This window comes from Marinobacter sp. (assembly GCF_040882185.1).
Classification (GTDB): Bacteria; Pseudomonadota; Gammaproteobacteria; order Pseudomonadales; family Oleiphilaceae; genus Marinobacter.
In genome coordinates, this window is sequence record NZ_JBBEBW010000013.1 from 57,672 (window position 1) to 113,748 (window position 56,077).

At 53.7% G+C, this 56,077-nt stretch carries 47 protein-coding genes, 3 tRNA genes and 1 pseudogene (1 of these 51 running past the window's edge); 17 read left to right on the forward strand and 34 right to left on the reverse strand.

From position 1 onward, the window contains the following. Positions 1 to 1,515, forward strand: the 3' portion of a protein-coding gene (locus WEB64_RS08265; protein ID WP_368059705.1) for an EAL domain-containing protein. Its footprint begins 819 nt before the window's first position; only the last 1,515 of its 2,334 coding nucleotides appear in the window; the start codon falls outside the window, past its left edge; the stop codon is at positions 1,513 to 1,515. 201 nt (positions 1,516 to 1,716) lie between these two features. Here WEB64_RS08265 and WEB64_RS08270 read toward each other — a convergent pair whose 3' ends face one another. Next, the gene (locus WEB64_RS08270; protein ID WP_368059703.1) at positions 1,717 to 1,854 is read right to left on the reverse strand and encodes a hypothetical protein; all 138 of its coding nucleotides are present in this window, start codon (positions 1,852 to 1,854) and stop codon (positions 1,717 to 1,719) included. A 156-nt stretch (positions 1,855 to 2,010) separates the two neighbouring features. Here WEB64_RS08270 and WEB64_RS08275 point away from each other — a divergent pair, with 156 nt between their 5' ends. From WEB64_RS08275 to WEB64_RS08285, 3 genes are all read left to right on the forward strand, one after another. Beyond that, positions 2,011 to 4,221 carry an EAL domain-containing protein gene (locus WEB64_RS08275; protein WP_368059701.1) on the forward strand — a complete coding sequence of 737 codons (2,211 nt, stop codon included), beginning with the start codon at positions 2,011 to 2,013 and terminating at the stop codon, positions 4,219 to 4,221. Between the two features lie 82 nt (positions 4,222 to 4,303). Next, positions 4,304 to 5,638: a diguanylate cyclase gene (locus WEB64_RS08280; protein ID WP_368065555.1), complete on the forward strand. Its 1,335-nt coding sequence runs from the start codon at positions 4,304 to 4,306 to the stop codon at positions 5,636 to 5,638. Positions 5,639 to 5,890: 252 nt separating this feature from the next. Beyond that, the gene (locus WEB64_RS08285; RefSeq protein ID WP_368059697.1) at positions 5,891 to 6,628 is read left to right on the forward strand and encodes a methyl-accepting chemotaxis protein; all 738 of its coding nucleotides are present in this window, start codon (positions 5,891 to 5,893) and stop codon (positions 6,626 to 6,628) included. A 29-nt stretch (positions 6,629 to 6,657) separates the two neighbouring features. Here WEB64_RS08285 and WEB64_RS08290 read toward each other — a convergent pair. The 6 genes from WEB64_RS08290 to WEB64_RS08315 form a co-directional block, all read right to left on the reverse strand. Beyond that, a tRNA-Cys gene (locus tag WEB64_RS08290) sits at positions 6,658 to 6,731 on the reverse strand. Positions 6,732 to 6,857: 126 nt separating this feature from the next. Continuing rightward, positions 6,858 to 6,932 (reverse strand) — tRNA-Gly (locus WEB64_RS08295). Positions 6,933 to 7,090: 158 nt separating this feature from the next. Then, entirely contained in the window at positions 7,091 to 7,666 is a 576-nt protein-coding gene (pgsA, locus tag WEB64_RS08300; RefSeq protein ID WP_368057355.1) for a CDP-diacylglycerol--glycerol-3-phosphate 3-phosphatidyltransferase, read from the reverse strand. 7 nt (positions 7,667 to 7,673) lie between these two features. Further along, a complete protein-coding gene (gene uvrC / locus WEB64_RS08305; RefSeq protein ID WP_368057353.1) occupies positions 7,674 to 9,527 on the reverse strand; it encodes an excinuclease ABC subunit UvrC in 1,854 nt (617 codons plus the stop codon). Further along, on the reverse strand, positions 9,511 to 10,167 hold the full coding sequence (gene uvrY / locus WEB64_RS08310; RefSeq protein ID WP_368057351.1) for a UvrY/SirA/GacA family response regulator transcription factor: 657 nt from the start codon (positions 10,165 to 10,167) through the stop codon (positions 9,511 to 9,513). The genes uvrC and uvrY overlap by 17 nt, the downstream gene beginning before the upstream one ends. 127 nt (positions 10,168 to 10,294) lie before the next feature. Continuing rightward, entirely contained in the window at positions 10,295 to 10,546 is a 252-nt protein-coding gene (locus WEB64_RS08315; protein ID WP_368057349.1) for a hypothetical protein, read from the reverse strand. Between the two features lie 168 nt (positions 10,547 to 10,714). Between WEB64_RS08315 and WEB64_RS08320 the strand changes: the two genes are divergently transcribed. Continuing rightward, a complete protein-coding gene (locus WEB64_RS08320; protein ID WP_368057347.1) occupies positions 10,715 to 10,990 on the forward strand; it encodes an acylphosphatase in 276 nt (91 codons plus the stop codon). Positions 10,991 to 11,064: 74 nt separating this feature from the next. Further along, positions 11,065 to 11,155 (forward strand) — tRNA-Ser (locus WEB64_RS08325). A gap of 91 nt (positions 11,156 to 11,246) precedes the next feature. Here WEB64_RS08325 and WEB64_RS08330 read toward each other — a convergent pair. The 3 genes from WEB64_RS08330 to WEB64_RS08340 are packed head-to-tail and all read right to left on the reverse strand — an operon-like array spanning position 11,247 to position 13,168. Beyond that, positions 11,247 to 12,155 carry a DUF3618 domain-containing protein gene (locus WEB64_RS08330; protein WP_368057345.1) on the reverse strand — a complete coding sequence of 303 codons (909 nt, stop codon included), beginning with the start codon at positions 12,153 to 12,155 and terminating at the stop codon, positions 11,247 to 11,249. Next, on the reverse strand, positions 12,152 to 12,607 hold the full coding sequence (locus WEB64_RS08335) for a phage holin family protein (protein WP_368057343.1): 456 nt from the start codon (positions 12,605 to 12,607) through the stop codon (positions 12,152 to 12,154). The genes WEB64_RS08330 and WEB64_RS08335 overlap by 4 nt, the downstream gene beginning before the upstream one ends. 39 nt (positions 12,608 to 12,646) lie before the next feature. Then, positions 12,647 to 13,168, reverse strand: coding sequence for a hypothetical protein (locus tag WEB64_RS08340; RefSeq protein ID WP_368057341.1), 522 nt, complete (start codon positions 13,166 to 13,168; stop codon positions 12,647 to 12,649). Positions 13,169 to 13,695: 527 nt separating this feature from the next. Here WEB64_RS08340 and WEB64_RS08345 point away from each other — a divergent pair. Together WEB64_RS08345 and WEB64_RS08350 are read left to right on the forward strand one after the other, a co-directional pair. Continuing rightward, positions 13,696 to 14,643 carry an AEC family transporter gene (locus WEB64_RS08345; protein WP_368057339.1) on the forward strand — a complete coding sequence of 316 codons (948 nt, stop codon included), beginning with the start codon at positions 13,696 to 13,698 and terminating at the stop codon, positions 14,641 to 14,643. A gap of 81 nt (positions 14,644 to 14,724) precedes the next feature. Further along, entirely contained in the window at positions 14,725 to 15,324 is a 600-nt protein-coding gene (locus tag WEB64_RS08350) for a DUF938 domain-containing protein (RefSeq protein ID WP_368057337.1), read from the forward strand. A gap of 73 nt (positions 15,325 to 15,397) precedes the next feature. On the opposite strand, the gene WEB64_RS08355 is transcribed toward WEB64_RS08350, so the two are convergent. From WEB64_RS08355 to WEB64_RS08365, 3 genes are all read right to left on the reverse strand, one after another. Further along, positions 15,398 to 15,934 carry a lipocalin family protein gene (locus WEB64_RS08355; RefSeq protein ID WP_368057335.1) on the reverse strand — a complete coding sequence of 179 codons (537 nt, stop codon included), beginning with the start codon at positions 15,932 to 15,934 and terminating at the stop codon, positions 15,398 to 15,400. Between the two features lie 102 nt (positions 15,935 to 16,036). After that, positions 16,037 to 16,867 (reverse strand): protein-glutamate O-methyltransferase CheR, encoded by an 831-nt coding sequence (locus WEB64_RS08360; RefSeq protein WP_368057333.1) that lies wholly within the window; start codon positions 16,865 to 16,867, stop codon positions 16,037 to 16,039. A gap of 39 nt (positions 16,868 to 16,906) precedes the next feature. Continuing rightward, positions 16,907 to 17,839, reverse strand: a complete 933-nt coding sequence (locus WEB64_RS08365; protein ID WP_368057331.1) for a chemotaxis protein — start codon at positions 17,837 to 17,839, stop codon at positions 16,907 to 16,909. Positions 17,840 to 18,019: 180 nt separating this feature from the next. Between WEB64_RS08365 and flgA the strand changes: the two genes are divergently transcribed. From flgA to WEB64_RS08380, 3 genes are all read left to right on the forward strand, one after another. After that, entirely contained in the window at positions 18,020 to 18,724 is a 705-nt protein-coding gene (flgA, locus tag WEB64_RS08370; RefSeq protein ID WP_368057329.1) for a flagellar basal body P-ring formation chaperone FlgA, read from the forward strand. Between the two features lie 175 nt (positions 18,725 to 18,899). After that, entirely contained in the window at positions 18,900 to 19,220 is a 321-nt protein-coding gene (gene flgM / locus WEB64_RS08375; RefSeq protein ID WP_368057327.1) for a flagellar biosynthesis anti-sigma factor FlgM, read from the forward strand. 7 nt (positions 19,221 to 19,227) lie between these two features. Further along, entirely contained in the window at positions 19,228 to 19,698 is a 471-nt protein-coding gene (locus WEB64_RS08380; RefSeq protein ID WP_368057325.1) for a flagella synthesis protein FlgN, read from the forward strand. A 52-nt stretch (positions 19,699 to 19,750) separates the two neighbouring features. Here the strand turns inward: WEB64_RS08380 and WEB64_RS08385 are convergent, their stop codons facing one another. Then, complete coding sequence (locus tag WEB64_RS08385) at positions 19,751 to 19,906, reverse strand: hypothetical protein (protein ID WP_368057323.1); 156 nt, start codon at positions 19,904 to 19,906, stop codon at positions 19,751 to 19,753. A gap of 214 nt (positions 19,907 to 20,120) precedes the next feature. On the opposite strand from WEB64_RS08385, the gene WEB64_RS08390 reads away from it, so the two are divergent. The 3 genes from WEB64_RS08390 to WEB64_RS08400 all read left to right on the forward strand — a co-directional run bounded on the left by WEB64_RS08390 (position 20,121) and on the right by WEB64_RS08400 (position 23,311). Continuing rightward, positions 20,121 to 20,687: a peptidylprolyl isomerase gene (locus WEB64_RS08390; RefSeq protein WP_368057373.1), complete on the forward strand. Its 567-nt coding sequence runs from the start codon at positions 20,121 to 20,123 to the stop codon at positions 20,685 to 20,687. Between the two features lie 5 nt (positions 20,688 to 20,692). Beyond that, positions 20,693 to 22,600 carry an FAD-dependent 5-carboxymethylaminomethyl-2-thiouridine(34) oxidoreductase MnmC gene (gene mnmC / locus WEB64_RS08395; RefSeq protein ID WP_368057321.1) on the forward strand — a complete coding sequence of 636 codons (1,908 nt, stop codon included), beginning with the start codon at positions 20,693 to 20,695 and terminating at the stop codon, positions 22,598 to 22,600. A gap of 78 nt (positions 22,601 to 22,678) precedes the next feature. Next, a complete protein-coding gene (locus WEB64_RS08400; RefSeq protein ID WP_368057319.1) occupies positions 22,679 to 23,311 on the forward strand; it encodes a CBS domain-containing protein in 633 nt (210 codons plus the stop codon). 43 nt (positions 23,312 to 23,354) lie between these two features. On the opposite strand, the gene ligA is transcribed toward WEB64_RS08400, so the two are convergent. The 4 genes and pseudogenes from ligA to WEB64_RS08420 form a co-directional block, all read right to left on the reverse strand. Beyond that, a complete protein-coding gene (gene ligA, locus WEB64_RS08405; RefSeq protein WP_368057317.1) occupies positions 23,355 to 25,382 on the reverse strand; it encodes an NAD-dependent DNA ligase LigA in 2,028 nt (675 codons plus the stop codon). A 71-nt stretch (positions 25,383 to 25,453) separates the two neighbouring features. Beyond that, positions 25,454 to 26,551, reverse strand: coding sequence for a cell division protein ZipA (gene zipA, locus WEB64_RS08410; RefSeq protein ID WP_368057315.1), 1,098 nt, complete (start codon positions 26,549 to 26,551; stop codon positions 25,454 to 25,456). A gap of 131 nt (positions 26,552 to 26,682) precedes the next feature. Next, a complete protein-coding gene (gene smc, locus WEB64_RS08415; RefSeq protein ID WP_368057313.1) occupies positions 26,683 to 30,186 on the reverse strand; it encodes a chromosome segregation protein SMC in 3,504 nt (1,167 codons plus the stop codon). 109 nt (positions 30,187 to 30,295) lie between these two features. Next, positions 30,296 to 30,397: pseudogene (locus tag WEB64_RS08420) on the reverse strand (GntR family transcriptional regulator); the annotation flags it as partial. A 271-nt stretch (positions 30,398 to 30,668) separates the two neighbouring features. Between WEB64_RS08420 and WEB64_RS08425 the strand changes: the two are divergent. Then, positions 30,669 to 31,610, forward strand: a complete 942-nt coding sequence (locus tag WEB64_RS08425) for a GGDEF domain-containing protein (protein ID WP_368057311.1) — start codon at positions 30,669 to 30,671, stop codon at positions 31,608 to 31,610. 52 nt (positions 31,611 to 31,662) lie between these two features. Here the strand turns inward: WEB64_RS08425 and rluB are convergent, their stop codons facing one another. The 13 genes from rluB to sdhC form a co-directional block, all read right to left on the reverse strand. Beyond that, positions 31,663 to 32,613 carry a 23S rRNA pseudouridine(2605) synthase RluB gene (gene rluB / locus WEB64_RS08430; protein ID WP_368057309.1) on the reverse strand — a complete coding sequence of 317 codons (951 nt, stop codon included), beginning with the start codon at positions 32,611 to 32,613 and terminating at the stop codon, positions 31,663 to 31,665. 33 nt (positions 32,614 to 32,646) lie between these two features. Beyond that, entirely contained in the window at positions 32,647 to 33,327 is a 681-nt protein-coding gene (gene scpB, locus WEB64_RS08435) for an SMC-Scp complex subunit ScpB (protein ID WP_368057307.1), read from the reverse strand. 58 nt (positions 33,328 to 33,385) lie between these two features. Further along, on the reverse strand, positions 33,386 to 34,120 hold the full coding sequence (locus tag WEB64_RS08440; protein WP_368057371.1) for a ScpA family protein: 735 nt from the start codon (positions 34,118 to 34,120) through the stop codon (positions 33,386 to 33,388). Positions 34,121 to 34,252: 132 nt separating this feature from the next. Continuing rightward, positions 34,253 to 35,467 (reverse strand): tryptophan--tRNA ligase, encoded by a 1,215-nt coding sequence (locus WEB64_RS08445; RefSeq protein ID WP_368057305.1) that lies wholly within the window; start codon positions 35,465 to 35,467, stop codon positions 34,253 to 34,255. 154 nt (positions 35,468 to 35,621) lie between these two features. Next, positions 35,622 to 36,494, reverse strand: coding sequence for a succinate--CoA ligase subunit alpha (sucD, locus tag WEB64_RS08450; protein WP_368057303.1), 873 nt, complete (start codon positions 36,492 to 36,494; stop codon positions 35,622 to 35,624). Beyond that, entirely contained in the window at positions 36,494 to 37,660 is a 1,167-nt protein-coding gene (sucC, locus tag WEB64_RS08455; RefSeq protein WP_368057301.1) for an ADP-forming succinate--CoA ligase subunit beta, read from the reverse strand. The genes sucD and sucC overlap by 1 nt, the downstream gene beginning before the upstream one ends. A gap of 83 nt (positions 37,661 to 37,743) precedes the next feature. Further along, entirely contained in the window at positions 37,744 to 39,183 is a 1,440-nt protein-coding gene (gene lpdA / locus WEB64_RS08460) for a dihydrolipoyl dehydrogenase (RefSeq protein ID WP_368057299.1), read from the reverse strand. A gap of 36 nt (positions 39,184 to 39,219) precedes the next feature. Further along, positions 39,220 to 40,476 carry a 2-oxoglutarate dehydrogenase complex dihydrolipoyllysine-residue succinyltransferase gene (gene odhB, locus WEB64_RS08465; protein ID WP_368057297.1) on the reverse strand — a complete coding sequence of 419 codons (1,257 nt, stop codon included), beginning with the start codon at positions 40,474 to 40,476 and terminating at the stop codon, positions 39,220 to 39,222. 25 nt (positions 40,477 to 40,501) lie between these two features. Then, positions 40,502 to 43,339: a 2-oxoglutarate dehydrogenase E1 component gene (locus tag WEB64_RS08470; RefSeq protein WP_368057295.1), complete on the reverse strand. Its 2,838-nt coding sequence runs from the start codon at positions 43,337 to 43,339 to the stop codon at positions 40,502 to 40,504. Between the two features lie 316 nt (positions 43,340 to 43,655). Next, the gene (locus WEB64_RS08475; protein ID WP_368057293.1) at positions 43,656 to 44,360 is read right to left on the reverse strand and encodes a succinate dehydrogenase iron-sulfur subunit; all 705 of its coding nucleotides are present in this window, start codon (positions 44,358 to 44,360) and stop codon (positions 43,656 to 43,658) included. A gap of 13 nt (positions 44,361 to 44,373) precedes the next feature. Next, the gene (sdhA, locus tag WEB64_RS08480) at positions 44,374 to 46,146 is read right to left on the reverse strand and encodes a succinate dehydrogenase flavoprotein subunit (protein ID WP_368057291.1); all 1,773 of its coding nucleotides are present in this window, start codon (positions 46,144 to 46,146) and stop codon (positions 44,374 to 44,376) included. 3 nt (positions 46,147 to 46,149) lie between these two features. After that, positions 46,150 to 46,494, reverse strand: a complete 345-nt coding sequence (sdhD, locus tag WEB64_RS08485) for a succinate dehydrogenase, hydrophobic membrane anchor protein (RefSeq protein ID WP_368057289.1) — start codon at positions 46,492 to 46,494, stop codon at positions 46,150 to 46,152. Next, entirely contained in the window at positions 46,488 to 46,862 is a 375-nt protein-coding gene (gene sdhC, locus WEB64_RS08490) for a succinate dehydrogenase, cytochrome b556 subunit (protein ID WP_368057287.1), read from the reverse strand. Before sdhC ends, sdhD begins: the two co-directional genes overlap by 7 nt. A 606-nt stretch (positions 46,863 to 47,468) precedes the next feature. Between sdhC and gltA the strand changes: the two genes are divergently transcribed. Continuing rightward, positions 47,469 to 48,743: a citrate synthase gene (gltA, locus tag WEB64_RS08495; RefSeq protein WP_368057285.1), complete on the forward strand. Its 1,275-nt coding sequence runs from the start codon at positions 47,469 to 47,471 to the stop codon at positions 48,741 to 48,743. Positions 48,744 to 48,870: 127 nt separating this feature from the next. Next, positions 48,871 to 49,752, forward strand: coding sequence for an NAD(P)-dependent oxidoreductase (locus WEB64_RS08500; protein WP_368057283.1), 882 nt, complete (start codon positions 48,871 to 48,873; stop codon positions 49,750 to 49,752). Positions 49,753 to 49,807: 55 nt separating this feature from the next. On the opposite strand, the gene topA is transcribed toward WEB64_RS08500, so the two are convergent. The 3 genes from topA to fadB form a co-directional block, all read right to left on the reverse strand. Beyond that, complete coding sequence (topA, locus tag WEB64_RS08505; protein ID WP_368057281.1) at positions 49,808 to 52,441, reverse strand: type I DNA topoisomerase; 2,634 nt, start codon at positions 52,439 to 52,441, stop codon at positions 49,808 to 49,810. A 249-nt stretch (positions 52,442 to 52,690) separates the two neighbouring features. Further along, positions 52,691 to 53,866: an acetyl-CoA C-acyltransferase FadA gene (gene fadA / locus WEB64_RS08510; protein WP_368057279.1), complete on the reverse strand. Its 1,176-nt coding sequence runs from the start codon at positions 53,864 to 53,866 to the stop codon at positions 52,691 to 52,693. A gap of 33 nt (positions 53,867 to 53,899) precedes the next feature. Continuing rightward, on the reverse strand, positions 53,900 to 56,047 hold the full coding sequence (gene fadB / locus WEB64_RS08515; protein ID WP_368057277.1) for a fatty acid oxidation complex subunit alpha FadB: 2,148 nt from the start codon (positions 56,045 to 56,047) through the stop codon (positions 53,900 to 53,902). Positions 56,048 to 56,077 lie beyond the last annotated feature (30 nt).

The window sequence follows — 56,077 nt, forward strand, 5'->3', positions numbered from 1 at the left end:
ACGGTGCTGCTTAGCCTGGACGGCAAGGAATACGCGATCGAGGATTCAGCCGCGCCGATTCGCCGCCGGGACGGAGAGATTGTAGGGGGCGTGATGGTATTTCATGACGTCAGCGAAGCACGCCAACTGGCCAACGAAATTTCCTGGCAAGCCAGCCACGACGCGCTGACCGGTTTGATTAACCGCAATGAACTGGAAAACAGCCTGACGCAAATGCTTAAGGCGAACAGGCCCGACGCCTGCCAGCACGCGCTCCTGTTTTTCGATCTGGACCGGTTCAAGATCGTCAACGACAGTTGCGGCCACCATGCCGGAGATGAATTGCTGATCCAACTGGCCCGGATATTCTGTCAATCGGTGCGCGAAAGCGACCAGGTCGCCCGGATTGGCGGTGACGAATTCGCCATTCTGATGAAAGACTGTACGCTCGGCGAGGCCCAGGCCGTTGCGGAAAAAATGCGCGACGCCGTCGATGGCTACCGTTTTCTCTGGGAAGACCATGCCTTCCAGGTGAGTGTCAGCATCGGTGTCGTGAGCATCGAATGCGGCAGCAAGGACGTCAGCCAGCTCCTCAAGGCGGCGGACATGGCCTGCTACGTGGCCAAGGAAGGCGGGCGCAACAAGGTCCACGTGTATGACGAAAGCGATGAGTTGCTGGCAGGGCGTCATGGCGAGATGCGCTGGGTCAACCGGCTGAACAACGCGTTTGCCGGCCAGCATCTGAAGCTTTACGGCCAGCGAATCGTGGCCTTGAACCCGACCGGGCAAGACGACGAACACATTGAGGTGCTGGTACGGCTGGAGGGCGAAGACGATAGAATCATTGCGCCTGAAGCCTTTCTACCTGCCGCCGAACGGCACAACCTAATGCCGAAGCTGGATTGTTACGTTGTAGAGCATCTGTTTTTGCTATTGGCAGAGTATCGGGCCGCGGCTCAGACCCATGATGCCACAGCACCATCTGCATTCCCCCGCTTCACGATTAATTTGTCGGGCGCCTCCCTGGGCAATGAGGATTTGCTACAGCTGATTCGTCGGAAGCTCGATAGCGGTCTGATAGCACCCGGCCACCTCGGTTTTGAGATTACCGAGACCGCCGCCATTGCCAACCTCGGTAAAGCGGTTGACTTTATCGAAGAGTTACGTGACCTGGGTTGCCAGTTCGCGCTGGACGATTTCGGCACCGGCCTTTCCTCGTTCGCCTACCTGAAAAACCTGCCGGTGAACTTTATCAAAATCGACGGGCATTTTATTCGGCATATCGTGGCCAATCCCCTCGACAGAGCCATGGTCGAGGCCATTAACACCCTGGCGCATCGGGTCGGCATGAAAACGATTGCAAAAAGCGTGGAAAGCGATGCGATTGTGAAGGAGCTCAGGCAGATTGGGGTGGACTATGTCCAGGGTCACATCCTTCATCGTCCCTGCTCGCTTGATCTTGATTTTTTGAAGGCTAATACGACAGAGAACAGGAAGGTTATTCGCGATAAGCTGCTGGATCACAGCTTTTTGTAAGCTGGCCGGGAAACTCCCAGATCCCCGCTGCCTGGTCAGCCACACCCGCAGGGGACGATCCATGTGAGTCCACCCGGTAAAATATCCGCTACCAAGACCCAACAGCGGCTGAAGGCGCTTCACATTCTACTTTGGCTATCCAGAAGACGTTTTTGCCCTCCATTCGATGCAGCTGATGGACCGCTTTGTACTTCGTGATGATCAATGGGACCGAATCAAAGACTTGTTACCGAGTAAAACCCCGCGATGCTCCATTGGGCCAGCCTCGTGTTCGATAGACTGGCCCTTGTCGGGTAGAATGGCGCCCTTGCTGACCTGAAATCCTAACGGTGTGTTCACATCCAAACCTCTTCTCGTGAGCGTATTCCTATAGTACCTTAGTAATTTAGCGACGGTTGTGCGTCGACAAGGAGGCTTGCCTGATTAACACTAACCAGCTACCATCCTCCTTGGAGTAACCAAAGCAACAGAGAGAGATCGAAGGGAGTTGATCGCATGAGTCCAGAGTACAGGAGAACTGCCGCTCTCAGGTCGTCGCGGCAACCCGACTTCGAGCTGTTCGATCTTTCGCCCAACGCCTACCTGCTCCTCACGCCGGACCTGACAATATTTGATGCCAACGCGGCCTACCTTCACGCGACTGGAAGAGATCGGGAAGACCTCATTGGTCTCCCATTCTTCGAGGCTTTCCCAGGCCAGCCGGGCGAACCGAACTTCGAGACGCTGTGCGCATCGTTTGAGCGGGTTCTCACCGCGGAGGTGCCGAATACCCTGGCGCTGATCCGTTACCCCGTTTCTCGTACGACAGCGGCAGGCAATGATACCGAGGACCGTTACTGGAGCGCGACCCATGTACCTGTCTTTGATGAGCAGGGAAAGGTCGCGCTGATCCTCCAGCAAACGGTCGATGTGACCGAACTGCAGCAGCTCAAGCAGGCAGCGGGAGCCACCGATTTGCCGGCTGGCAGGGTACTGCCGACAGTGCAGATCGAGGAGAGTATCTTCCGCCGGGCGCAGAGAATCCAGGAAGCCAACAGGACACTTACCGCCGAGCGGAGCCACCTGCGCCGGCTTTTCGAACAGGCGCCCGGCTTCGTCTGTGTCCTGCGGGGGCCCGAGCATGTATTTGAGCTTGCGAATACGGCCTACTTCCACCTGGTGGGTCGGGATACTGTCGGCAAATCCGCCAGAGAGGCATTGCCCGAGCTTGCGGGGCAGGTATTCTTCGACCTGCTCGATCGTGTCTACACGACGGGCGAGGCTGTCGTTGGCCGTGCCGAGCGAATCGTATTGCAGCGCCAGCCTGACGAACCCCCCGATGAGGTCTATATAGATTTTGTCTACCGGCCGATTACCGAGGCGGACGGGTCCGTCTCGGGCATTTTCGTCCAGGGCCACGACGTTAGCGAATCTCACCGGCTTGCACGAGAGCTTGGCCACCAGGCCGCCCATGACCACCTGACCGGGCTCATTAATCGGCGGGAGTTCGAGAGACGCCTGGCGGAGGCCGTTGAGGATTCGGAGCAGACACGAACGCATCATTGTTTGCTCTACCTCGATCTCGACCACTTCAAGGTCGTGAATGATACCTGTGGCCATGCCGCGGGTGATGAACTGCTCCGGCGTGTGAGCGACCTGTTACGTAAGTGCCTGCATCCCGGGGCCTTGTTAGCCCGTCTCGGCGGCGATGAATTCGGTATTTTGCTTACCGATTGCGCGGCCGAGATTGCGGAGCGTGTCGCGGAAGAGCAGCGCGAGATTATCGAAGAAACGGAATTCAGCTGGGGGCAACGCAGGTTTGGGCTCAGCGTCAGCATCGGTGTCGTCAGTTTCGATGGTGCCGGCTTCTCGCTCCAGGAAATTCTCAGCACGGCCGATTCGGCCTGCTATCTGGCGAAGGAGAACGGACGCAACCGCGTACACCGCCATCATCCGGCTGATACAGAGCTTTCAGCACGCCACCGGCAGATGGATTGGATCGGTCGTCTGCGCGATGCCCTGCAGGAGGAACGGCTGGTGCTTTATACACAGAAAATCAGGGCGCTCGGGAATCGCGACCAGAACATCGACCGAAGTGAAATCCTCGTTCGCCTGATAGACGTGGACGGAAGCCTCGTGCCGCCTATGGCGTTTATTCCGGCGGCAGAGCGTTACAACCTCATGCCCCTGATCGACCGCTACGTGGTGCGGGCCACACTAAAGCATCTTTCCGGCCTGCCAGCGGGACAGCGCGAACGCACGGTTTATGGGATTAACCTCTCCGGTACAACGGTTAGTGACGAGAGTTTAGTGACATTCCTGCAAACGGAGGTGGCCGAATACGGGATTTCGCCCCACCAGATCTGCTTTGAAATCACGGAAACCACCGCCATCACCAATTTGACCAGCACGTCCCGTATGATGCAGGAGCTTAGAGCATCGGGGTTCAAGTTCGCACTCGATGACTTTGGCAGCGGCATGGCGTCCTACGGCTACCTGAAGGCCCTGCCGGTCGATTTTGTGAAGATCGACGGGCGATTCGTGAAAGATATCCTCAACGACCCGGTGGACGCCGCCATGGTCGATGCGATCGCCAAGATTGCTCGCCTCATGGGGATCCAGACGGTTGCGGAGTATGTGGAGAACGATTCGGTGATCGAGCTACTGGCCGCCATCGGGGTTGACTATGCCCAGGGCTACGGCATCCACAGGCCGGAGCCACTCTGACTGTCTTGACCTTAGCATCAGTAGAATTTCTTCACCCTACTACCGTATTAATTAGTTGTTGAGCCAAAAATGCAGAAACATAATGCGATTATCTGATTTTATCCGGGTAGAAATGGAATCCATTCTTCAGGAATGGGAAGTGTTCGCTCAAACGATTTTGCCTGCCAGGGACATGGACACGACCGGGCTGCGTGATCACGCCAGGGATATGCTCCTGGCGATTGTGGACGATCTCGATTCTCCCCAAAGTTCATCAGAACAGGTCGCTAAGTCGAAAGGGTTTGCACCGCAGCACGATGACGAGTCTTGGGCCGAAGTGCACGGTGGCGCCCGGCAGACTAGCGGCTTCAGTGTTAGTGAGACGGTTTCCGAGTTTCGGGCCCTGCGCGCGAGCGTTGTGTCGCTTTGGACCAAGGCTATCGGGACAATTGGCGGCACACACGTTGACGACCTCACGCGGTTCCATGAATCGATAGACCAAGCCGTCGCTGAATCGCTGGAACAGTATGCAACCGTTAAGGAGATGGAAACCCGGTTGTTCAGCGCTATCCTGCGGGCTTCGCCCGATCCCATCTATGTGCTGGATGTCGAAGGCAGGTTTATTTTCGCGAACAAGGCGACGTCGGATCTCTTCGCACTGCCAGCCCAGACCATCGTCGGCAAGACCATGTCTGAGCTCGGGTTTCCGTTTGCCTCGGACTTTCAACGGCACCTTCAGGAAGTGGTCACCAACCAATCAACATACCGTGGAGAGCTCTCCCACACCTTTGCCTCCGGCATGGGTGAAAGGTTCGAGTATCTGCTGGCGCCTGTGCTGGATGAAAATAAAAACACCGAAGCGACCGTCGTTGTTTCCCGGGACGTTACGGCACGGAGGCTTGCCGAAGAAGAAATATGGCACAACGCGCACTACGATCTTTTGACGGAACTGCCCAATCGTCGCCTCTTCCTGGATCGCCTGGAACAGGAGGTCAAGCACGCCAAGCGCGATAGTCTACCCCTTGCCGTACTGTTCATGGATATTGATGGCTTCAAGGACGTCAATGATTCGCTCGGCCATGAGGTAGGAGACCGCTTACTTTTTTACGTAGCAGAACGCCTCATTAGTTGTGTCAGGGAAACCGATACGGTTGCCCGTCTCGGCGGTGACGAATTCACGGTGATTCTCACCGGCGCCAACCAACGCGAGGAGGTTAGACTTGTGGCGCAGAAAATTATTGATGCGCTCGCAATGCCCTTTCACATCGCGGAGAACCCCATACAGATTTCCGCCAGCATCGGGATCACCTTCTTTCCCCAGGATGCACCCTCGCCTAACGGTCTGCTAGGTGCCGCCGACAAGGCCATGTACAAAGCCAAGAGAGCGGGCTCTAACCTGATTCGCTTCTACAGCCCCTCAGCGGACCACCCGAACTGAACTCACTGGACCCGCCGTTCCCTTTCTCGGTAGCATGCCCTTCTTGACCCCGGCTCTGCCTCGGGCGATTCTCGCTCCTGGATGCTATCGCAATAATGAGGCAATTCGACCAGAAGCAACTCCCCTACTCTACTGAGCGTATATCTGAGCCCATCTCATTATCTCGGGATGGGCTTCATCACCGGTCTCAGCGGTTTACTGGCCGTAGGCGCAATTATCCTAACAATGTCGGTCGGTATTGCCTGGTGGCTTGTGCGTTCAGTAACTCACCCGATCCGCCAGATGGTAGAGGTTGCCAACCGCGTTGTCTCCCACGATCTCACGGTTCAGGTGGACAGCAACCGGGGTGACGAGTTCGGTCAGCTGCAGGCGGCATTCGCCACCATGATCACCAATCTTCGCGAACTGATCCGCCAGATCGGCGAAGGTGCCACAAACATCGCCTCGTCATCCGAAGAGCTGGCGACCGTTACCCAGCAGACCAGTGAAGGGGTTCAGCAACAAAGCGATGGCACCGACCAGGTGGCTACCGCCAAGAACGAAATGGTGGCCACAGTAGCGGAAGTCGCCAAAAGCGCGGAAGCAGCCTTTGAAGCCGCACGTGCCGGTGAGCATGGACGCGGATTCTCGGTCGTGGCCGACGAAGTGCGCTCACTGGCCCGGCGCACCCAGGACTCCACCACCGAAATTGAAACGCTGATCGGCAGCTTGGTCACCAGCGCTGGAAGCTCAGTATCCAAGATGGAGTCCGGGACGGCGCTCTCAGAAGAGACTCTGCAAACAGCTCAGCGCGCGGGCACCACCATCCGCGAGATGTCAGAGATGGTGGAAGAAAACCTCCTAAGCGCGCGCGATCCCCCATCAAAATCTTGCGGGAAGAGGCTTGCAAGGAGGAGACTGAATAAACGGAGCTGCAGAGAACATCTGACCGAGAGGAGCGGATTATATTTTCAGTATTTTTTCAGTGTAAACGCTACTCGAATCGCTTGATCTAACGCACTGAAATTAAGGAAAAATAATGGAGGCGCGGGTCGGAATCGAACCGGCGTTAACGGAGTTGCAGTCCGCTGCATAACCACTCTGCCACCGCGCCGGAAAAGTCCGAAAGGAGATCGAGACTTTTATTGCCTCTCCAGGAACTGGCCGGGAGATTATCTTAGCTTTTAAATTTCTGAGCTTTCAAAATTTACAATTTCAGCCGTGCAACCGGTATTGAAATTGGAGCGGGAAACGAGATTCGAACTCGCGACCCCAACCTTGGCAAGGTTGTGCTCTACCACTGAGCTATTCCCGCATTACGAACCGATTGTAATCTATGTAAACATCCAATCAGTTTGTCACTTCAATTCAACATCTTCGCCGTTGAAGTGGCGCATATATTAATGAATCATAGCTGAGTGTCAACCCTTTTCTAATTTACCGATCACCTGTAACTGATTGATTATTCTTTGATCAGTGATTCTCTTGCTCACTTGATTCAGGTACTTTTGGGAACAGATCAGGCCAGGCCGCCCGCAGATAGAGCACCATCGACCAGAGCGTAAGCACAGCCGCCAGGTAAAGTACGACAACACCCAGGGTGGCCCCCGGCATGCCTGGAGGGAACGCCAGCAGTGTAATAATAGCGACCATCTGAGCCGTGGTCTTGATCTTGCCGATGTAAGATACAGCCACACTACCCCGGCTTCCCATTTCGGCCATCCATTCCCTTAACGCGGAAATGACGATTTCCCGACAGATAATGATCGTCGCCGGTATGGTCAGAATAATACTGTGGTGTTCGTCTATCAGCACTGTTAACGCCACGGCGACCATGAGCTTATCGGCCACCGGATCAAGGAAGGCTCCGAACGGCGTGCTCTGGTCCAGTTTGCGGGCAAGGTAGCCGTCCAGCCAGTCAGTGGCCGCAGCCAATGCGAAAATGGCCGCGGCGGTGACGTAGCTCCAGCCATAGGGCAGATAAAAAATTACGACGAACACCGGGATCATGACAATACGTGACATGGTCAGAATGTTCGGGAGATTCATGCTTGACTTACTCATTGTGCAGGGCCGCATAGATGGATTCTGCCAGAGATTTACTGATGCCTTTTACTTTGGTCATTTCGTCTACCCCGGCTTTTTTGATTTCCTGTAAACCGCCAAAATAGCGAATCAGTTCGCGACGGCGTTTTGCACCTACACCTTCGATCCCTTCAAGGGTCGATTGCCGGCGTTTTTTATCCCGACCTTTGCGGTGACCCGTAATGGCGAAGCGGTGTGATTCGTCCCTGATATGCTGGATAAGGTGCAATCCGGGCGAATCCGCCGGCACGCGAAAGACCCGGTCAGTCAGGGCGTCGATCAATTGTTCCATACCGGCCCGTCGGGTCACGCCCTTGGCTACGCCAATGAGTGGTATATCACTAATTTCAAGACTTTCAAAGACTTCCCGTGCAATATTCAACTGGCCCTTACCCCCGTCGATAAACACAAGATCCGGGCGTTTGCCGTCATCTGAAACCATTCGACGATAGCGCCGGGTCAGTACCTGTCGCATCGCGCCGTAATCGTCACCGGCGATCTCACCTTCAATATTGTAAAGCCGATAATCGCTCTTAAGCGGTCCATTCTCGTCGAAGACGACGCAGGAAGCGACCGTATGCTCCCCATGGCTGTGGCTAATGTCAAAACATTCCATCCGCTTAGGGGTTTCCGGCAACTCCAGGAGGTCTCGCAGGGCCAGCAGTCGACGGTAAACCGTCTCTTTGCTGGCGAGGTGTGTAAGTAACGTTTGGCGCGCGTTCGTCATGGCGAGCTCAAGCCATCTCCTGCGTTCACCTCGTACATTCTGGCGTACGCGGGTGTCCCGTCCGGCAGACTCGGTTAACGCCGCTGCCATGAGATCCTGCTCATCAACCGGGCCCGGTACAATGACGTCCCGAGGCATTTCTCGCTGGGTATTTCCACCAAAATAAAACTGGCCCATGAAGGCGCTCAGCAACTCTGGCTCGGTTTGCTCGATGGAATATCGTGGAAAGTAGTCCTTGGTTCCCAACACCCGGCCACCTCGAACGATGATAACCACAATACACACCACGCCGGCGTCTTGCGCAATAGCGATCACATCTGCATCACCGCCCTCGCCTTCCATGGACTGCTGCTCCTGGACATGACGCAAGTGGTTGACCTGGTCACGGTATTGAGCCGCTTTTTCAAATTGCAGTTCCGAGGATGCTTTTTCCATCTCGTTCATCAGATCATTGATGATCGCCGGGTTCTTGCCTTCGAGAAACATGGCTGCGTGGCGAATATCCTGCTGATAATCCTCAGGCGAGATAAAACCGACGCAAGGAGCGGTACAGCGGTTGATCTGGAATTGCAGGCACGGGCGAGTCCTATTTCTGAAATAGCTTTCATTACATGATCTTATACGGAATACTTTCTGTAAAATATTAAGGCTTTCCTTGACGGCACCGGAACTTGGAAAAGGCCCGAACCAGGTTCCCTGCCCCTTGCGAGTACGCCCCCGGCGAAATGTCAGCGACGGGTAGTTATCATGAGCTGACAGGTAGATATAAGGGTAGGATTTATCATCACGCAGCAGAATGTTGTAAGGCGGCCGCAGGGATTTGATCAGGTTTTGTTCCAGCAGTAATGCTTCGGTCTCGCTGCCGGTGATGGTGACTTCTATATGATTGATTTTGCCGACCAGCGCTTCTGTCTTTGGTGCCAGCCCGGACTTGCGGAAATAACTCGCGACACGTTTCTTAAGATTGCGCGCCTTACCCACATAAAGAACCTCACCCGAGGTATCGAACATTCGATAGACCCCGGGGCGTTCAGTAAGCTGTTTCAGGAAGGTTTTGGTGTCGAAGCCTTCGACAGACTCATTAGACCTTGTCGGCATCAAGCAACCCGAGCCTTACAGCCATCAGCGCCAGCTCCACATCGCTGGAAATTTCAAGCTTCTCGAAAATCCGGTAACGGTAGCTGTTGACGGTTTTGGGGCTGAGGCAAAGTTTGTCTGAAATATCCTGCACTTTCTGGCAACCCACTACCATCAGAGCAATCTGGAGTTCGCGCTCGGAGAGACGGTCGAATACGGAATCATATCCCTCATCGCCATTATCGCCCACCTGTTTGAGCGCCATTTTCTGCGCAATTTCGGGGCTGATGTAGCGCTGGCCAGCATGGGCCATACGGATCGCCCTTAACATTTCGCGGATATCCGCGCCTTTGGTGATATACGCGGAGGCGCCTGCCTGCATAACCCGGGTGGGGTATGGATCGTCGGCACAGGCCGTTACGACAATCACCCGAATAGCATCGTCGATACGGAGGATACGGCGGGTCGCCTCAAGCCCACCGATTCCCGGCATTCGGATATCCATCAATACGATATCGGGGGACTTCTCACGAACCGCGTCGATCGCCTCTTCACCAGAGGCTGCCTGCCCTATCACTTCAATATCGGGATTGTCCGACAGCATCCGGGTAATACCAGACCGAACAAGCTCATGGTCATCAACCACCAGTACCTTGATCAAAATGCACCTCGCCCATGGCTGATTTACAGTCAAAAAACACGGGAAGTGTAACGCGTCATGCCCCCGAGCGGTACCTGATTAAGGCATTTCATGAGGCCTGGCGCTCAAAATTGCCCTGCGGACGCACTCAGGCTTTCGGTCCAAGACCGGCAGTATTTTCTACCGGATCAAACCACACCAGCAAATCACCCCGCCTGACGGCCTCCGCTACTTTGCCCCGCTCATCTAACGGCGACTCATTTTCATTCAGGCCATGAAAACGGGTGCAGTATTCATCCACAAGCCCGTCGAGTTGATCCTGAGTTAGCAAGTCAGTATCAACCGCAAAGGGAGCCTCCCTGGGGTCGGCCTCACTTGCTCTTGTGGAATCATCAGACATACTTTCCAACTCCTTCAGATCGCATCGGCAGGAAGCTTAACTGAACGTCTGCCCGCGATGAAAGATCAACATCAAAAAACTTAAGAAATGTTGGTCGATGCCCTATTCAGCGTGCATCAGGCTCTACTAAGGTTAAAGGTTCAAAAAGTAAGACTGGAGAAGCATAAAATGGGACAGCAACGGTGGCGCCTTCTAATCGAGGGCCGCGTTCAGGGCGTATATTATCGCACCTCGGCTCGGGCAAGGGCGGAGGAGCTTGGCATTACCGGCTCGGTGCGAAATCTTTCCGACGGGCGCGTGGAGCTTCTGGCTGAAGGTGACGAGCAAGCACTTATTCAGCTACTCGACTGGTGCTGGGACGGCTCACCTGAGGCAAACGTTCAGCATATTGATGTTAAAAAGAAGCCAGGCGATCCGCAATCCAATGACTTCCGCATTCAATAAGGGAGTTGCCAAAACACCGCAAAACCATTAAAGTCTGCGCCCTCAAATCATTACGCTGATCTGACCAGTTGATTGGAGAGGTGGCCGAGTGGCTGAAGGCGCACGCCTGGAAAGCGTGTATACGTTAATAGCGTATCGAGGGTTCGAATCCCTCTCTCTCCGCCAATACAAACCCCAGCATTCATGCTGGGGTTTTTTATTGGCCGATAGTTTGGGTAGAAGAACCCTCGCGGGTTCGACCAACCCTATCCCCGAACTAGTAGTTCGTACCAGGGTGGGTTTTACCGGACTCCCGGTCTGCAGCCGACGATGCGGGATCAAGCTGAGGTGGCTGGCGTTCTGATTGCCCAACGCCTGTTCCGACCGTTCCTGAGGAGCCTGTTCCAGGCACATTCGCAGCCCTGTGAGCCGATGTAGTGGCAGAGTCATCAGATGAAGCTCCTGAGCCTTCCGAGGCTTTACCTTGCTCTTCCTGCATTTTCTCCTCGGCTCTCTCCTTGAACGCATCTATGCCGCTGTCGCTAAGGTGTCCCATCACACGATCTTCCGCTGAAGTCCGTGGTAAGAGTGAGCCCAAAACGGCGCCCGCCGCAACTGCCAAAGCCCCCACGAGCAAGGGTTGTTCATGAAGCATGTGGCTGTATCCCTCACGCGCGTTACGAAGCCCCGCTCGTGTGCTGTCAGCCGTGTGTCTGCTGGCATCACTTACTCGGTGCATCATATCACTGGCACCTGCGGCCACTTGGTGGCCAGTTTCCCGGGTACGGTCAGCGGCATTATGGGTTGACGATTTTAGGTGACTGGTAGCGGAAGACAATTTATCCCGGGCAGCCCCTGCTTTTTCACCAATCCTGCCAGAGGCGCCCGCCCCCTGGTGCACTGGCGGCTGTTTCGACGCCGTCATCAGCCAGACGAGGCTAACACCAGCAAGAACCACCGGTATGGGGTTGTTCTCCACCTGACTGGTGAGATTGCGAACGAACGCGTTATCACCTTTGTCTCGAAAGAGTGAGATACCTTGATTGAGGAGTTCACCAGGAGAAAGCTGCTGCATCAGTTCATCGATCGTACCCTCCAGGTCTGCCCGGGCATTATCAGCCTCTCGCTCTAAATCTTCAGGATCCTTGCGAAGATCACTTTTAAACTGCTCTTTTACTGTAGTCATTTTACATGCCCTCTCGCGGTTTCCCTGTCTTTCTGGAGACTGTCCATGGTACGTGTCGGCTTCATACTGGACGGTTCCAGCTTCTTCTTACCCGCCGTCACCATGATCAGGCCGATTACAGTCACTACCCCACCTACAATCAACGCGGCCAGCCAAAGCTCCATGATTTTTCCTAGTCCCAACGTGGCGGCTGCGAGCAGGACCAGATAACCGGAATTCAAAACCACCACTCCACTGATCAAACCAGAGACGCCTTTTTTGGCATCGTTTAGCGAGTGGGAAACCTCCGAACCCGCCAGTGCCAATTCCTTACGGAACAGAAGAGCAAGATCGTCGATAAGGTGCCGGACCAGATCGTAAAAACGTGTCTTGTCCTCACGCGGTGTCGCAGATTCGGTTTCAGGCCCATCGCCTGACGGGTCGGTGTGTTCATTCTGAGCGGTATCAGCCATTGTGACCTCCTGTTTTACTGATTGAGTGGACCCGTCTATTCAGTTGTGGCCACCAGGCGACCTTGACGAGGCCTTGAAAAACCTGCTCAGCGCGATTCCGACACCTACACTGCCAAGTACGAAGAGCGTTGGATTCTGGCGTGCCAGTCGGATGGCGTCCTGAATCAAATCTTCAGCAGATCGCTTTTCAAGACGTTCAGCATACTCAGACAAGCCGGATGCAATGGATGTGGTGGTTTGAGCGAGCGTTTCCTCGCCCTGATCCCGAAGGCTGTCCGCCGCGCGGCTGAGCGCCTCGGCCCCGTGGCTGGCGGTATTGGAGGCAGTTCTCTTACCTTTATCGGCACCTTCCTCGGCCTTGGCCTGGGCCGTTTTTTTAACTTCGTTACCTAGCTCATTGGCACTCCCGGCACCGGACGTGGACTTGCCGGTTTGATTAAAACCTCCTTCACTACCCTGAGCTCCCCCTTGCTGGGAGGTTGAGGCCCCGGAGGCTGGCGATGGAGGCGTGGTGGAATGCACGTCCCCGCCCTGGCTTGTATTTGGATCATTTGGTTGCATGGTATCGCTCCTGTGATGCCGGATGTCTTTTCAAACTGATTAACGGGTGAACACAGGCAAGCGCAGCATAGTCCGTGCCATAGCCCGAAACTTCAGGCAAGACAAGGCGGGTTAAAAAAGTCGGGGCTATAAGGAGGAAGGCGAGACGCTGGAAAATGGCAATATTTTCCGTAAATCGGAAAATTCTACTGTCTTATCTGGTTTGACAACCCCTGAGGAGGAGCTTGTATTCGATAATTTTGAACAACCAGATCTCCCCCATGCTGCTTTCAGCATATGGCGCTGGGACTAGTGTCCCGTCTGGCTAATTCGTTGACCTACTGCGTGACGCTGGGGTTTCTGGCCAAGGCGCCTGTCCGAAGGTATGGTGGTTCCATATCAAGGGCAGGCAACACTATAGAGCGAGACGGCGTTAACCTCGGTATGGCCACAAATTTTACCCCATAAGTTCTCGATTTTATTGAGCCATGGTATTTTGTATGGTCTTGGCTACCAGTTTAGCCGAACCTCACCAACCCTGGCGCGTGATGACTCTGCTTGATGTTTTCCTCAGTACACTTGAAATCACGCTACCCGTGTTCGCCATGGTATTCATCGGGCTAGGTCTCAGACGCCTGGGCTGGATCGATTTGCCGTTCATCAATACAGCTTCGGCCCTGGTCTTCAAAGCCACTCTCCCCACACTGATCTTCCTGAGTATCATTCAGGCCGATCTTGAGACCACACTCAACCCTGGTTTGCTTGGCTTTTTCCTGCTCGCGACTATTGCCAGCTTTCTTCTAAGCTGGGTCTGGGCAACGTGGCGGGTTCCATATGCGGACCGGGGGGTATATGTGCAGGGGGCGTTCAGAGGCAACTGCGGTATTGTCGGGCTCGCTCTCGCGACAAATCTCTACGGGGATTTTGGTCTTTCTGCCGGGGGGTTGCTGCTCGGGATGGTGATCATCTCTTACAATGCCTTGTCCGTGGTTGTATTGGCGGCATACCAGCCCGGACAGACCCTCAGTTGGCAGACTATTCTCCGGGATGTCGTTCGCAACCCGCTTATTATTTCAGTCATAGCTGCTGTTCCGGTTGCGTGGTCCGGTATTCAGTTGCCCGGCTGGCTGTTGATCAGCGGCAATTATTTTGCCTCCCTGACTTTACCCCTTGCCTTGCTCTGTATTGGCGGGACTTTATCCATTGCAGCCCTCCGGACTGACAGCAAAACGGCCACCGGAGCCAGCATGATGAAAATGGTAGCACTGCCATGTATTTGCACTACTGCTGCCTGGCTGGTTGGCTTCAGAGGACAGGAGTTAGGGCTGCTCTTTCTTTTCTTTGCCAGTCCGACGGCGGCTGCCAGCTTCGTGATGGTCAAAGCGTTGGGCGGAAATGACCGTTTGGCCGCCAATATCGTCGCTTTGACCACCCTGGTGGCGAGCGTGACAATTACGATCGGAGTTTTTATGCTACGGACTGGCGGCGTCATTTGACCGTTGGCCTCGTTGCAGAGGTTGCAAGGAGCGCCCTACAAGGCGATTCAATTCAAGTCACGAAACCAGGACAGCCCCAGCATGCAAAACAGTAAACCTTTCTCCCAGGCCTGTGAAAACAACAAGCAGCCTATTCTTGATGTGATTCGATCGGTTTTTACCCACCCCGGTTTAATTCTGGAAATCGGCAGCGGCACTGGACAGCACGCAGTGCACTTCACAACGTCCCTGCATCATCTCACCTGGCAACCCAGTGACCACCCAAGTAATGCCGAACTTTGCCAGGCACGCATCCAGGAAGCGAACCTTCCGAATATGCTGCCTCCGCTGACACTCGATGTCAGTAGCGCTCCATGGCCATTAGCGGGATTTGATGGTGCTTTTTCGGCCAATACTGCCCACATAATGGGCTGGCCAGACGTGAAGGCGATGTTCAGAGGTGTGGCAGCGGGTTTGAAGCCCAATCAATCATTCTGCCTGTATGGCCCTTTTTGCTATAACGGCGTTCACACCAGTGAGAGCAATCAGCAATTCGACCTCCATTTACGAAATCAGGCGGAACATATGGGCATTCGCGATGTGAACGACCTTGAAGGCCTCGCCTCAGCGGTCGATCTGACGTTAGCAGAGGACTTTAATATGCCCGCGAATAATCGATTACTGGTTTGGCGCAAGCAATGACCCAGCGTTCCAGGCAAAGCCAGATTCGCCATTGAAAATTTCTCACGGCTAAGCACTCTTGCGCAGAGACTTACTACTGACTATTGCGGCTCTGATCGACCATGATCAGATTATCCAGGTTGAAGCCCTCAGCTTCGGCCACGTCCCGGAAATTCTGCACAGCGTTGTCGGTTACCGTTGGAGTGCGTGAAAGAAACCATAGATAATCCCGGTCATATCCGGTAATAAAGGCATACTGATAGTCCTCATTGTCGAGCCGGAAGATCACATAGGAGGCATAAAAGGGACCGAAGAAGGAAACTTTCAGATGCCCGGTGCGTTCATCATCCACAAAGACAGCGCGACCTTCTGCCTCCTCCCACGCATTCTCTTCCTCTGAATACCCACGGTTTATAACCTTGAGGCTGCCATCTTCCTGCACTTGATATTCAGCGGTTACACTGGAAAGGCCACGTTCAAAAGAATGGTCGAGCCGTGCGATTTCATACCAGGTGCCGGTATATTGGTTAACATCCAGGGTTTTTACCGGCCTGATCCCATCCGGCAACCCGGTGCAAGCTGACAGGACAAGCCCCATGGCAACCGGTATCAAAAGAGGCATAGCTTTCATTGGTCTGACCTTTAAAATAGATGGAGTAGCATCGCAGCATACAAAGGTATTTTCCTACCACCATCAGGATACGTGGTTCAGAACCATCGAGGCTAAACCTGACTATTTTTTGCGGTAAATAATCCCCGGATTGCACTGTACCATCTCGTAGAGGTGAGGCAGCCCATTGAGTGACTCAGAGGCGCCAAGAATCAGATAGCCACCGGTATTGAGCGTGGCATGTATACGCGTGAGGATGTCTTTCTTAAGTTCCGCTGAAAAGTAAATCAGGACATTACGGCAGAACACCACATCAAACTTGCCTAGCATGTAGCGCTCAAGCAGATTCAACTCTTTAAAATCCACCATAGTCTTCAGCTGCGGACGAATCTGCCAGCCGCCATTGCTTGATTGTGCGAAGAAGTTCTTTTGCCGCTCCGGCGATAAACCACGGCCAATAGCCAGCATTTCATATTCGCCACGACGGGCCACATCCAACACGCTTTTGGAAATGTCCGTAGCCGTAATTTTGATATCCGCCTTAAGTTTGCCCGGTTTCAAGCGCCGATATTCATCCACCGCCATGGCAATGGAATAAGGCTCCTGCCCCGTCGAGCAGGCGGCAGACCAAAACCTGATCGGCTGCAACTGACTGCGCTCTGCGAGCTCAGGTAGTAGTTTGTCGCTTAAAATACGGAAGGGATGATTATCGCGAAACCAGAGGGTTTCATTGGTCGTCATGGCATCCACAACAACCTCCCGCAAAGGCACTCTGCCCGGCCGCTTGAGGTGCTCAAGTAATGCGCCCAGGCTGGTCATCTGATTATCTTCAAGAATACGGCGCAGACGGCTTTTAACCAGATACTGCTTGTTCTCGCCTAACAGAATGCCACACGCATCCTGCAGGAACTTCTTGAAGGCATCGTATTCCTGGGGTGTGATATCTGATTTCATTGAATCTCTGGTGTTTGAGGATCGAGGGACCACGCCCTGTCAGGCTTGATCAAGAATTTCCATCACTCGCTCAGCGAGTTCATCCGGACTGAACTTGGCCATAAAATCATTGGCGCCCACCTTCTGTACCATTGCGTTGTTGAAGACGCCACTTAAAGAAGTATGCAACATAACGTAGAGCGCATTGATATTAGCATCACTCTTGCAGCGAGTGACCAACGTATAGCCGTCCATCTCCGACATTTCAACATCTGAAATCATCATCGAAAAATGATCCGTTGCTTTTGAACCATCGGAGGTCATTTCTTTAAGCAGATCAAGTGCCTGTTTACCATCATTTTTAGTAACAACCTTTATACCAATCGCGGTCAGACATCTCTCGATCTGGCGACGCGCTACGGTTGAATCGTCCACCACCAGAATCGGCAAGGACGCCCCCCTGTCAGTCTCGCCGCTACGGTGTAAAACTGACTCTGTAACGTTCGATTCCAGCGGAGAAACTTCTGAAAGAATCTTCTCTACATCGATAATTTCAATAATTTTGTCATCAATCTTGGTAACCGCAGTCAGGTAAACTTCTCCACCCGCACCCTTCGGAGGGGGGAGAATGTCCTCCCAGTTCATATTGATGATCCGGTCAACACCGGAGACCAGAAAACCCTGGGTTCTGCGATTGTACTCCGTGATGATAACGAAACTCGTCGAAACTTCTTCGGCAGGAATAGGGGGCATCCGAATCGCCAACCCCAGATCTATGATCGGAATAGTCTCACCCCGAATATGCGCCACGCCTCTTACCATAGCCCGGCTATTGGGAATAGAGGACAGTTTCGGACATTGCAGGACTTCTTTGACCTTGAATACGTTAATCCCATACACCTGCCGTCCACGAAGACGGAAGAGCAGAAGCTCCAGCCGGTTTTCCCCCACCAGTTGAGTGCGCTGGTTCACACTATCGAGTACACCTGCCATTTTCGGATGCTCCTGAATTTAAGCCAAATTTCACCCGGACCGGCACACATCTTGCGTGATTACGGCTATCGGGCTTTATAACCCTGCTTAACGGCAAGATCCTGACAATGTTTAACTGAAACCGGAATACGGGCCAGTGTATTGCCCTGGATACACAAAGCATAGGATAAACTTTACAAAATGCGCATCCTCACTCTAGCCGGATTCGTACTTTCGGCGCTGTTCACCCAGACCGCATTTCCTGCGGGCGGTACCTCCTCACAAGTTCTGGAAGCGGCCACCCAATTTCTCGATCAGTTCGTCGAACGACAGGCTTCGAACGGCTACAAAATCACCTACGAGCTGGGCAACCTCGATTCCCGGTTAACGCTCGCCAACTGTATTGCCGGACCAACTGTAGCGTTCAGTGGTGATCCGTGGCGTTCTACCCATCCAAGGCTGGAGATATCGTGTGAAGGTGAGCGGCCCTGGCGAATATTCCTTTCAAGCGCGCTGAAAATTACCGGTGAAGCGTTCGTGGCAGCACGACCTCTTGGTCGTGGAGACCGTTTAAGAGAGGAAATGATCAGCAGGTCTGAGGTGGTTATCAACTCGATTCGTCGGGGCGCCATAAAAAAACTCGAAGACCTGATCGGTATGGAAATCAGCCGTCCCATCAACGCAGGCACAGTTTTTACACCCGATCTAGTGTCCGCGCCAGATGCCGTATCTCGGGGAGACCATGTTATTATTATTGCCCGATCCGGTAACTTTTCAGTTCAGTCCCGCGGCAAGGCACTCGGTAACGGGCGCATCGGGGAACAGGTGAGAATTGAGAACTTGTCCTCTTCCCGAACTCTCAGAGCGAGGATCATCGGTCCGGGACGTGTCGAAGTAGTGATGTAGGGCAATTTGCGGGGCAGAATCCAACCGGTGAGCGGCAATTTATTGCCACATTACAAAGGCGTCATAAAATTTGTATGAAAATTGTTAAAGAAGGCAGAACCCCTGCCGATAGCTAATCAAATATCTCGGTTCTCGAAGATCAATAACGGCAACCTTCAAGCAGGCAGGACATGTTATGACAGTTGACTTTAATGGAATTGGTCCCGGCCAGGTCAACACCCAGAAGACCTCGACCAGTAAATCAGAGGCCAGCCAGACCAAGCCGCAGCTCTCCCCTGAAGGGGCTAAAGCTCAGGCACCCCGTGGTGAGAACGTCAGCCTCAGTGATCAGGCTAAAAATCTGAAACAACTGGAGCAGCGCCTGGATAGTTATCCGGAAATGGATGATCAGCGCATTGAAGAAATCAAAGCGGCCCTGGCGGACGGTAGTTATAAAATCGATGCGGAGAAGCTGGCCCAGAAAATGCTAGATATGGATAACAGCATTTTCGGATGAACACATTATGGCCGCAATTGACGAACTCAAGCAGTTACTCCATCAGGACGTGAGCGATCTCAACCAGCTCGCTCTCTTATTGGAAGAAGAGAAAGTAAAACTTAAAAGCTCAGACATTCGCGCCATAGAGCCTCTTACTCAGCAGAAAAACAGCATGCTGGGGCAGATCCGCGAACGCGCCAAACGGAAAATCCATGTACTGGTGGAGATGGGCTACCGTCCTGAACACGGCGAGCCTTCCCGATTCATTCGCAGCGCAGGTTTGAGCGAGCTCACGACTCTGTGGCAAGCCGCGGAGCAAGCCTTGAGCACCTGTCATGAGCGTAATCGGATTAATGGGCGCATTGTCAGCCATCTGCAAAATCGTCTGACCAAGCTCACAGATATATTCAGGGGCTCTGCGGGCCAAGCCAAACTTTACGGCTCGAGCGGACAACAAACGTCGGTTGGGCAGCGCAATATTCTGGCCAGTGCCTGACACAGAGTGATTGAAAAAGACCGGCCTGGAAACACGCCGGTCTTTTTTTCTATCAATGGTGCTGATGCCTGAGCACTCGCTGGAGCTCCCGGTCTGAGACCCAACCCGCCTGAATCAGCACTTCGCCGAGTCTCTGATCAGTTTCCCGCTGCAGGCGCAGTCCTGTTTCCAACTGATCTTCCGACAGGTAGCCACGATTAACCAGCAAACGTGTTTGAGCTTCGAATACAGGCGGGAAACTTACAAAATTTAGTCGTTAGCGCCCTCTTCCTCAGCGCCTGCCGCAGGTCAGTTCTGGTAGACTGTCGGGATACTAAAAATAGACAAACCCAGACGAATGAATTCATGAGGCAAAATCCGTGACGACCGATCAAAGGAAATGTGACCTAAAGAAGCCGGGACTGCTAACTCAGCTTCTCCTTATCAGCTTTCTCAGTTTTACCCTTCCCGCTTTTTTATTCGCAGACTCCGGGACTCAAAAGGCGAATAGTGATCTTCCCACCGTCGTGATCCAGACATCCGAGGGCACTATCCAATTACAATTGCGTCCGGATGTAGCCCCTCAAACTGTTGAAAATTTTCTGACCTATGTGGACAGCGGCTACTACGAAGGCACCATATTTCACCGGGTGATTCCCGGGTTCATGATTCAGGGTGGCGGCTTCGATGAAAATCTCAATCAGAAAGCCACCCGACCCCCGGTTCCCAACGAAGCCAAGCCCACCGCAAAAAATCTGCGAGGCACCGTGGCGATGGCACGGACGTCTAACCCGGACTCAGCCACTTCCCAGTTCTTTATCAACCTCGTCGACAATGCTTACCTGGATCCGGGTTCCCGTGGTCCGGGCTACACGGTTTTTGGACGCGTTACCTCGGGTATGGGTGTAGTTGATCAGATTGCCGGCCAGCCTACAGGTACCAGGAATGGCATGGGCGATGTACCCCGAGAAGCTATTACCATTCAGAATATTCGTCGGGCGGAAGAGTGAGTGCTATGGAGACCCCGCATTCACAAGGTTTAGTCAGAAAGGGTTTGGGCGGCCCCAGAGTCACGCCAGTAGAATTTGACTGGATTAAAGACCAGCCAATCATTCGGTCTTCCGGCGAGCAGTACCCGAACTCGACGCAAGAGTTTCTAGAGGCCGCCGAGGCGTTTATCAAAACCAACCGACTACAGGAACGATTTCGAACGCTCACACCAGGGCAATCAATCGTTATTGCAGAGGCTGTCTTTGGTGCTGGTCTGGGGTTTCTGGCTACTTGGCACGCCTGGAAAGAATCCAGCCCAGCAGCAGGTGCGGTGTTGCATTTTGTGGCGTCGACGCCTCGCCCTCTGAAGGGGGAAGATCTTCGCCGTATGCTGACACGGTGGCCTCACCTGCAACCGCTGGCTAACGAGCTTGCCGAGCATTTTCCGGCGCTGGTCGCAGGGTCGCATAGATTGGTGTTCGAGCAGGGACAAGTTCGATTAACTCTGAACTTTAGCGACCCCGTGGCAGCCTGGGCAGATATGGGATTTACTGCGGATGCCTGGTTCCTGAGCGCGACCGAACAGGACGCTGTGACCAGACCTCTCCTTCAGACCATTCGGGAACACAGTCATTCAGGTACCACCGCCTCAGTCATTGGTGCCGATAACGATACCTTGGCAACGATGGCTGAATACGGTTTTGAGGCGCAAGGGTTATTGGGCGCGGAGCACGGCCGTAATATGCGGTCGGGCAGCTTCGGGCCCGAAGCATTTTCGGGAAATCAAACCGACACTCAGCCTCCTTCCACAACCATCATTGGCGCGGGTATTGCTGGCGCGCTGCTTGCCCGTAACCTGGCGCAGCGAGGCTGGCCCGTCACTGTCCTGGAGGGTGCAACCTCCCCGGCCGCCGGAGCCTCTGGAAACCAACAGGGCGCCCTCTATGTCAAGCTGGGGGTTGACTATAATGCCCAAAGCCAACTTGCCCTCTCAGCTTTGCTCCATAGCCAACGCTTCTATCGCCAACTGAGCTTCCCGTGCTGGCATGCAAGTGGCCTCCTTCAGTTGGCCTGGAGCCCGGAAGAAGCTGACAGACAGCGCCGTTTCTGTGAGCGCAATGATTATCCGAGCGATGTTCTTCGACCGGTTGGTCAGGAAGAAGCGCGGCATCTCAGCGGGGCGGCCGTCCCAACCGGAGGTCTCTGGTATCAGAACAGTGGCTGGCTTGAGCCTGCACGACTTTGCGAACAGCTACTGGATCATCCGTTGATTAGTCTTCGCTTCGGATTTCAGGTAACACGCCTTATGCCCTGCAACGGCCGCTGGCATGTTTCCGGTTTGGGTAAAGCAGAGATTGCCACCGGGCGAGTTGTTCTTTGTGCTGGGCATCAAATACCCAAATTGTTGCCGGTTTTTGGTGATTTCCGCTTCAAAAGCATCCGGGGCCAGGTCACCTCGTTGACAGAAGAAACCCTGAAGGCGCCAACCGCCGTGATTTGTGGTCCCTGCTATCTGAACCCCGTCCATCAGGGCCAGTGCCTGACCGGTGCAACGTTCGACCTCCGAGATTCCTCACCGGAACTCAAGGTCAGTAGCCATGAGGAAAACCTGGATCAGTTGGGTCTCATTGTGCCGCAGTTATGGACAGGCGTCCGGCCTGCGCCAGAGGGTCTGGACGGAAGGGTCGCGTTCCGATGCACTACCCATGACTACCAGCCGGTGGCTGGCCCGCTTACCGACCAATCGGGTCAGGTACTCGAGGGCATAGATTTGCTAACAGGTTTCGGTAGCAAAGGCCTCGCCTACGCACCATTACTGGCTGAATATCTGGCCGATTACATTACCGGCCAACCCAGTGCATTACCCGACTCGCTGGCCTCACGGGTGCATCCGGACCGGTGCCGCTCGCCAGTACAACAGAAAACTGCCTGACCAGTCTCGTTAAAACAGCTTGAGTTTCACAAGGGGCAGCCGATATCCTGATATCAGCCCTATTTGTGTGGACATACCATGCCAATTTTTGTGAGCGAACCCGGCCGACCCCAAGGAACCCGTCTCCCCGAGGTATTTCGTGGGTCCCGGGTTGGGGCAATTAATGGTAGTAGTGAGTCCCACCGCATTGATCCGAAATATAATGCTTCGACCGACGCCGCCTTACTGAACGCCCAGCAGGCCACGGCTAAACGCGCATTTGAAGAATATAGCGAAACCATGGACAGCGGGCCAGAGAGTGAGCGGGCTTACCTGCCGGTTTCGAGGTTATGTACGCCCGCCCTGTTCACGCTACCGGCTTCCGCCACCATGGCCGATGCAATGCAAGAAATGGATCAGCATGGCGTGCACCACCTTGTAATTCTTGCAGAAGAGGTCGTTGCGGGTCTGGTGGACTGGCGCTGGATACTCGAATGGCTGCAAGTCCATGGCATTGCAGCCCAAAGCGACAGTTTCACTCACATTGAGTTGCCCGCCTTCCTGACTGCCACACCGGAAACCGATGCCCACAAGCTGGCTCGGCATATGTTGGCACACCGACTGAATGCTGCCCTGGTAATTGATCTTCAAGGACAACCTTCCGGAATTGTGACCAGCACGGATTATCTCAGGCTCTATGCCGATGCAAGCGGTAAAGGGGAAAGCGTTTAAACCCTAAGGAGCCTCTGATTGACGCAGCGTCCAACTGAATGGCTTAGGTGGCACCATGATTTTCGAGGAACCTCACGAACTCAGCGTCATCCAGCGTTTTAACGCCCAATGCCTCCGCTTTCGTCAGCTTTGAGCCAGCAGCCTCCCCGGCAACCAGGCACGTCGTCTTTGCAGAAACACTGCCAGCCACCTTGGCTCCCAACGATTCCAGTCGGGCTTTGGCTTCTTCCCGGGTCATCCTGGGGAGGCTTCCGGTGAGCACCCAGGTTTGGCCTTTCAGTGGGCACTCCGACGCTGTAATTGTCTCAGACTGCCATTCGACGCCCGCACTCTTCAGAGCGTCAATCGTCTCCTGATTATGGGGTTGATCAAAAAAACTTCGTACATGCCCCGCCACGATCGGGCCAACATCCGGCACTGATTGCAGCGACTCTTCCGATGCCTCGCTGATCGCCTCAAGCGTGCCAAAATGACTGGCCAATGATTTGGCCGTTGCTTCTCCAACCTCCCGGATACCCAGGGCATAGATAAACCGCCAAAGCACCGGACGGCGGGAGGATGCAATGGCATTGACCAGATTGTCCGCTGATTTGTCCCCCATTCTTTCAAGACTTTTCAGGTCATCCCTTGTGAGGTGGTACAGGTCGGCAACCGTATTAACCATGCCCTTCTCAACCAGAATGTCGATCCACTTGTCTCCCAACCCTTCTATATCCAGGGCTTTGCGGGACGCATAATGTTTGATTGCTTCCTTACGCTGGGCCGCACAATAAAGACCGCCAGAGCAACGAGCGACCGCCTCACCTTCAATCTGTACTACGTCCGAGCCACAGACCGGACAGTGGCTCGGACGTTTTATACTCTGTGCATCTGCAGGACGGCGTTCTGTCAGAACTTTTATAACCTGGGGAATCACGTCACCGGCACGGCGCACGAACACCGTGTCACCAATACGGACATCCAGTCGTTCCACCTCGTCCATATTGTGAAGTGTGGCATTACTGACGGTAACCCCTCCAACAAATACCGGGTGCAGTCGTGCAACCGGGGTAACGGCACCGGTGCGGCCGACCTGAAACTCTACGCCCTCAATCACTGTCAGCTCTTCCTGAGCCGGAAATTTCTGGGCAATGGCCCAGCGCGGTGCGCGGGAGACAAAGCCCAGCGATCGCTGAAGCGAAAAATCGTTGACCTTGAAAACAATGCCATCGATGTCATAGGGAAGCTGTTGCCGCTTTTCCATCAGTGCCTGGTAGGCCTCAAGACACTCTTCCGCACCGTCCGCTTTTCGCATCTCGCTATTGATCCGAAATCCCCATCGCTGAATGAGTTTCAGGCAATCCCAATGGTTATCCGGTAGATCCTGATCCTCAAGCACAGCCACGCTATACCCACAAAGCTCCAGAGGTCTGCGAGCTGTTATTTTTGGATTTTTCTGGCGTAAACTGCCGGCTGCAGCATTGCGCGGATTAACGAAGGTTTTTTCGCCCCGATCTGAAAGCCGCGAGTTGAGCGCAGCAAATCCCGCGAGAGGCATATAAACCTCGCCCCGCACCTCCACCAGATCGGGAAATCCCTTGCCTCGTAAACGCAGCGGCACCGAGGGAATCGTTCGAATATTAGCGGTAATATCTTCGCCAGCGTAACCGTCGCCCCGGGTGGCTGCTCGAGTCAGCAACCCCTTTTCGTAATGCAGACTGACCGCAAGCCCGTCAAGTTTGGGTTCACAGACGTACTCAATCGGACCATCTGTTTTCAGCCGATCTTTCACACGTCTGTCAAAATCTCTCAGTTCATCCTCACCGAATGCATTATCGAGGGATAGCATTGGCAGCCTGTGTACGACCTCTTCGAAGGTCGTTTCAACACCGTTGCCGACGCGCCGTGTTGGTGAATTCGGTGCCACCAGGTCCGGATGCTCAGCTTCAAGTCCCAGCAGTTCACGGAACAGGCGATCATACTCCGCATCTGGAACCCGGGGGTCATCCAACACGTAATATCGGTAGTTGTGATCATTGAGCTGTTCACGCAATGTTTCTATTCGTTGGGAGACCGATGTCGTGTTAGCCATACTTGCCTGTGCCTCACTCAACAAAAAAATGCCCGGCGTACCGGGCATGGCTGACAGTTCTCACTGCGTGCTCAAACCCGCTGGGCGTGGTGCTTCCGCTCATATTCCCGGATCCGTTGACGACAGTGTTCTATAGTCTGGGGTGTCATCACGCTACGCCGTTCGTCTTTTAATTCACCACCCAGATTTCGCACCACGCACTGGGCAGTTCCAAGCATAAAATCAAAGGCCTGCATGGCATTATTGGGGCCGGGGAGACTCATAAAAAAACTGATACCCGGAGTCGATATTCCGGCAATTTCATCAGGCCGGAAGGTGCCTGGCTCTACAGCGTTGGCGACACTGAACTGAACCGGGCTATAGGTGTCGGACTCTTCGTGTCGGTGATATATATCCAGATCACCGTGCTCCAGACCACAGGCCTCAAACAGCTTTTTAAGATCTGGTCCGCTGAAAGCCTGACTCGGCTTCGATAACACATTGATCACCACAACCTCCTGGGCTTCCGGGCGATTAGCACCCGCAAGTGGCTGATCGGATTGCGCCCGTGTTGTTCGTCGTGCGGTGTCCTCTTCCACTTCCGATGTTACAACAGGGGGCGTTGCATCAACGGGATCGGCGGGTTCATCAGCATCAGAAGTTGTCTCAGTGGCCTGGCGCTCGTCGCCAGCGGCACGGGCCTCACCCAGAATACCATCATCGATATCGGGTTCATCATCGATAGCACCCCAGCCTGACTCGGTATTCTCTGCCTCATGCGGCGATTCGTACGCGTCGCCCTCTGGTGCATAGACAGCCTGGTCAGTTTCGGCATCATCGACATCGTAGGCATCAGGCTCTACGGACGGCTTTTCCGTTTTGGCCCCGGGTTTAGAGGAGACCACGGGTCGTGTCGGCTTGGGCTCGGGGTTAGCGAAGCGGGTTTTTCCGTGGCTTTTGAGGTACCCCCTCTCCTGCAATGTGTCCCGCGTGATAGGTCGGGCACCGCCGTTCGGCAACTCAGGATTAAATTCTTTTTCCAGTGGTGACTCCTCAAGCTCATCCGCACCCATACCGGCCGATATTTCCACGGCGTCTTTGCGGGCACGGCGCATGCGACGGAGTCCATCAATCACAATGGCCAGAATAACCAGGGTACCTATGGCAATTAACCATTCCCTAAGAGACATAATCATGCAGTCCTGTGTGCGAGTCGCGTAACGTCGTTACTCTATGCAATGCCGCTGCTTAATACAACGCGGTGCCAGCTAACATGGCCTTTTTGTCACTTTTCCATGCTAACAAATCGAAGCCCGGTTGTTCACATTTCGGCCAGTGCGGTCGCTTCTTCAACATCTACTGAAACCAGGCGTGAACAGCCGGGTTCATGCATTGTCACACCCATCAACTGAGCTGCCATTTCCATGGCGATTTTGTTGTGGGTGATATAGATAAACTGGACCTGGTTCGACATCTCTTTCACCATATTGGCGTATCTCGCCACGTTGGCGTCATCCAGTGGCGCATCTACCTCGTCCAGCATACAGAAAGGCGCCGGATTAAGCTGGAATATCGAAAAAACCAGGGCAATAGCGGTCAGGGCCTTCTCGCCACCGGATAGCAGGTGGATCGTGCTGTTTTTCTTGCCGGGCGGACGCGCCATGATGGCCACGCCGGTCTCCAGAAGATCTTCTCCGGTGAGTTCGAGGTAGGCGTTACCACCCCCGAAGACTTTTGGAAACAGGGCCTGCAAACCGTCGTTGACCTTGTCAAAGGTTTCCCTGAACCGTTGCCGGGTTTCCCGGTCTATCTTGCGGATGGCGTTGTCCAGAATATCCAGGGCTTCGACCAGGTCTTCGTGTTGGCTGTCCAGGTAGTTTTTGCGTTCACTCTGTACCTGGTATTCCTCGATAGCCGCCAGGTTGATCGCACCAAGGCGCTGGATGCGGCCCGCGATCTTTTCCAGTTCTTCTTCCCAGCTAGACTCAGTGGCCTCGGGGGGCATAGCCCCGAGCACGGTTTTGAGGCTGGCGTCCAGCTCCCTCAACTGCTCTAGGTAATTGCCTGAACGAATTTCCAGAGCCTGGGATTCCATCTTGCACTTCTCGAGAGTCTGCCGGATATCCTGAAGGACATGCTCTGCCCTGCTCCGACCCTGCTCTTTCTCCCGAACTTCCCGGTCGATGTCTTCCAGGGCATCCCGGGCAGCAGAGAGTTTATCCTCCTCTGCCAGGCGGCGATCAAGAAGGCCCTCCAGTTGCATCTGAAGATCCTCCACTGGCTCTTCAGCGCTTTCCCGCCCTTCCTGGAGCATATCCACACGTTCTTCCAGTCGCTCCCGCTGTAACTGCATGCGGTCAAGAGTCTGGCGCAACCCGTCGCGCTGACTGGTGAGTGTATGTACCTGCAATTGTAATTGGTGGGCATGGTCACGATCATGCCGTGCCTGTTGTCGCAGATGGTCGAGACTCTCTCTCAGGGTGTCACGCCGAGCCAAAAGGACTTCCTTTTCTTCCTCGTTATCTTCGGTTCGGGAGAGCGCTTCTTGCCATTCAAAACGAGCGTCGGCCAACAATTCCTGCTGTTCCGCTAACTGTTCGCCGACATCGGCGACATCATCGACGATGCGATGCAGGCGTGCATCAATCTGTTCAGCCCGTGCTTTGAGGCCACTGATTCGTGAGGTCAGCTCTCCAAGCGACCGCTCTGCATCGCCCAGCGTTTTACGGGCATCATCCTGTTCAGTTTCGGCGAAGGCTGTTTGCTCTTCCAGCTTTCCCAGCCGGGCAAGTTGTTGCTCAAGTTCGCTCGCCGCATTTTCATAGTCGGCTTGCAGCTGCGATACCTTTTGCTGACGCTCGAATACTCCGATCTGACCCGCCTCGGACAGCGGCATTCGCAGCCAATGACGGCCAAGCCAGACACCGTCCGGGGTGAGGATGCTGCCGGAAGGAGCAAGCTGTGTTCGAAGTCTCAGCGCCTCATCCAGTGACTCAGCAGTTTTTATAGCATCGAGCAGGTCGCTGAAGCCGCTGGCATTTTTCACCTTGGAGTTGAGTGTCGAGCTGTCTCTTTCCAATGACCTTTGCCCAGCACCGGATTCTACTAAAGACGCACCTTTCGGAGCCGACGACAGAGCCTCTGTGAGGTCCGTAATGTTCGAAACACAAAGACTCTGGGACAGATGCCCCAACACCTGTTCAACGGCGAATGACCAGCGCGGGTCGATACTCATTTCCTTCGCTATCCGGGGTTGCTCACCAAGACCATAGCGGGCCAACCAGGTCTGCAGGTCGTCATCCTGTCCACCCATCTGCTCGTCGAGCATGGCTTGCTGGGAGGCCATGCTGGCCTTCAGCGTCTGGACATTCTGGCGCTTTTCAGAGACTTGGAAGTCAGCGTCTTTTTGTTGCTGGCGGGCGTCCTGTAAGCGACTCTGAATGGCATCAATGCGCTCACCTGCCTCTTCCCGTTGCAAGCTGGCAATCTGTTCTTGCTCAATTAATCCCTCAAGCTCTTCCCGATCGAGCTGCCCTTCCAACAGAGCTTTTTCGTCGTCGAGACGCTGTTGTCGACTGATTAGACGTTCAATGGTTTCTTCCAGAGAGCGAATTCGGGACTGGGCGAGTTCTGCCTGACGGCGTGCTTCTGAAGACCGATTGCTGAATGTCTCCCAGGCTTGCTGCCATTCATTCATTGACTGTTCGGCTTGCTGCAGTTGCTCTGCGGACTGCTCCGAGTGTTCTGTCAGGGCTTCCTGCTCCGGCCCGAGCATGGAAATCTCTTCCTGGATACCGTTGAGCTTGGTTTCATCTTGCTCAAGTTCCCGGGCCAGTTCGCGCTGATTCGCCATGGCCTGATCAAGTTCGGCAGCCATTTGTCGACCACGCTCACGCTGATGCTCGAGGCTCTGCTCGATACGGGCAATATCGGCGCCTGCCTCATAATAGCGGGCCTGGGCTTTGTTAAAATGTTCCGTTCGCTCTTGATGGCCTCCCCGCAGAGATTCCAGAGAAGTTTCCAGATTGATCCGTTCGGTCAGTATTTTTTCCAGCTCAAGTTCTGTCTCACGAATTCGGGTTCGTGCAACTTGCAGCTCGGTATCCAGTGTCTGCCAGCGCAGCACAATCAACTCGGCTTTTTTCTGTCGTTCTTCGTGTTTGAAGGTTTTGTACTTCTCAGCAGATTGGGCCTGGCGTTGCAGGTGTTGAAGCTGACGCTCCAACTCTTCTCGCAGATCGGTCAGTCGCTCCAGGTTTTCCTGGGTCCGCCGCATGCGGCTTTCGGTCTCTTTGCGGCGCTCTTTGTACTTGGAGATTCCCGCTGCTTCCTCGATATAGATCCGAAGCTCTTCCGGCTTGGCTTCAATCAAGCGGGAGATCATGCCCTGCTCAATGATGGCATAGCTTCGGGGCCCCAGGCCGGTCCCCAGAAACAAATCGGTGATGTCACGGCGCCGACATTTGGTACCGTTCAGGAAGTAGTCAGACTGACCTTCTCTGGATACGCGTCTTTTAACCGAAATCTCGTTGAACTTGGCAAACTCGCCTGGTGCTGCGCCACTGGTGTTATCAAAAATCAGCTCAATGAATGCTTGCCCGACTGGCTTGCGCGCGCTGGAACCGTTGAAGATGACGTCGGTCATGGACTCACCGCGCAGGTACTTTGCTGAACTTTCGCCCATGACCCAGCGCACAGCATCGATGATGTTGGATTTACCACAGCCGTTAGGCCCGACGACGGCGGTCATATTGGAGGGGAATGGCACCGTGGTTGGGTCAACAAAGGACTTGAAGCCCGCCAGTTTGATCGATTTCAGGCGCATTATGTAATCAGTTCGTTCGCTCTACGGGTCCAAGAAAACGGCTTGTCCGGTCTGGCAATGTCAGGCCGACTCCGCCTGTCCAAGAATACTGAGTACCTGGCGGCGTTGATTCCTGGATGCGTTCACCGGGGGCCAAGTGTCCGGTAATAATTCTTTGCCCCAAATGCTGGGCAAATTGCTCCGACAGACTTTCTGGCGCCCAGAATCTCATAGCTGCCTTCATTCAGGGTAATTCGGCCATGGCCTGCAGGTCGCGAAGTGTATCACAACCGTCGCAGTACCCGAGTGCCTTCACATTGAGAGCCCTACATTAACTGAGCAGACGGTGCCGATTCGAAGACGAAAAAATGACAACTCGGCGGGAAGTATTAAACCCAGATCAAGCTACATGCCATATTATAATGATATTAATAAAGTTTATTAAAACGGCATTATTATTGCATTATCCGAGCGAAAAGCGTTATTCACCCGGAGAACAGGCAATGTCAGGCAACACGACTCCTTTTACTGCTCTAAAAGGCGATCAGCCCCGCAAGCTCGCCGCCCTGCGTAAAGCCAGCACCCAATGGCAGGAAGCGGACGATGTCTTCAGCCGGTTGGCCCGGAGAATGACTACATCACTTTCACTGGAAGCATTGGTCGCCATCTTTGCCGACGAACTTGCTCAGGTCATATCCTATGATCACCTGATGTATCGCAATACCGTCGGTTCCCAGGAATTTGTTTATGCATCAGGTATGGGCGGGCAGCACCGTTGTGATTTCAGACTCACCCTGGAAGGGGTCAATTACGGTGGGTTGACGCTTACCCGCCGGAACCGGTTCTCCGAGGAGGAACTCGAGGGGGTCGAACATTTGCTGGCCGTGGCGATCTGCCCCATCAGGAACGCCTGCCAATACACAGCGGTTCAGCAGGCGGCTCACACCGATGCTCTGACCAACATTCCCAACAAAAGGGCCCTTGATCTTGCCCTTACCAAAGGTTGCTACCTGAGCAACCGGCACGGTGATGACTACACTTTGATTCTGTGCGATCTCGACAATTTCAAGATCGTAAATGACACCCATGGCCACGTGGTGGGGGACTTCTTCCTGCAGGCAGTGGCAAAGGCGTTGGCCAAGGCTACTCGCAACAGCGACAGCTTGTATAGATTCGGGGGTGAGGAGTTTGCCGTTATCCTGCCTCATACCGAGGTAACCGAAGCTCGCCTGGTTGCTGACCGCATTCGGGAGTTTATCGGTCAAATCTTAGTGAACTGCGGTGACACCAATGTGACAACCACGGCGAGTGCCGGTGTCGCGATGCGTCAAAAGGGAGAAACGCCCCTTGAGTGGCTTGCCCGAGCCGATGACGCCCTATACCACGCCAAAGACCAGGGCAGAAACTGTACCCGGGTTGCCGATTTCATCAATAGCAAAGCCTGAGCCCACCCTCTAAGCCTGGCGCCTGAGCGGCATTCAGGCTCCAACGCCAGGGTTATCTCTTACGCGCAGGTTTTCGGTCCGCTGGCGCCTTGGTGCCACTGACCTGCCATTTGCTGCCTCGACCTTTCTTTACCGGCCTGGAAGGTTGCTTACGTTGCTTGCGTTCGTGTACGGCCGCCTCTCCCGGCGTCTTTTTGGGCAAGGTGATAGAGGGCAAATCTACCGCTTTACTCAGCGCATCGACGGATCTCTGATCCAATTCTTCCCATTTCCCCACGCTCAGGCGACTGGGCATAAAGGCTGGCCCATAGCGTACCCGCTTGAGACGTGACACCTGTACACCCTGAGATTCCCACAACCGGCGAACTTCCCGGTTGCGACCCTCAAACAAGGTTACGTGGAACCAGCGATTGATGCCCTTACCCCCAGCTGAGGTAATGTCTGAGAAGCGCGCGACCCCATCTTCCAGCAAAACGCCATCGTGCATGCGTTGAAGCATTGCGTCCTCGACCTCCCCGAACACGCGCACAGCGTACTCTCGATCAATCTGGCGGGACGGGTGCATCAGACGGTTGGCCAACTCACCATCGGTTGTGAACAGCATTAATCCGGTGGTATTAATGTCGAGGCGCCCAATCGCTATCCATCGGTGCTCTTTGAGTTTGGGCAGACTATCGAACACGGTCGGACGGCCCTCCGGGTCGTTTCGGGTGGTGACCTCTCCCTCGGGCTTGTTGTACATTAATACTCTGCGAACCGTCTCGGCAGCAGAAGCTGTTTCAAGCCTGCGACCGTCAAGCTCGATCCGGTCACTCACCGTGACTTTCTGACCAGGCTCGGCAACGTGGCCGTTGACCGTAACCCGGCCTTCTTCTATCCAGCCTTCAACTTCTCGGCGCGAGCCTGCACCGGCGCGGGACAGCAACTTCTGCAAGCGCTCCGGTTCTACGTTAGTAGCGGTAGCCGTTCTTCTCGGGCGGCTATGTGGGCGTTCTGACGCCATTACTGGTTCCTTTTGGTTCAGCTGACCAAATGGTCAGTGAAATGTTTGATCATGAGTATCGTTGATGGCCGATTCAGAATCGTTGACGGGTTCATCGTCCGACTCTGCATTACCAGAGGGCGGCGACTCGAACTCAATTTCGGCCTGCATGGTTTTTTCGATTTCGCGGCCAATTTCATCGAGGTCTCTTACTTCGGATAAAGGCGGCATTTTATCAAGACTGGTCAGGTTGAAGTAATCGAGGAACTGCTTCGTGGTTGCGTACATTGCTGGCCGACCGGGAACATCTCGATGACCCACCACCCGCACCCATTCACGTTCTAAAAGCGTCCGGACGATATTGCTGCTCACGGTGACGCCACGAATATCCTCAATTTCACCCCGGGTGATCGGTTGACGGTAAGCCACCAGAGCAAGTGTTTCCAGTAACGCCCGGGAGTAACGCTGGGGCTTTTCTTCAAACAATTTAGCGACCCAGGGAGCAAACTCCTGGCGCACCTGAAACCGGTAGCCACTGGCGACCTTCATCAATTCAAACCCACGACCTTCACAGGCTTGTTCAAGCTGGAACAGGACATGTTCCATGATTTGCCGTGTCGGCCGCTCGTCTTCATCAAACAGTTCGCGAAGTTGTTCAAGCGCCATGGGCTTGCCCGCGGCGATCAACGCAGCCTCGACAATGGCCTGGAGACGATGAATATGTTCCTCGTTCATAACACCCCGGAGTCATGGGAATACAGAGTTCGTAACGGTTGCGGTAGAGGGAATACCCTCAACAAACAGCCCGAGCCCTGATATGAATAGAACCAAGCACTTCAGCCTGAACGATGTCGATTAACTGTTCCTTGATCAATTCAAGTGTGGCGATAAATGTGACCACAACACCTAAACGCCCCTCCTCGACCGAGAACAGGCTTTCAAAACTGACAAACTGATCACCTTGCAGAGCCGCCAGGATGGAGGACATCCGCTCCCGGGTCGATAGACGCTCTCTTTCAACATGGTGACTGGTAAAAAGATCCGCTCGCTGAAGCACACCCTGCAAGGCCAACAACAACTCCTCGAAACCCACATCCGGTGGAGCCTGGGTAGTCGCCAACGTTGGCAAAGCTGCGTTTCCGGCATAGGTATCCCGCTCCATCCTCGGCAAGCTGTCGATATCTTCCGCTGCCTGCTTGAAACGCTCGTATTGCTGGAGACGACGTATTAACTCCGCGCGCGGATCGAGGTCCTCATCGTCGTCTGTTTCTTGCCTCGGTAACAGCATGCGGGATTTTATCTCCGCCAGCGTAGCCGCCATAACCAGATACTCAGCCGCAAGCTCAAATCGCATCGCCTCAACTGCACCGATATAATCCATGTACTGGCGAGTGATCTCACTGACATCAATATCCAGGATATTCATGTTTTGTCGACGAATAAGGTACAGCAGTAAATCCAGCGGGCCCTCAAAGGCTTCGAGAAAGACAGCCAGCGCATCAGGCGGGATGTACAGATCTTTCGGCATATCCACAAAGGCTTTACCAGACACCTTCGCAACCGGGGATACCGCAGCCGTTACGACCGTGCTGTACCCCGTGTCCAGAGTCTCGCCACTTGTGTCATCCGTCATGGAATTACCTGCCTCGACCTTAACGGATCAACGATACCGAAGACCCATCGCGGCTCTCACTTCCTCAAGTGTATCCCGGGCCGCATCGCGGGCCTGCTCACATCCTTCGTCGATGATGGAGCGAACCAGATCAGGATTGCCTTCATATTCCCGGGCGCGCTCATGCAACGGCCGCTGTTCCTCAACAATGGCGTCGATCACCGGCTTCTTGCAGTCCAGGCAACCAATGCCAGCACTGCGACAGCCCTTTTGTACCCATTCCTGAGTGTCATTATCCGAGTAAACTTTGTGGAGTCCCCACACGGGGCACTTTTCGGGCTCTCCCGGATCGGTGCGACGCACTCGCTGAGGGTCTGTTTGCATCGTCCGGATCTTTTGGGCGACGGTATCAGGCTCTTCCCTCAAACCGATGGTGTTACCGTAGGATTTGGACATCTTCTGTCCGTCCAGCCCAGGCATTTTGGAATCCGGCGTTAGCAGTGCCTGAGGTTCTGGCAGGATAACCTTACCGCCACCTTCGATATAACCGTAAAGCCGTTCGCTATCGCCCATGGAAATATTCTGCTGCTCTTTTAACAGCGCGCGGGCGGTCTCGAGGGCTTCCATATCTCCACCCTCCTGATAACGCTTCTTCAGGCTACGGTAGAGCTTGGCGTTCTTCTTACCCATTTTGACGATGGCGCCTTCAGCCTGCTCCTCAAAACCAGGTTCACGGCCATACAAATGGTTAAAACGGCGAGCGATCTCCCGGGTGATCTCTACATGGGAGACCTGATCTGCCCCGACCGGGACGCGGCCTGCACGATAAACCAGAATATCGGCACTTTGCAGTAGCGGGTAACCCAGGAAACCGTATGTCGCCAGGTCCTTTTCCCGCAATTTCTCCTGCTGATCCTTATAGGTCGGAACCCGCTCGAGCCAGCCAAGAGGGGTAATCATCGACAACAGAAGATTGAGCTCAGCGTGTTCGGGCACACGGGATTGAATAAACAGCGTGGCGGAGCCAGGATTTACCCCGGCCGCAAGCCAATCGATCACCATATCCCATACGCTGGACTCGATCATCGACGGATCATCGTAATTCGTAGTCAACGCATGCCAGTCAGCGACAAAGAAAAAGCATTCGAATTCATGCTGGAGTTTAACCCAGTTTTTAAGCACACCATGATAGTGACCAAGATGCAGTTTGCCGGTTGGTCGCATCCCGGACAGCACCCGTTGCTGGGAATCTACAGAACTCAAAGCATGAACTCCTTTCGTATCAGATAGTATGGGTCATCATAAAAGAGACTGGACGGTGATTATAGACTCATGTGCAGACAAGGTTAACGTAAATACAAAAAACCCCCGTAGTCCAGCCGAACCGGACCCGGGGGTTTTCAATTGAAAGAGCGACTTACCAGCCAGTCACTTCCTTCAGCGCCTTGCCAATCTCGGCGAGACTACGCACGGTTTTGACGCCGGCATCTTCCAGAGCTGCGAATTTTTCATCCGCAGTGCCTTTACCACCAGCGATGATAGCCCCTGCATGGCCCATACGCTTGCCTGGAGGTGCAGTAACACCGGCAATGTAGGAAACAACCGGCTTGGTAACATTGGCCTTGATGAACGCAGCCGCTTCTTCTTCTGCATTACCGCCGATTTCACCGATCATGACAATGGCTTCGGTTTGCGGGTCATCCTGCAGCAATTGCAGAATATCGATAAAGTTAGAGCCCGGAATTGGGTCACCACCAATACCGACACAGGTAGATTGACCAAAACCAAAATCAGTGGTCTGTTTAACCGCTTCGTACGTCAGGGTACCGGAGCGGGAAACAATGCCTACCTTACCCGGCTTGTGGATATGCCCAGGCATGATGCCGATCTTGCTTTCACCCGGCGTGATCACGCCCGGACAATTTGGACCAATCATCCGTACACCTTTGCGATCGACATATTCTTTCGCATAGAGCATATCAATCGTCGGGATGCCTTCGGTGATACACACGATCAGTTCAATACCAGCATCTGCCGCTTCGACAATCGCATCTTTGCAGAACGGAGCAGGAACGTAGATAACCGTTGCTGTGGCGCCGGTTTTCTCCACGGCATCACGTACAGTATTGAACACGGGAAGACCCAGGTGCTCTGTGCCACCTTTGCCGGGGCTTACGCCGCCAACCATCTGGGTTCCGTAAGCAATGGCTTGTTCGGAATGGAATGTACCCTGCGCGCCGGTGAAGCCCTGACAGATTACCTTGGTGTCTTTATTAATCAGGATGCTCATTACTTACCCCCTGCGGCTTTAACGACTTGTTCTGCGGCATCCGCCAGGCTGGTGGCGGCGATGATGTTGAGGCCGCTGTCCGCGAGCACCTGGGTGCCAAGCTCAGCGTTGTTGCCTTCAAGACGAACCACAACTGGCACCTTGACGCCCACATCTTTCACTGCACCGATAATGCCTTCAGCGATCATGTCACAACGGACGATACCGCCGAAAATGTTCACCAGAACTGCCTTGACGTTTTCGTCAGACAGGATGATTTTGAACGCCTCAGTCACTCGATCTTTGGTAGCACCGCCGCCAACATCCAGGAAGTTAGCCGGTCGGCCCCCACTAAGCTTGATGATGTCCATGGTGCCCATGGCAAGGCCCGCGCCGTTAACCATACAACCGATGTTGCCTTCAAGGGCAACGTAGTTCAGCTCCCACTTGGCAGCGTCAGCCTCACGGGAATCTTCCTGTGAGGGATCGTGCATGTCGCGAAGTTTAGGCTGACGGTAAAGTGCATTGCCGTCCACGCCGATCTTGGCGTCCAGGCAATGAAGATCACCCTTATCTGTAATAACCAACGGGTTAATTTCGAGCAGCGCCAGGTCATAGTCTTCAAACAGTTTTGCCAGGCCCATAAAAATCTTGGTGAACTGCTTGATCTGATCGCCTTTCAAACCCAGCTTGAATGCCAGTTCGCGGGCTTGGTAAGGCTGCGCACCCACTAATGGATCAACGGTCGCTTTGAGAATCTTCTCTGGCGTTTCTTCTGCCACTTTCTCGATCTCAACGCCACCTTCAGTCGACGCCATGAACACAATACGACGGGTTCCACGATCAACTACTGCACCCAAGTACAGTTCCTGATCAATATCGGTCAGGGACTCGACCAGGATCTTGCTTACCGGCTGGCCATGCTCGTCTGTCTGATACGTCACCAGGTTCTTGCCGAGCCATTTTTCAGCAAACGCGCGAATGTCATCTTTATTGTCCAACAGCTTGACGCCGCCAGCTTTACCTCGACCACCTGCGTGAACCTGAGCTTTAACAACCCAGCGATCACCGCCAATTTTATCAGCTGCCGCTGCTGCTTCGTCAGGAGTATCGCAAGCGATACCCTTAGAAACCGGCAAACCGTATTCAGCGAATAGCTGTTTGCCTTGATATTCGTGCAAATTCATAACAATTGTCCCGCTTGTAAATGAAACGTCTGTTCCTGTGCGAAAGGATGAACTGCTGCATCCCTTTGCTTACCAAGTCTGTCTTATTTTTTCTTACGACGGTTGGCGATGTGAATCGCACCATCGTTAACAGCCAGAGCCGCTTCGTGAACCGACTCAGATAACGTCGGATGTGCGAAGCAGGTCAGCGCCAGGTCTTCCGCACTGGAGCCGAACTCCATGGCTATCACACCCTGAGCCACTATTTCAGATGCCTGGGGGCCCGTTACATGGAAGCCCAGAATGCGGTCAGTCTTCTCGTCGGCAATAATTTTCACCAGGCCTGAAGCCGAGTTAGCAGCCATGGCACGACCATTGGCGGCAAACGGGAACGTACCGACTTTATAGGCATCACCATCAGCCTTTACCTGCTCTTCTGTTTTGCCCACCCAGGCAACTTCCGGGAAGGTGTATATAACGTTAGGGATGCAATCGTAATTGACCTGTGGTTTGTGACCCGCGATCCGCTCGGCCACCATAATGCCTTCTTCGGAGGCTTTATGAGCCAGCATCGGGCCTCTTACCACGTCCCCAACAGCCCAAACGCCCGGCGCATCGGTCTGACAGGTATCATCAACAAAAATAAAGCCGCGTTCATCAAGATTAACACCGGCATCTGCCGAAAGCAGATTATCGGTGTAGGGGCGACGCCCCACGGCAACGATCAGCTTGTCAAATTTCTGCTCTTGTTTGCCGCTGGCATTTTCATAGTTCACATAGACCAGTTTGCGTTTAACTTCAGCACCGGTCATGCGGCTCCCCAGCTCTATCTGCAACCCCTGCTTCTTGAATTGCTTCAGAGCATCTTTTGCCACCTGCTGATCTACCACCGGCAGGAACGAATCCTGTGCTTCAATGACGGTAACTTCAGAACCAAGGCGGGCCCAGACACTACCGAGTTCGAGACCGATGACGCCCGCACCGATAACACCGAGACGTTTCGGCACTTCGTCAAACTCAAGCGCACCTTCAGAATCCACGATATAACCTTCTTTGAAAGGCGCGGGCGGAATCTGAATGGGCTTGGAGCCGGTGGCGATAATCACGTTCTCGGCTTCATATACCTGCTTATTATTGTCACTGTCGGTCACTTCAATCTGGCGGTTAGCCAGCAATTTCCCATGACCCTGAATAGTGGTAACACCGTTGGACTTGAATAGCCCGGCAATACCACCCGTCAGTTGCTCTACGATGCCGGATTTCCGCTCCATCATCTTGGCGATATCGATCTTGACATCCTTCGCCATGATGCCCTGATCGGCAAAGCCATGGTTGGCTTCCTCGAACTTGTGGGAAATTTCCAGCAGCGCCTTCGACGGAATACAACCTACGTTCAGGCAGGTACCCCCCAGTTTGTGCTTACCGTCTTTTGAAATCCATGATTCTACACAGGCAGTTTTCAAACCTAACTGAGCTGCTTTGATGGCCGCTACGTAGCCGCCAGGGCCAGCACCAATGACGATGACGTCGTACTTATCAGACATGTTTTATCCCGTTTTCTGATTCGTTGAGTGGCAGATTCAGACGTCCAGCAGAATACGCGCCGGATCTTCCACCATATCCTTGATTGCCACCAGGAACTGAACGGCTTCTTTACCGTCAATCATCCGGTGATCGTAAGACAGCGCCAGATACATCATTGGCAGCACTACTACCTGGCCATCCACTGCCATCGGACGTTCCTGGATCTTATGCATACCCAGGATTGCTGTCTGCGGCGGGTTGAGAATGGGGGTCGACATCAGGGACCCGAACACACCGCCGTTAGAAATAGTGAAGGTTCCACCGGTCATATCATCTATGCCCAGTTTTCCGTCCTTCGCTTTAGTACCAAATTCAACAATCTTCTTCTCGATATCGGCCAGTCCCATCGCATCGGTATCACGTAGCACTGGAACAACCAGTCCGCGTTCGCTTGAAACTGCAACGCCGATATCCTGGTAGCCATGGTAAACCATGTCGTTGCCGTCAATGGACGCATTGACCGCCGGAAAACGCTTCAGTGCTTCGGTAGACGCCTTGAGGAAAAGCGACATGAAGCCAAGTTTGACGCCATGACGTTTCTCGAAGCCATCTTTGTACTGCTTGCGCAGATCCATTAAAGGCTTCATGTTGACTTCGTTGAACGTCGTCAACATGGCGGCGCTTTGCTGAGCATTCACCAGGCGCTTTGCGATGCTTGCCCGTAGACGGGTCATTGGAACCCGTTTCTCGGGGCGCTCACCAGGAGCAAGGTTTACTTCCGGAGTCGACGTGTCAGGGCTTGATGCAGCAGGCTTGCTGGCGGCACCGCTCTCGATATGGCTCTGGACATCTTCTTTGGTAACGCGGCCATCTTTACCGGTACCTTTGACCGAATCAGGGTCAATGCTGTTCTCATCTGCCAGTTTACGCGCGGCCGGGCTGAGAATAGCTTCGCCTTTTGACGCACTCTCATCGTGAGAAGCACCGTTCCCAGATGTCTTCTCAAGTGCAGATTCCTCGGACTTGCCCTCGCTGCTACCGGAGTCGTTGCCATCGTCTTTGGTCTCGCCCTTGGCTCCCGCCTTGAACTTTCCAACCACCTCACCGCTTTCGACGGTGTCGCCTTCGTCCTTGAGGATTTCCTCAATGACGCCGTCAGCGGGCGCAACTACTTCCAGAACCACCTTGTCGGTCTCAATATCGACAATCAGCTCGTCCCGGGCACAAGCTTCTCCAGGCTTTTTATGCCATGTTGCCACAGTACCTTCGGCAACCGACTCGGGAAAAACGGGGGCTTTTATCTCTGTTGACATCTCTGGTCCTTAGTTCGGTAGCTCGTCAAATTTCAAATGCGGCGTTAACCAGCTTCTTTTGTTCCTCGATGTGTACGGACAAGTGCCCGCACGCCGGGGCTGCAGAAGCGTCGCGACCGGCATACTCGAGATACAGCTTGGGATTGTGACGATGCAGCGCATTACGCATGTGGTGCTGGCTGCAATACCACGCCCCCTGGTTCATGGGTTCTTCCTGGCACCAAACCACATTCTGCAACTTGGTGTACTGACTGATCAATTCATCGAGATCATCCGATGGAAAAGGATACAATTGCTCAAGCCGCAGGATGGCGACATCCTCACGATTATCCGTTTTCTTCTTTTCCAGAAGATCGAAATAAACTTTACCGCTGCACATGATCAAGCGGCGGACTTTCTTTGGGTCGGAGGGTTCTTTCTCCGGCAATACCGTCTGAAAGGTACCTTCCGTGAAATCGTCAAGACCAGACGTCGCTTCTTTATGACGCAACAGACTTTTTGGCGTGATCGCAACCAAAGGCTTGCGGAATGCTCGTTTGACCTGGCGACGGAGCATATGGAACGTTTGCGCTGGTGTGGTAGGTACACAGACCTGAATATTGTGCTCGGCACACAATTGCAGAAAGCGCTCAATACGCGCTGAGCTGTGCTCTGGCCCTTGGCCTTCATAACCGTGAGGCAGTAGCAAGGTCAAGCCGCAAAGCCGTCCCCATTTATGCTCGCCACTGGTCAGGAACTGGTCTATGACAACCTGGGCGCCGTTAGCAAAATCACCAAACTGTGCTTCCCAGACAATCAAGGCATCAGGCGTGGTCGTCGAGTAGCCATACTCAAAGGCCATGACGGCTTCTTCCGACAGGAAGGAGTCATAAATCTCAAATAACGGCTGTTTTTCAGACAACTGCTGCAGGGGAATGAAGGTATCACCACCCTTCTGATTATGGAGCACAGCATGCCGATGAGAGAAGGTGCCACGTCCAACATCCTGCCCGGTAATACGAATCGGATGGCCTTCATTCAACAGCGTGGCATAGGCCATGACTTCACCGTAACCCCAGTTAATGGGTAGCGCCCCGGCAGTCATTTTGTTTCGATCGTCGACAATTTTGGACACCTGGCGCTGAACAGAGAAACCTTCCGGCAGTTGCCCCAGCTTTTTACCAAGACGCTTCAGCGTCTTCAAACCAACACTGGTCTTACATTTCGCGGTCCATTCATGGCCCAGGTAGGGTAGCCAATCAACATAGAGTTCTTTATTCGGCTCTTTGACGAGGGATTTGACCACGTGGTCACCCTTATCGAGCTCATCACGGAAGTCGAGTTCCATTTTCTTGGCCTCGTCTTCATTCAACAACCCGGCTTCAATCAGCTGATAGGCATATAGATCACGGGTTGTCTTCAATTTCCGGATCTTATCGTACATCACTGGCTGGGTTGCCGAGGGCTCATCCGCCTCGTTGTGCCCGCGACGACGGTAGCAGACCAGATCGATTACCACGTCACGCTTGAATTCATGACGGTAATCCATCGCCATCTGAGTAACGAACAAGACAGCTTCGGGGTCGTCCGCATTAACGTGCAGAATCGGGGCCTGGACCATCTTGGCAACGTCAGTACAGTATTCCGTTGACCGCGCATCTTCCTGACGACTGGTGGTGAAACCAACCTGGTTATTGATGACGATGTGAATCGTCCCACCCACACCAAAACCACGAGTCTGAGACGCCTGGAAGGTCTCCATCACCACGCCCTGACCTGCAAAGGCCGCATCGCCGTGCATAATAATCGGGAGTACCTGAGTACCATTGCGATCTTCGCGACGGGTCTGGCGGGCTCTTACTGACCCCACGACAACCGGGGAAACAATTTCAAGGTGGGATGGGTTGAAAGCCAGGGCGAGGTGAATTTCGCCGCCCTCTGTCATGATATTTGAGGAAAAGCCCTGATGATATTTAACATCGCCTGAGCCGGAATCGGCCAGCCTTTTGCCTTCGAACTCGTCGAACAATTCCTTCGGATTCTTACCCAGGGTATTGACCAGCACGTTGAGCCGGCCCCGGTGTGCCATACCAAGAACGATCTCCTTGGCACCGTAACTACCCGCGCGCTGAATCAACTCGTCAAGACAGGGAATCAGGGTTTCGGCGCCCTCGAGGCCGAAGCGCTTGACGCCGGGATACCGGGAGCCCAGATATTTTTCCAAACCCTCAGCGGCTGTCAGGCGCTCAAGTATATGACGACGGGTTTTCTCGTCGTATTCCGGACGCGACCGGACTGGCTCCATTCGCTGTTGAAACCAGCGTTTGATGCGGGTGTCGACAACATGCATATATTCTGCGCCAACACTGCCGCAGTAGGTTTGACGCAGGCCATCAAAGATGTCACCGAGTTTCATGGTTTCGGTGCCGAAGCACAGAGAGCCAGTCTGGAACTCAATGTCACGATCTGATTGGGACAGCTCGTGGAAACTCAGGTCGAGATCTTCCACTTCAGGGCGAATCAAAACACCCAGGGGATCAAGCTTCGCTTCCTGATGACCCCGGAAACGGTAAGCGTTTATCAGTTGCAAAACCCGGATCTGCTTCTTATCCGCATCGGACGTCGCGCTGGCAGGCACACCGCCATTGGCAAGAAAACGCTGGTTCCGGGAAATGTGCTCAAACTGCTCGCGAATCGTCGAATGATTAACATCACGGCCCTGTTGGCCATCGACACTTGGCAGCTTGTCAAAATAGCTGCGCCATTCTCCGGGAATGGCATTCGGATCAGTTAGATAGGTTTCGAATAGCTGCTCGACATAGGCCAGATTCCCCCCTTGAAGGTGGGAAGTCTGCCATAACTGCTCCATGATGCTTTCATGCATTGTGAATAGCTCACCTTGGACTGGTGCGGGGGAGCTCACTATGGTCGGTCAGAGGTATTTCTCAGTCAATACGGGTTTTTACGGGATCGACTGCTGCCGCCACCACAGCTCGCACGGATGTTGTCCGTTTCCCAGTGGTTTTATACTCGGTAAACCCGCGGGAAGGCTTTGTGGGCCCTCGCCACGGCTACCGTAGTATGCTCCTTCAATGACCTTTTAACTATTGGCCATTGGTGGAAGCCTACCCCATTGTGAGACTTCCGGAGCGATTAGAATTCTGCCAAACCAGTATAGCGGTTTTAGCAGCTTTTGCTGTTCAGGTGGCCCTTTGTAGCAAGAGATCCCTGATATGGCCGATAGCCCTTGTGGGATTCAGACCCTTCGGACAAACGCTGACGCAATTCATGATCCCCCTGCAGCGGAATACACTGAACGGATCGTCGAGCTGTGACAAACGCTCCGCCTGAGCGGTGTCGCGACTGTCAGCGAGGAATCGATACGCCTGAAGCAGCCCGGCGGGGCCGATAAATTTATCCGGATTCCACCAGAACGAAGGACAAGAGGTCGAACAACAGGCGCATAAAATGCACTCGTACAAACCGTCAAGCTTCTCACGATCTTCCGGAGATTGCAGACGCTCTATCGCCGGTGCTGGCTTGTCGTTCAAAAGATACGGCATAACCTTTTCATACTGCTTGTAGAAAATACTCATATCCACAACCAGGTCACGAACCACCGGCAGGCCCGGCAGCGGGCGCAGAACCAACTTGTTCTTCTTGACGACTTCCGACAATGGCGTAATACAACCAAGACCGTTCTTGCCGTTCATGTTCATACCGTCAGAGCCACACACACCCTCACGACAGGAGCGACGGAAAGCGATCGTCGGGTCTTTTTCTTTCAGAAGAGTGATGACGTCAAGCACCATCAAATCTCTTCCTTCCGGAATATCCAGCTCAATGTCCTGCATATAAGGTGCATTGTCTGTTTCCGGGTTATAACGATACAGGCTTACCAACATATCAGAGTCCCCCTTAATACGACCGAATCGTAGGCTGCATGGTATCGACCGTCTTCGGCGTAAAGTTGACATCACGCTTACCTAATCGCTTTTCGAGCGGGAAGTAAACCGAATGCTTCAACCAGTTGTCATCATCGCGCTCCGTAAAGTCGTTACGGGCGTGGGCACCGCGACTTTCGCGGCGCTCCATGGCCGAGAATGCGGTGGCATAAGCGACCTCAAAAAGGTTCTCGAGCTCAAGCGCTTCAATGCGTGCGGTGTTGAACGCATTGCTTGTGTCCCCGATTTTGACGTTGCGTGCTCGCTCGCCAATGGAATCAAGCTTCTTGAGACCCTCGGCCATGCTCTCACCATCGCGGAAGACACCGAAATACAACTGCATACAGTTCTGAAGATCTTTACGCACCTGAGCGACACTTTCGCCCTCTGTCGCGCTGTTCAAGCGATTAAGACGAGCCATGGCCCGCTCTATGTCAGCTTCCGTCGCGGCAGTCGTTTCGAAGCCAGCACGTAAACGCTCTTCGATGTGCAGACCGGCCGCACGGCCGAAGACAATAAGGTCAAGCAGCGAGTTGCCACCCAGACGATTTGCGCCGTGTACGGACACACAGGCGGCTTCACCACAGGCAAACAGACCTTCTATAACCTGATCCTTGCCGCTCTCATCCTGGGTCAAAGCCTGGCCACCAACGGTTGTCGGAATGCCGCCCATCATATAATGGCAAGTTGGCACGACTGGCACAGGGTCTTTCACCGGGTCGATATGCGCGAAGGTTTTGGAAAGCTCACAAATACCCGGCAGACGAAGATTCAGCGTTTCTTCGCCCAGGTGATCAAGCTTCAGCAGAACGTGGTCCTTGTCCGGCCCACAACCACGACCTTCTAGTATCTCGATAACCATCGAACGAGCTACCACATCACGGCCGGCAAGGTCTTTTGCGTTGGGAGCGTAGCGTTCCATAAAACGCTCGCCCTCGGCGTTGATCAAGTAACCGCCCTCGCCCCGGCAGCCCTCTGTCACCAACGTACCTGCGCCATAGATACCGGTGGGGTGGAACTGCCACATTTCCATGTCCTGCACCGGGAAGCCAGCCCGAAGTGCCATGCCAATTCCGTCACCGGTGTTGATCAGTGCGTTGGTGGTTGAGGCATAGATGCGACCGGCACCACCAGTGGCCAAAACAGTTGCCTTCGCCTTGATGTAAGCCACTTCGCCAGTCTCGATTTCAATCGCCACTACCCCGACGACCTGATTCTCTTCATTCTTGACCAGATCGACGGCATACCATTCGTTCAGGAAAGTAGTGCCACCCTTGAGATTGGCCTGATAAAGCGTGTGAAGCAATGCGTGGCCGGTCCGGTCCGCTGCAGCGCAGGTTCTGGCTGCCTGGCCGCCCTTGCCATAATCTTTTGATTGACCGCCGAAAGGACGTTGATAAATTCGTCCCTGCTCCGTACGTGAAAAAGGAAGCCCCATATGCTCCATTTCAAACACGGCCTGAGGCCCCACCGAACACATATACTCAATGGCATCCTGGTCGCCGATGTAGTCGGAGCCCTTGACGGTGTCATACATATGCCAGCGCCAGTCGTCGTTTGGATCCGCACTGGCAATGGCACAAGTAATTCCGCCTTGCGCGGACACCGTATGAGAGCGCGTCGGGAACACCTTGGTAACGCAAGCTGTGTTAACGCCGGACTCGGTCAGCTGGAGCGCGGCGCGCATGCCCGCACCACCACCACCAATAACGATTGCGTCGTAAGAAATGGTCTTGATGTTAGCCATTAATCATTGCCCCCAAAGAATCTGTACACCCCAGACCACATAAACAAACATGGTCAAACCACATGCTGCCTGGACAAGAAATCTCGGCATTGCCGCTTTGATATAGTCAGTCGTGACAGTCCACAACCCTATCCATGCGTGTGCTCCGATAGAAATCAGGGCTAGCAGGCTAAAAATACGGAACCAGGTCTGTGCAAACAAACCATTCCAGGTCTCGTAAGTTACGTCCGTGAAAAACACAAAGCCCAGCAGGAAGAGTGTATACAAAGCCAATACGTAGGCCGAAACACGCTGCACCATCCAATCCTGTACACCGCTACGACCAAAATTCGTGGCACTGTTTACCATATCCAAACTCCCGACAAGATGATGAGCACAACTGAGATAATGATCGTTAACTTGGCTGCTAAGCGACCGCCCTCCAGTGTTTCACCAATCCCCATGTCCATAAGGAGATGTTTGATACCGGCGACAAGGTGATATAACAGCGCAGAGATAATGCCCCACACAATCAGCTTCGCAAAGAAGCCACTCAGAAGTTCACTCACACGCTCAAAGCCCGCTTCCCCGGACAGGGAAACATCAAGGCCATACAGCATGAACGCAACACCAACAAAAATGATGATGCCGCTGACGCGGTGCAGGATTGATGTAATAGCTGGCAGCGGAAAATGAAACTTGCTGAGATCGAGATTTACTGGTCGTTTGCTATTCACAGCGCTCTCACACTCTCTTTTTGGTCCGCAATTCCGACAGGGTCGGCAGCAGATAGTTGGTAAGTATTGTTCAACACACAGTATTCCCCAATGGGTGTTGACGCCAGGAGAGAACATTACCGTTAACGTCTTTGATAACGCGGCGGGATGACATGTCCCCGATTCCGGGCTACGGATTATAAGGAGTGGTCCCCGGAATTACAAACGCGCAACATGCGAAAAGCCCGCTATTTCAGCGACCGCAGACCGCTATTACGCTAATTGACAAAACCGATTTCGAGGTGCCGAAAACCCGTTGTCCAGCCAAGCTAATGGCCGTATCCTCATCAGTAACCCTGAGCTTTTATGGCTCTTTACATTGACAAAAAAAGCCAACTCCCTATATTTTGCGGCCAGCCTTAACAACAACCAGAGTGGAAAAGTAGCGGCTGCTTGCAACTCAGGCAGTGCCTTTTAAAAGCCACCTTCTTGAATTACCAATAGAATTTGCGGCTACAGGTACGTTAGCGCAATGCGGTATCCGTCCCATAGTGACGGAACGTGCGCAACCTGTGTAATAATACGCGCCATCTTGCGCCTCAAAAATGCTGAAAATAGGAGAGCCCCATGACCGACAGGAAAGCCACGCTTTCGGTGGGTGACAAATCGATTGAGCTGCCGGTTTATTCAGGCACGACCGGCCCCGACGTTATAGACGTCCGGGCTTTGGTTCAGGAAGGCGTTTTTACCTACGATCCCGGCTTCGTTTCGACAGCAGCCTGCGAATCAAAAATCACGTATATTGATGGCGCGAACGGCGTTCTCCTTCATCGGGGTTACCCTATCGAGCAGTTGGCAGAACACTCGGACTACCTTGAGGTCTGTTACCTCCTACTTCACGGCGAACTTCCTACTCCTGAAGAGAATCAGCTTTTCCGCGATACTGTCAAGAATCACACCATGATCCACGATCAGATGCGCAATTTCTTCAACGGCTTCCGCCGTGACGCGCACCCGATGGCGATCATGTGTGGCGTAGTGGGCGCCCTATCCGCCTTCTACCACGACCAGATGGATGTTACCGACATCCATCAGCGCGAAATCACTGCTCATCGCCTGGTCGCAAAAATGCCCACAATTGCAGCCTGGTGCTATAAATACGCCAGTGGTCAGCCCTTCATGTATCCGCGAAATGACTTGTCCTACGCTGAAAACTTCCTGTACATGATGTTTGGCACTCCTTGTGATGATTACAAGCCCAGCCCGGTGCTGGCAAAAGCCATGGATCGTATTTTTATTCTCCATGCCGATCATGAGCAGAACGCCTCAACTTCTACCGTGCGGCTGGCCGGTTCCACCGGAGCGAACCCCTTCGCCTGCATTGCATCGGGTATTGCAGCGCTTTGGGGCCCCGCCCACGGCGGCGCCAATGAAGCTGTCCTCGCTATGCTTGCCGAGATCGGCGATGAAGCGAACATCGAGAAGTTTGTCGCTAAAGCCAAGGATAAAGATGACCCATTCCGCCTCATGGGCTTCGGTCACCGGGTTTACAAAAACTTCGATCCACGGGCGAAAGTCATGCGACAAACCTGTCATGAAGTGCTTGCCGAGCTGGGCCTCGAGAATGACCCTATGCTCAGGATCGCTCAGCGGCTGGAGCAAATCGCTCTGGAAGACGACTATTTCATTGATCGCAAGCTCTACCCCAACGTCGATTTCTACTCCGGAATCATTCTGAAAGCTATGGGTATTCCGACGTCGATGTTCACGGTTATCTTCGCTTTGTCACGGACCATTGGCTGGTTTTCCCACTGGAACGAAATGGTTAGTGGTGATTACCGGATTGGCCGTCCTCGCCAGTTATATACCGGTGAGACCGCACGCGACTTCCCCAAGAAATAGAACCGGGACGACGCCAAAGGAAAGGCCGCTGACATCAGCGGCCTTTTTTGTTTAGGCTCTATCAGAAATAATGGTTAAAAGTACCCCACGGGTAATCTCCGCCAACAACAACGATCTGGAGTTTTCAATGAGCACAACCGTCACATTTCTCGGGTTAGGCGTTATGGGCTTTCCAATGGCTGGCCATTTAGCTAGCGCTGGCTTCGACGTCAGGGTTTTTAATCGGACCGCAGCAAAGTCCCAACAATGGACCGAACAATACAAAGGCACTGCGTATACCGATGTTGCGTCCGCAGTTGCGGGCGCCGACATTATTCTCACATGCGTCGGCGCTGACCCGGATTTAATCAGTCTCTACGAAGGGCCAGATGGCATCATCGCAAACGCAACTTCCGGTGCGGTCCTGGTAGATCACACTACGGCGTCAGCGGATGTCGCCGAGCATCTGGCAGCTAAAGCCGGGGAAGCCGGATTGGGGTTTGTCGACGCCCCGGTCTCCGGTGGCCAGCAAGGTGCCGAGAATGGCCAGTTAACGATTATGTGCGGCGGCAGTGATAGCGATTTTAGTCATGCCAAACCTGCGATGACTTGCTATGCCAAAGCACTCAATCTGATGGGCCCAGTCGGATCGGGTCAGAAGACCAAAATGGTCAACCAGATCGCTATTGCCGGATTGTTGCAGGGGCTGTCTGAAGCACTGCATTTCGCAGAACGTGCAGGACTTGATGCAGCGAAGGTGGTGGACGTTATATCCCAGGGCGCAGCTCAGTCCTGGCAGATGAACAATCGTGCCGGCACCATGCTTGCTGGCAAGTTTGACCACGGTTTTGCCGTCGACTGGATGCGCAAGGATCTTTCTATTTGTCTCAACGAGGCCGAAAGAAACGGCGCAGCACTCCCGGCAACGGCGTTAGTCGATCAATTTTACGGGGACGTGCAGGCCATGGGGGGTCGACGTTGGGACACATCATCGTTACTTGAACGGCTACGTCGCATTCGTCCCCAGTAAAGCCCTCTCACGACTTCAGCCCCGGTACACAGCGACGTACCGGGGCATACAGTTCTCAGGCATCCGCGGTCCATTTCCCTTTGCTGTAATAGGCCCGCCAACCGGTGGCCTTGCCATCCTTTTCACTCATCACATACTGTTCTTTGGTTTTTCGACTGTAGCGAATAATAGCCGGGTTGCCCTCGGGATCTTTTTCCGGGGCTTTCATCAAAAATCCATACTTCGGATCAATCTCGTCCTTATGGGGCTTGATCTCCTTTACCAGAGGAGCGCGGGTTTCGCGATTTTTGGGGAACTTACTCGCCGCCAAAAACAGCCCCGAGGCGCCGTCCCGCAATACGTAAATATCATCCACTTTTTCGCACTTCAGTTCCGGCATAGGGACCGGATCCATTTTCGGGGGCGCGGGCTCACCGCTTTTCAGCAACTTGCGGGTGTTTTTACATTCGTCATTGGTGCAACCAAAATATTTCCCAAACCGGCCTGTCTTGAGCTGCATCTCAGAGCCGCATTTGTCACATTCCAGGGTCGGCCCATCATAGCCTTTGATACGGAAAGTACCTTTTTCAACTTCATAGCCCGAGCAATCAGGGTTGTTGCCACATACATGAAGTTTGCGGGTCTCATCAACCAGGTAGCTGTCCATAGCCGTGCCGCATTTCGGGCATCTGCGTTTTTTACGCAGCAAGCGACTCTCACCTTCTCCTTCGACATCATCGTCGGCACTGACGACCTCATCGCCCGAGGTCAGGTTGATCGTGGTTTTACAGCGCTCTTTGGGAGGCAAGGAATAACCGGAGCAGCCCAGAAAGACACCGGTACTGGCGACCCTAATCTGCATCGGGCGGTGACAGGTCGGGCACGGAATGTCGGTCTCGGTGGGGGTGTTGCCCCGCATGCCGTCTTCATCCGTGCCACTGGCTTTCTCCAGTTGCTTACTGAAACGCTTGTAAAAACTGTTCAGTACATTCTTCCAGTCCACGTCACCGGAAGCAATTTCATCCAATTCTTCTTCTAACCGGGCCGTAAAGTCATAATCCATCAGGTTTGAGAATGACTCTGACAGCCTTTCGGTGACAATATCGCCCATTTTTTCAGAATAAAAACGACGATTTTGGAGTTTTACGTAACCCCGGTCCTGAATAGTCGAAATAATGGAAGCATAGGTGGACGGGCGCCCGATACCTTGCTTCTCGAGCTCCTTGACCAGACTGGCTTCCGTATAACGCGGGGATGGTTTGGTAAAGTGCTGGGTTGGGTCCAGCTTTTCCAGGGTCAGTGCCTGATTCATCTTTATATCAGGCAACGCAATATCTTCGTCTTTCTTGGCAGACTGTGGTGCCGCCTTGAGATGGCCATCAAATTTGATAATGCGGCCACGAGTACGAAGCTCGTAGTCACCTGCCGCTACGGCAATAGAAGTACTCAGGAATTCTGCATCCGCCATCTGGCACGCCATAAATTGACGCCAAATGAGGTCATAAAGCTTCTCAGCGTCTTTCTCCAGCCCGCTGATATCCGCCGGCCTGCGAGCCACGTCGGAAGGTCGAATGGCCTCGTGAGCCTCTTGAGCACCCTCCTTGCTTCCATATACCCTTGGTGCATCGGGAAGATAGCGTTTGCCAAATTGCTTCTCAATAAACTCACGACACGAGGCGACAGCATCCTGACTCAGATTGGTGGAGTCGGTCCGCATATAGGTGATATAGCCGGCCTCGTAAAGCCGTTGGGCCAGCATCATGGTCTTCTTGACGCTGAAGCCTAACCGGTTGCTGGCGGCCTGTTGCAATGTGGAGGTAATAAAGGGTGCGCCAGGCTTGGACCGAGTCGGTTTGTCCTCGCGTTTTGATACCTTGAACTGGCTTCCCTGGAGGCGTTCCACATGGGCCTTGCTCTCGGTCTCGCTAACCGGTCGGTAGGCCTTGTTGCCGTATCGGGTTACTTCGAAACGAACCGGCTGGGGGCTCGCTTCCGCCCCAAGGTCTGCATGTAACTGCCAGAATTCTTCCGGTATAAACGCCCGTATTTCACGCTCACGCTCAACAATCAGCTTGACCGCCACAGACTGGACGCGCCCGGCGGAAAGGCCACGTGCGAGTTTTGCCCAAAGTAGCGGGGAAACCATGTAGCCCACTACCCGATCCAGGAATCGCCGCGCCTGCTGGGCGTTGACTCGGTTGGTATCCAGAGTGCCGGGGTCTTTAAAAGCCTCGTTGATGGCACGCTTGGTGATTTCGTTGAAAACCACCCGCCGGTATTTTTCGGGCTCCCCGCCAATGGTCTCCTGAAGATGCCATGCGATGGCTTCCCCTTCCCTATCCAAATCCGTCGCCAGATAGATGTGATCAGCCGATTTCGCTAACCGGACCAGTTCATTAACCACCTTCTCTTTACCCGGCAAAATCTCATAGCGTGCCTGCCAGTTCTGGTCAGGGTCCACCCCCATGCGAGCAACCAGCTGCTCACGGGATTTGCGCTTTTTATAGGCAGCCTTTTCCTCCGGATCCATTTTCCGGGTTTGGGCTGCCAGTCGGGCCCTTTCTTTCGGATCAGTGGTGGAGCCACTGCCACTTACTGGCAGGTCACGAATATGCCCGACGCTGGATTTCACAATAAAATCGGAACCCAGGTACTTATTGATGGTCTTCGCTTTCGCTGGTGACTCGACTATGACGAGACTCTTACCCATAACGGAGATCGTATCCTTGGAGATGATCGGCCTAAAACCGACGAACCATAAACTTGCTGAAAATCAGACGGCTAGAAAAAAGTTTAGCAGCCACAGTATATAGGTGCTCTGTTTTACAGGGTCAAGATGAGCAAAACAACCCATTATTTAACGCAAACACGGCTTTTGTCCCGCGTTGTTTCAGGGCTCAGGACCGGTTTTCATAAAAAAAGCCCGGCGTTGCCGGGCTTTTTTAAGCTCTCTGACGAATCAGATTCGTTCCCATACTGTAGCAATACCCTGGCCAAGACCGATACACATGGTTGAAACTCCCAGTGTGCCGCCTTTGGCTTGCATCACATGCAGCAAGGTCGTGGAGATACGTGCCCCTGAGCAGCCCAGCGGATGTCCCAGCGCAATCGCGCCACCATTCAGGTTAACCTTTTCTTCCATCACGTTCAGCAGCTTCAGGTCCTTCAGCACCGGCAAAGATTGTCCGGCGAATGCTTCGTTGAGTTCCCAGAAGTCGATATCCTCAACTTTAAGGCCTGCTCGCTTGAGTGCCTTCTTGGTCGCGGGAACCGGACCATAGCCCATAATCGCCGGATCACAGCCAGCGACTGCCATGCTGCGAACCTTTGCAATCGGCTTAAGGCCGAGAGCCTGCGCTCGCTCAGCGGACATTAACACCATGGCAGCGGCACCGTCGGTAAGCTGAGACGAAGTGCCAGCGGTGACGGTTCCGTTTTTGGGATCAAAAGCCGGATTCAGCTTGCCTAATGACTCCACCGTTGTTTCCGGACGAATAGTTTCGTCGTTTTCAATCAACACTCGGAAGCCGTTTTCATCATGCCCCTCAATGGGGATGATTTCGTTCTTGAAACGTCCCTCAACCGTCGCTTCATGAGCCAGGCGGTGGGAACGTGCACCGAACTCATCCTGCTGCTGGCGATTAATGCCGTGCATTTTCGCCAGCATTTCAGCCGTCAGGCCCATCATGTTGGACGCTTTGGCAGTGTACTTGGAGGCCGCCGGGTTGTGATCGAATCCTTCGGTCATCGGTAAGTGACCCATGTGCTCAACGCCACCGATAACAAAGGTATCGCCGTTGTTGGTCATGATTGCCTGGGCCGCAGTATGAATCGCAGACATGGCAGAGCCACACAGACGGTTCACGGTTTGCGCCGCGGACTCATGGGGTATGCGCGTCAATAATGAAATCTGACGTGCGACGTTGAAGCCTTGTTCCTTGGTCTGGTTTACACACCCCCAGATCACATCTTCAACATCTTTCGGGTCGAGCTTCGGGTTGCGCTCAAACAGTGCTTCGATCAGCGTAGCCGACAGGGTTTCAGCGCGTACATTGCGGAAACACCCGTTTTTGGCACGACCCATCGGAGTCCGCACGCAATCGACGACGACAACGTCTCTCGGATTAAGGCTCATAGATCTTTCTCCGTTCGGAAATCTCGTTCAGGATCAGCCAAAGAACTTTTCGCCAGTCTTGGCCATTTCACGCAGTTTTTCGGTCGGATGATACAAAGGACCTAAAGCTGCAAACTTGTCTGCCAACTCGACGAATTCAGCCACGCCCATATCGTCGATGTAACGCAGTGCACCGCCACGGAACGGCGGGAAGCCGATACCAAAGATCAGACCCATGTCGGCATCTGCAGGTGCTTCCACGATGTTATCTTCCAGGCAGCGAACGGTTTCCAGGCAAAGCGGAATCATCATCCGCGCGATGATATCCTCATCGCTGAACTCGTTTTTGGACTGCACCACAGGCTTCAGCAGCTTATAGGTTTCCTCGTCAACAACCTTCTTCTGCTTACCTTTTTTATCCAGTTCGTACTTGTAGAAGCCCTTATCGTTCTTCTGGCCGTAACGGTTGTTATCAAACATTACGTCAATAGCCGTGGTGCCTTCATGCTTCATACGGTCCGGGAAACCTTCCGCCATGACGTCACCGGCGTGCTTACCCGTATCCATACCCACCACATCCAGCAGGTAAGCCGGACCCATGGGCCACCCGAATTTTTCCATCACCTTATCTACGTGTTGGAAATCCGCACCGTCACGAACCAGATTAACGAAACCACCGAAATACGGGAACAACACACGGTTGACCAGGAAGCCTGGGCAATCGTTAACCACAATCGGCGTCTTGCCCATAGCCTTGGCATAAGCCACGGTTGTTGCAATAGCGCGGTCGCTGGTCTTCTTGCCCCGAATAACTTCAACCAGCGGCATCATGGGCACCGGGTTGAAAAAATGCATACCACAAAAATTTTCAGGACGCTTGAGATTAGCGGCCAGCTTGTCAATTGAGATAGTTGAGGTGTTCGAGGTCAGGATAGTGTCATCACGAATCGCATCTTCCGTCTCACGCAGCACCGAATCCTTTACTTTCGGGTTCTCAACGACAGCTTCAACTACCAGGTCTACGTTCTTGAAATCTCCGTAGTTCAGGGTTGGAGTAATACTGTTAAGTACATCAGCCATCTGGGCAGGCGTCATTTTGCCCTTATCAACTCGCTTGGTCAGAAGCTTCTTGGCTTCCTTCAGGCCCAGGGTGATGCCGTCCTGATTGATATCCTTCATGATGATGGGCGTGCCTTTAAGTGCAGACTGGAACGCCACACCGCCACCCATGATCCCGGCTCCCAGTACGGCGGCCAGCTTCACATCGTTGGCTTCTTTTTCCCACGCCTTGGCCTTCTTTTTCAGCTCCTGATCGTTCAGGAACAGGCCCACCAGGCAGGCAGCAACATTGGTCTTCGCCATTTTGGCGAAACCTTTCGCCTCCACCTCGATTGCTTTGTCGCGAGTCAGACCAGCATGCTTTTGCATGACCTTGATGGCCTCTACCGGCGCCGGATAATTACGGCCTGCTTTACCCGCCACGAACGCTTTGGAAATCTCGAACGCCATCATGCTTTCCATGGCATTCAGTTTGATCTTGCCTTTCTTTTCGTCACGACGAGCGTGGTAGTCAAATTTACCTTCGTTGCACTCGTTGATGATGGCAACAGCGGCTTCTACCAGCTTGGCAGGTTCAACGACGGCATCGACCGCACCAACTTTCAGTGCGTCATCGGCACGGTTTTCAGTACCCCCACAGATCCACTCAACTGCGTAGTCAACACCCACCAGGCGCGACAAGCGGACTGTGCCACCGAAACCCGGGAAGATACCGAGCTTTACTTCCGGCAGACCGACTTTGGCTTTCGGAGCCATAACCCGGTAGTCCGTGGCCAGGCACATCTCAAAACCACCGCCCAACGCTATGCCGTTAATGGCGGTAACGGTCGGGAAAGGCAGGTCTTCAATGGCGCTGAACACTGCGTTGGCCTTCAGGTTATTGGCAACCAGGTCTTCTTCTGAGCCGGCGAAAAGCTCTGTGAATTCAGTAATATCGGCACCGACAATGAAGCTGTCCTTGGAGCTGGTAACCACAAGGCCTTTGAGACCCTTCTCCGTTTTAAGCTTCTCGGCTGCAGCGCCTAGCTCTTCGATAGTAAGGCGATTGAACTTGTTTACTGACTCGCCTTGCAAGTCGAAGTTCAGCTGTGCGATTCCGCCTTCGATCTTTTTAACCATGATGGCTTTACCTTCGTAAATCATCAACTGATCTCCAGTCTGTGTTGGGAACTG

Excerpts from the sequence above, each read along its gene's own strand:
- WEB64_RS08275 (WP_368059701.1), top strand. The coding sequence starts at position 2,011 with ATGAGTCCAGAGTACAGGAGAACTGCCGCTCTCAGGTCGTCGCGGCAA.
- WEB64_RS08280 (WP_368065555.1), top strand. The coding sequence starts at position 4,304 with ATGCGATTATCTGATTTTATCCGGGTAGAAATGGAATCCATTCTTCAG.
- pgsA (WP_368057355.1), bottom strand. The coding sequence starts at position 7,666 with ATGAATCTCCCGAACATTCTGACCATGTCACGTATTGTCATGATCCCG.
- uvrC (WP_368057353.1), bottom strand. The coding sequence starts at position 9,527 with ATGCCGACAAGGTCTAATGAGTCTGTCGAAGGCTTCGACACCAAAACC.
- WEB64_RS08315 (WP_368057349.1), bottom strand. The coding sequence starts at position 10,546 with ATGTCTGATGATTCCACAAGAGCAAGTGAGGCCGACCCCAGGGAGGCT.
- WEB64_RS08320 (WP_368057347.1), top strand. The coding sequence starts at position 10,715 with ATGGGACAGCAACGGTGGCGCCTTCTAATCGAGGGCCGCGTTCAGGGC.
- WEB64_RS08330 (WP_368057345.1), bottom strand. The coding sequence starts at position 12,155 with ATGACTACAGTAAAAGAGCAGTTTAAAAGTGATCTTCGCAAGGATCCT.
- WEB64_RS08335 (WP_368057343.1), bottom strand. The coding sequence starts at position 12,607 with ATGGCTGATACCGCTCAGAATGAACACACCGACCCGTCAGGCGATGGG.
- WEB64_RS08340 (WP_368057341.1), bottom strand. The coding sequence starts at position 13,168 with ATGCAACCAAATGATCCAAATACAAGCCAGGGCGGGGACGTGCATTCC.
- WEB64_RS08345 (WP_368057339.1), top strand. The coding sequence starts at position 13,696 with ATGACTCTGCTTGATGTTTTCCTCAGTACACTTGAAATCACGCTACCC.
- WEB64_RS08350 (WP_368057337.1), top strand. The coding sequence starts at position 14,725 with ATGCAAAACAGTAAACCTTTCTCCCAGGCCTGTGAAAACAACAAGCAG.
- WEB64_RS08355 (WP_368057335.1), bottom strand. The coding sequence starts at position 15,934 with ATGAAAGCTATGCCTCTTTTGATACCGGTTGCCATGGGGCTTGTCCTG.
- WEB64_RS08360 (WP_368057333.1), bottom strand. The coding sequence starts at position 16,867 with ATGAAATCAGATATCACACCCCAGGAATACGATGCCTTCAAGAAGTTC.
- WEB64_RS08365 (WP_368057331.1), bottom strand. The coding sequence starts at position 17,839 with ATGGCAGGTGTACTCGATAGTGTGAACCAGCGCACTCAACTGGTGGGG.
- flgA (WP_368057329.1), top strand. The coding sequence starts at position 18,020 with ATGCGCATCCTCACTCTAGCCGGATTCGTACTTTCGGCGCTGTTCACC.
- flgM (WP_368057327.1), top strand. The coding sequence starts at position 18,900 with ATGACAGTTGACTTTAATGGAATTGGTCCCGGCCAGGTCAACACCCAG.
- WEB64_RS08380 (WP_368057325.1), top strand. The coding sequence starts at position 19,228 with ATGGCCGCAATTGACGAACTCAAGCAGTTACTCCATCAGGACGTGAGC.
- mnmC (WP_368057321.1), top strand. The coding sequence starts at position 20,693 with ATGGAGACCCCGCATTCACAAGGTTTAGTCAGAAAGGGTTTGGGCGGC.
- WEB64_RS08400 (WP_368057319.1), top strand. The coding sequence starts at position 22,679 with ATGCCAATTTTTGTGAGCGAACCCGGCCGACCCCAAGGAACCCGTCTC.
- ligA (WP_368057317.1), bottom strand. The coding sequence starts at position 25,382 with ATGGCTAACACGACATCGGTCTCCCAACGAATAGAAACATTGCGTGAA.
- zipA (WP_368057315.1), bottom strand. The coding sequence starts at position 26,551 with ATGTCTCTTAGGGAATGGTTAATTGCCATAGGTACCCTGGTTATTCTG.
- smc (WP_368057313.1), bottom strand. The coding sequence starts at position 30,186 with ATGCGCCTGAAATCGATCAAACTGGCGGGCTTCAAGTCCTTTGTTGAC.
- WEB64_RS08425 (WP_368057311.1), top strand. The coding sequence starts at position 30,669 with ATGTCAGGCAACACGACTCCTTTTACTGCTCTAAAAGGCGATCAGCCC.
- rluB (WP_368057309.1), bottom strand. The coding sequence starts at position 32,613 with ATGGCGTCAGAACGCCCACATAGCCGCCCGAGAAGAACGGCTACCGCT.
- scpB (WP_368057307.1), bottom strand. The coding sequence starts at position 33,327 with ATGAACGAGGAACATATTCATCGTCTCCAGGCCATTGTCGAGGCTGCG.
- WEB64_RS08440 (WP_368057371.1), bottom strand. The coding sequence starts at position 34,120 with ATGCCGAAAGATCTGTACATCCCGCCTGATGCGCTGGCTGTCTTTCTC.
- sucD (WP_368057303.1), bottom strand. The coding sequence starts at position 36,494 with ATGAGCATCCTGATTAATAAAGACACCAAGGTAATCTGTCAGGGCTTC.
- sucC (WP_368057301.1), bottom strand. The coding sequence starts at position 37,660 with ATGAATTTGCACGAATATCAAGGCAAACAGCTATTCGCTGAATACGGT.
- lpdA (WP_368057299.1), bottom strand. The coding sequence starts at position 39,183 with ATGTCTGATAAGTACGACGTCATCGTCATTGGTGCTGGCCCTGGCGGC.
- odhB (WP_368057297.1), bottom strand. The coding sequence starts at position 40,476 with ATGTCAACAGAGATAAAAGCCCCCGTTTTTCCCGAGTCGGTTGCCGAA.
- WEB64_RS08470 (WP_368057295.1), bottom strand. The coding sequence starts at position 43,339 with ATGCATGAAAGCATCATGGAGCAGTTATGGCAGACTTCCCACCTTCAA.
- WEB64_RS08475 (WP_368057293.1), bottom strand. The coding sequence starts at position 44,360 with ATGTTGGTAAGCCTGTATCGTTATAACCCGGAAACAGACAATGCACCT.
- sdhA (WP_368057291.1), bottom strand. The coding sequence starts at position 46,146 with ATGGCTAACATCAAGACCATTTCTTACGACGCAATCGTTATTGGTGGT.
- sdhD (WP_368057289.1), bottom strand. The coding sequence starts at position 46,494 with ATGGTAAACAGTGCCACGAATTTTGGTCGTAGCGGTGTACAGGATTGG.
- gltA (WP_368057285.1), top strand. The coding sequence starts at position 47,469 with ATGACCGACAGGAAAGCCACGCTTTCGGTGGGTGACAAATCGATTGAG.
- WEB64_RS08500 (WP_368057283.1), top strand. The coding sequence starts at position 48,871 with ATGAGCACAACCGTCACATTTCTCGGGTTAGGCGTTATGGGCTTTCCA.
- topA (WP_368057281.1), bottom strand. The coding sequence starts at position 52,441 with ATGGGTAAGAGTCTCGTCATAGTCGAGTCACCAGCGAAAGCGAAGACC.
- fadA (WP_368057279.1), bottom strand. The coding sequence starts at position 53,866 with ATGAGCCTTAATCCGAGAGACGTTGTCGTCGTCGATTGCGTGCGGACT.
- fadB (WP_368057277.1), bottom strand. The coding sequence starts at position 56,047 with ATGATTTACGAAGGTAAAGCCATCATGGTTAAAAAGATCGAAGGCGGA.